This window comes from Neobacillus niacini, from assembly GCF_036961885.1.
Classification (GTDB): domain Bacteria; phylum Bacillota; class Bacilli; order Bacillales; family Cytobacillaceae; genus Neobacillus; species Neobacillus niacini_H.
On record NZ_JBALNQ010000067.1, the window covers coordinates 1 to 57,271 of the forward strand.

At 38.3% G+C, this 57,271-nt stretch carries 55 protein-coding genes; 46 read left to right on the top strand and 9 right to left on the bottom strand.

Annotation, left to right across the window (positions count from 1 at the left end):
- Positions 1-308: 308 nt before the first annotated feature.
- From V7124_RS23035 to V7124_RS23140, 22 genes are all read left to right on the top strand, one after another.
- Positions 309-1,556 carry a dihydrolipoamide acetyltransferase family protein gene (locus V7124_RS23035; protein WP_335493817.1) on the top strand — a complete coding sequence of 416 codons (1,248 nt, stop codon included), beginning with the start codon at positions 309-311 and terminating at the stop codon, positions 1,554-1,556.
- The gene (lpdA, locus tag V7124_RS23040) at positions 1,557-2,963 is read left to right on the top strand and encodes a dihydrolipoyl dehydrogenase (RefSeq protein WP_335493820.1); all 1,407 of its coding nucleotides are present in this window, start codon (positions 1,557-1,559) and stop codon (positions 2,961-2,963) included. It begins immediately after the preceding gene.
- Between the two features lie 23 nt (positions 2,964-2,986).
- Positions 2,987-4,072 carry a pyruvate dehydrogenase (acetyl-transferring) E1 component subunit alpha gene (gene pdhA / locus V7124_RS23045; protein ID WP_335493822.1) on the top strand — a complete coding sequence of 362 codons (1,086 nt, stop codon included), beginning with the start codon at positions 2,987-2,989 and terminating at the stop codon, positions 4,070-4,072.
- Positions 4,073-4,078: 6 nt separating this feature from the next.
- Positions 4,079-5,056 (top strand): alpha-ketoacid dehydrogenase subunit beta, encoded by a 978-nt coding sequence (locus tag V7124_RS23050; protein ID WP_335493824.1) that lies wholly within the window; start codon positions 4,079-4,081, stop codon positions 5,054-5,056.
- 89 nt (positions 5,057-5,145) lie between these two features.
- Complete coding sequence (gene dctP / locus V7124_RS23055; protein WP_335493826.1) at positions 5,146-6,225, top strand: TRAP transporter substrate-binding protein DctP; 1,080 nt, start codon at positions 5,146-5,148, stop codon at positions 6,223-6,225.
- Between the two features lie 166 nt (positions 6,226-6,391).
- On the top strand, positions 6,392-6,934 hold the full coding sequence (locus V7124_RS23060) for a TRAP transporter small permease (RefSeq protein ID WP_335493828.1): 543 nt from the start codon (positions 6,392-6,394) through the stop codon (positions 6,932-6,934).
- On the top strand, positions 6,935-8,236 hold the full coding sequence (locus V7124_RS23065) for a TRAP transporter large permease (RefSeq protein ID WP_335493830.1): 1,302 nt from the start codon (positions 6,935-6,937) through the stop codon (positions 8,234-8,236). It begins immediately after the preceding gene.
- A gap of 136 nt (positions 8,237-8,372) precedes the next feature.
- Positions 8,373-9,173 carry an NAD(P)-dependent oxidoreductase gene (locus V7124_RS23070; protein ID WP_335493832.1) on the top strand — a complete coding sequence of 267 codons (801 nt, stop codon included), beginning with the start codon at positions 8,373-8,375 and terminating at the stop codon, positions 9,171-9,173.
- 75 nt (positions 9,174-9,248) lie between these two features.
- Positions 9,249-10,334 (top strand): mandelate racemase/muconate lactonizing enzyme family protein, encoded by a 1,086-nt coding sequence (locus V7124_RS23075; protein ID WP_335493834.1) that lies wholly within the window; start codon positions 9,249-9,251, stop codon positions 10,332-10,334.
- Between the two features lie 80 nt (positions 10,335-10,414).
- A complete protein-coding gene (locus V7124_RS23080; RefSeq protein WP_335493837.1) occupies positions 10,415-11,500 on the top strand; it encodes a mandelate racemase/muconate lactonizing enzyme family protein in 1,086 nt (361 codons plus the stop codon).
- Positions 11,501-11,606: 106 nt separating this feature from the next.
- On the top strand, positions 11,607-12,692 hold the full coding sequence (locus V7124_RS23085; protein WP_335493839.1) for a mandelate racemase/muconate lactonizing enzyme family protein: 1,086 nt from the start codon (positions 11,607-11,609) through the stop codon (positions 12,690-12,692).
- A 97-nt stretch (positions 12,693-12,789) separates the two neighbouring features.
- Positions 12,790-13,467 carry a GntR family transcriptional regulator gene (locus tag V7124_RS23090; RefSeq protein ID WP_335493841.1) on the top strand — a complete coding sequence of 226 codons (678 nt, stop codon included), beginning with the start codon at positions 12,790-12,792 and terminating at the stop codon, positions 13,465-13,467.
- An 84-nt stretch (positions 13,468-13,551) separates the two neighbouring features.
- Positions 13,552-14,730 (top strand): acyl-CoA dehydrogenase family protein, encoded by a 1,179-nt coding sequence (locus V7124_RS23095; protein ID WP_335493843.1) that lies wholly within the window; start codon positions 13,552-13,554, stop codon positions 14,728-14,730.
- A 37-nt stretch (positions 14,731-14,767) separates the two neighbouring features.
- A complete protein-coding gene (locus tag V7124_RS23100) occupies positions 14,768-15,919 on the top strand; it encodes a thiolase family protein (RefSeq protein WP_335493845.1) in 1,152 nt (383 codons plus the stop codon).
- A gap of 21 nt (positions 15,920-15,940) precedes the next feature.
- Positions 15,941-16,708, top strand: coding sequence for a 3-hydroxyacyl-CoA dehydrogenase (locus V7124_RS23105; RefSeq protein ID WP_335493847.1), 768 nt, complete (start codon positions 15,941-15,943; stop codon positions 16,706-16,708).
- A gap of 36 nt (positions 16,709-16,744) precedes the next feature.
- Positions 16,745-17,530 carry an enoyl-CoA hydratase gene (locus V7124_RS23110; RefSeq protein WP_335493849.1) on the top strand — a complete coding sequence of 262 codons (786 nt, stop codon included), beginning with the start codon at positions 16,745-16,747 and terminating at the stop codon, positions 17,528-17,530.
- Positions 17,531-17,600: 70 nt separating this feature from the next.
- Entirely contained in the window at positions 17,601-18,806 is a 1,206-nt protein-coding gene (locus V7124_RS23115) for an acyl-CoA dehydrogenase family protein (RefSeq protein WP_335493927.1), read from the top strand.
- A gap of 16 nt (positions 18,807-18,822) precedes the next feature.
- Positions 18,823-19,815: an NADPH:quinone oxidoreductase family protein gene (locus V7124_RS23120; RefSeq protein ID WP_335493851.1), complete on the top strand. Its 993-nt coding sequence runs from the start codon at positions 18,823-18,825 to the stop codon at positions 19,813-19,815.
- A 35-nt stretch (positions 19,816-19,850) separates the two neighbouring features.
- The gene (locus V7124_RS23125; protein WP_335493854.1) at positions 19,851-20,900 is read left to right on the top strand and encodes a phosphotransferase family protein; all 1,050 of its coding nucleotides are present in this window, start codon (positions 19,851-19,853) and stop codon (positions 20,898-20,900) included.
- A gap of 14 nt (positions 20,901-20,914) precedes the next feature.
- A complete protein-coding gene (locus V7124_RS23130) occupies positions 20,915-21,340 on the top strand; it encodes an FAS1-like dehydratase domain-containing protein (protein ID WP_335493856.1) in 426 nt (141 codons plus the stop codon).
- Between the two features lie 32 nt (positions 21,341-21,372).
- Positions 21,373-21,747 (top strand): MaoC family dehydratase, encoded by a 375-nt coding sequence (locus tag V7124_RS23135; protein WP_335493858.1) that lies wholly within the window; start codon positions 21,373-21,375, stop codon positions 21,745-21,747.
- Positions 21,748-21,799: 52 nt separating this feature from the next.
- Positions 21,800-22,573 (top strand): SDR family oxidoreductase, encoded by a 774-nt coding sequence (locus V7124_RS23140; protein WP_335493860.1) that lies wholly within the window; start codon positions 21,800-21,802, stop codon positions 22,571-22,573.
- 357 nt (positions 22,574-22,930) lie between these two features.
- Here the strand turns inward: V7124_RS23140 and V7124_RS23145 are convergent, their stop codons facing one another.
- A complete protein-coding gene (locus V7124_RS23145) occupies positions 22,931-23,845 on the bottom strand; it encodes an EamA family transporter (RefSeq protein WP_335493862.1) in 915 nt (304 codons plus the stop codon).
- Positions 23,846-24,130: 285 nt separating this feature from the next.
- On the opposite strand from V7124_RS23145, the gene V7124_RS23150 reads away from it, so the two are divergent.
- Entirely contained in the window at positions 24,131-24,850 is a 720-nt protein-coding gene (locus V7124_RS23150) for a DUF6241 domain-containing protein (RefSeq protein ID WP_335493864.1), read from the top strand.
- A gap of 179 nt (positions 24,851-25,029) precedes the next feature.
- Positions 25,030-25,497, top strand: coding sequence for a DUF3291 domain-containing protein (locus V7124_RS23155; protein WP_335416809.1), 468 nt, complete (start codon positions 25,030-25,032; stop codon positions 25,495-25,497).
- A gap of 276 nt (positions 25,498-25,773) precedes the next feature.
- On the opposite strand, the gene V7124_RS23160 is transcribed toward V7124_RS23155, so the two are convergent.
- Entirely contained in the window at positions 25,774-26,991 is a 1,218-nt protein-coding gene (locus V7124_RS23160; RefSeq protein ID WP_335493866.1) for an ROK family protein, read from the bottom strand.
- 279 nt (positions 26,992-27,270) lie between these two features.
- On the opposite strand from V7124_RS23160, the gene V7124_RS23165 reads away from it, so the two are divergent.
- Positions 27,271-28,089: a purine-nucleoside phosphorylase gene (locus V7124_RS23165; protein ID WP_335416813.1), complete on the top strand. Its 819-nt coding sequence runs from the start codon at positions 27,271-27,273 to the stop codon at positions 28,087-28,089.
- A gap of 123 nt (positions 28,090-28,212) precedes the next feature.
- On the opposite strand, the gene V7124_RS23170 is transcribed toward V7124_RS23165, so the two are convergent.
- Complete coding sequence (locus tag V7124_RS23170) at positions 28,213-29,451, bottom strand: MFS transporter (protein WP_335493869.1); 1,239 nt, start codon at positions 29,449-29,451, stop codon at positions 28,213-28,215.
- Positions 29,452-29,948: 497 nt separating this feature from the next.
- On the opposite strand from V7124_RS23170, the gene V7124_RS23175 reads away from it, so the two are divergent.
- Complete coding sequence (locus V7124_RS23175) at positions 29,949-31,103, top strand: YecA family protein (protein ID WP_335493871.1); 1,155 nt, start codon at positions 29,949-29,951, stop codon at positions 31,101-31,103.
- 271 nt (positions 31,104-31,374) lie between these two features.
- Here V7124_RS23175 and V7124_RS23180 read toward each other — a convergent pair whose 3' ends face one another.
- On the bottom strand, positions 31,375-31,635 hold the full coding sequence (locus V7124_RS23180) for a hypothetical protein (protein WP_335493873.1): 261 nt from the start codon (positions 31,633-31,635) through the stop codon (positions 31,375-31,377).
- 341 nt (positions 31,636-31,976) lie between these two features.
- On the opposite strand from V7124_RS23180, the gene V7124_RS23185 reads away from it, so the two are divergent.
- From V7124_RS23185 to V7124_RS23200, 4 genes are all read left to right on the top strand, one after another.
- Positions 31,977-32,759 (top strand): glucose 1-dehydrogenase, encoded by a 783-nt coding sequence (locus tag V7124_RS23185; protein ID WP_335493875.1) that lies wholly within the window; start codon positions 31,977-31,979, stop codon positions 32,757-32,759.
- A gap of 297 nt (positions 32,760-33,056) precedes the next feature.
- Positions 33,057-33,404: a hydrolase gene (locus V7124_RS23190; RefSeq protein ID WP_335416822.1), complete on the top strand. Its 348-nt coding sequence runs from the start codon at positions 33,057-33,059 to the stop codon at positions 33,402-33,404.
- 108 nt (positions 33,405-33,512) lie between these two features.
- The gene (locus V7124_RS23195; RefSeq protein WP_335493877.1) at positions 33,513-34,382 is read left to right on the top strand and encodes an SDR family oxidoreductase; all 870 of its coding nucleotides are present in this window, start codon (positions 33,513-33,515) and stop codon (positions 34,380-34,382) included.
- A gap of 277 nt (positions 34,383-34,659) precedes the next feature.
- Positions 34,660-36,021 carry a dipeptidase gene (locus tag V7124_RS23200; RefSeq protein WP_335493880.1) on the top strand — a complete coding sequence of 454 codons (1,362 nt, stop codon included), beginning with the start codon at positions 34,660-34,662 and terminating at the stop codon, positions 36,019-36,021.
- A gap of 132 nt (positions 36,022-36,153) precedes the next feature.
- Here the strand turns inward: V7124_RS23200 and V7124_RS23205 are convergent, their stop codons facing one another.
- Positions 36,154-36,276: a hypothetical protein gene (locus tag V7124_RS23205; RefSeq protein ID WP_335493882.1), complete on the bottom strand. Its 123-nt coding sequence runs from the start codon at positions 36,274-36,276 to the stop codon at positions 36,154-36,156.
- A gap of 436 nt (positions 36,277-36,712) precedes the next feature.
- Positions 36,713-37,465: an IclR family transcriptional regulator gene (locus tag V7124_RS23210; protein ID WP_335493884.1), complete on the bottom strand. Its 753-nt coding sequence runs from the start codon at positions 37,463-37,465 to the stop codon at positions 36,713-36,715.
- 356 nt (positions 37,466-37,821) lie between these two features.
- Between V7124_RS23210 and V7124_RS23215 the strand changes: the two genes are divergently transcribed.
- The 7 genes from V7124_RS23215 to V7124_RS23245 all read left to right on the top strand — a co-directional run bounded on the left by V7124_RS23215 (position 37,822) and on the right by V7124_RS23245 (position 45,641).
- Positions 37,822-39,021, top strand: coding sequence for an FAD-dependent monooxygenase (locus tag V7124_RS23215; RefSeq protein WP_335493887.1), 1,200 nt, complete (start codon positions 37,822-37,824; stop codon positions 39,019-39,021).
- Positions 39,022-39,160: 139 nt separating this feature from the next.
- A complete protein-coding gene (locus tag V7124_RS23220; RefSeq protein ID WP_335416832.1) occupies positions 39,161-40,516 on the top strand; it encodes an MFS transporter in 1,356 nt (451 codons plus the stop codon).
- Between the two features lie 49 nt (positions 40,517-40,565).
- Positions 40,566-41,552 carry a catechol 2,3-dioxygenase gene (locus V7124_RS23225; protein ID WP_335493890.1) on the top strand — a complete coding sequence of 329 codons (987 nt, stop codon included), beginning with the start codon at positions 40,566-40,568 and terminating at the stop codon, positions 41,550-41,552.
- A 164-nt stretch (positions 41,553-41,716) separates the two neighbouring features.
- Entirely contained in the window at positions 41,717-42,508 is a 792-nt protein-coding gene (locus tag V7124_RS23230) for a 2-keto-4-pentenoate hydratase (RefSeq protein ID WP_335493893.1), read from the top strand.
- Between the two features lie 42 nt (positions 42,509-42,550).
- Complete coding sequence (locus V7124_RS23235; RefSeq protein ID WP_335493895.1) at positions 42,551-42,739, top strand: 4-oxalocrotonate tautomerase; 189 nt, start codon at positions 42,551-42,553, stop codon at positions 42,737-42,739.
- 133 nt (positions 42,740-42,872) lie between these two features.
- Complete coding sequence (locus V7124_RS23240) at positions 42,873-45,332, top strand: S8 family serine peptidase (protein ID WP_335493897.1); 2,460 nt, start codon at positions 42,873-42,875, stop codon at positions 45,330-45,332.
- A 51-nt stretch (positions 45,333-45,383) separates the two neighbouring features.
- Positions 45,384-45,641, top strand: coding sequence for a hypothetical protein (locus tag V7124_RS23245; RefSeq protein WP_335493899.1), 258 nt, complete (start codon positions 45,384-45,386; stop codon positions 45,639-45,641).
- An 86-nt stretch (positions 45,642-45,727) separates the two neighbouring features.
- Here the strand turns inward: V7124_RS23245 and V7124_RS23250 are convergent, their stop codons facing one another.
- A complete protein-coding gene (locus V7124_RS23250) occupies positions 45,728-47,461 on the bottom strand; it encodes a multicopper oxidase family protein (RefSeq protein ID WP_335493901.1) in 1,734 nt (577 codons plus the stop codon).
- Between the two features lie 776 nt (positions 47,462-48,237).
- Between V7124_RS23250 and V7124_RS23255 the strand changes: the two genes are divergently transcribed.
- The 3 genes from V7124_RS23255 (at position 48,238) to V7124_RS23265 (ending at position 49,855) form a co-directional block, all read left to right on the top strand.
- Positions 48,238-48,720: a nucleoside deaminase gene (locus V7124_RS23255; RefSeq protein ID WP_335493903.1), complete on the top strand. Its 483-nt coding sequence runs from the start codon at positions 48,238-48,240 to the stop codon at positions 48,718-48,720.
- Positions 48,721-48,827: 107 nt separating this feature from the next.
- Positions 48,828-49,028 carry a hypothetical protein gene (locus V7124_RS23260; RefSeq protein ID WP_335493905.1) on the top strand — a complete coding sequence of 67 codons (201 nt, stop codon included), beginning with the start codon at positions 48,828-48,830 and terminating at the stop codon, positions 49,026-49,028.
- A 206-nt stretch (positions 49,029-49,234) separates the two neighbouring features.
- Positions 49,235-49,855, top strand: coding sequence for an NAD(P)-dependent oxidoreductase (locus V7124_RS23265; RefSeq protein WP_335493930.1), 621 nt, complete (start codon positions 49,235-49,237; stop codon positions 49,853-49,855).
- A gap of 91 nt (positions 49,856-49,946) precedes the next feature.
- Here the strand turns inward: V7124_RS23265 and V7124_RS23270 are convergent, their stop codons facing one another.
- Positions 49,947-50,786, bottom strand: a complete 840-nt coding sequence (locus tag V7124_RS23270) for a hypothetical protein (protein ID WP_335493908.1) — start codon at positions 50,784-50,786, stop codon at positions 49,947-49,949.
- 228 nt (positions 50,787-51,014) lie between these two features.
- Between V7124_RS23270 and V7124_RS23275 the strand changes: the two genes are divergently transcribed.
- Together V7124_RS23275 and V7124_RS23280 are read left to right on the top strand one after the other, a co-directional pair.
- Complete coding sequence (locus V7124_RS23275) at positions 51,015-51,752, top strand: AAC(3) family N-acetyltransferase (protein WP_335493911.1); 738 nt, start codon at positions 51,015-51,017, stop codon at positions 51,750-51,752.
- Between the two features lie 130 nt (positions 51,753-51,882).
- Complete coding sequence (locus V7124_RS23280) at positions 51,883-52,203, top strand: ribonuclease E inhibitor RraB (RefSeq protein WP_335493913.1); 321 nt, start codon at positions 51,883-51,885, stop codon at positions 52,201-52,203.
- 121 nt (positions 52,204-52,324) lie between these two features.
- Here V7124_RS23280 and V7124_RS23285 read toward each other — a convergent pair whose 3' ends face one another.
- The gene (locus V7124_RS23285; RefSeq protein ID WP_335493915.1) at positions 52,325-52,888 is read right to left on the bottom strand and encodes a DUF421 domain-containing protein; all 564 of its coding nucleotides are present in this window, start codon (positions 52,886-52,888) and stop codon (positions 52,325-52,327) included.
- A 167-nt stretch (positions 52,889-53,055) separates the two neighbouring features.
- On the opposite strand from V7124_RS23285, the gene V7124_RS23290 reads away from it, so the two are divergent.
- From V7124_RS23290 to V7124_RS23305, 4 genes are all read left to right on the top strand, one after another.
- A complete protein-coding gene (locus V7124_RS23290; RefSeq protein ID WP_335493918.1) occupies positions 53,056-53,385 on the top strand; it encodes a peptidase dimerization domain-containing protein in 330 nt (109 codons plus the stop codon).
- A 644-nt stretch (positions 53,386-54,029) separates the two neighbouring features.
- Positions 54,030-54,581 (top strand): NADPH-dependent FMN reductase, encoded by a 552-nt coding sequence (locus tag V7124_RS23295; protein ID WP_335493920.1) that lies wholly within the window; start codon positions 54,030-54,032, stop codon positions 54,579-54,581.
- Positions 54,582-54,670: 89 nt separating this feature from the next.
- A complete protein-coding gene (locus V7124_RS23300) occupies positions 54,671-55,897 on the top strand; it encodes a CaiB/BaiF CoA transferase family protein (protein ID WP_335493922.1) in 1,227 nt (408 codons plus the stop codon).
- Positions 55,898-56,104: 207 nt separating this feature from the next.
- Positions 56,105-57,271: TetR/AcrR family transcriptional regulator (locus V7124_RS23305; protein ID WP_335493924.1), on the top strand; the 1,167-nt coding region annotated here is incomplete at its 3' end.

Consider the following 57,271-nt stretch of genomic DNA (forward strand, 5'->3'; position numbering starts at 1 on the left):
GCTATAAACGTTCAAATTGCAGTCCAATACAGTTTCAGTTAATTTATTGTAAGGGATATTCATAAAATTATGAATAAAAGGAAATACAAGAAAATATATTTATGCTAGAAAAAGATATGGTAATCATTAATGATTGGGAAGTTAACTTTTTGAAATTCTTTTGTTACCAAACCAAGCGCTAGATATTTTTTTTATAATCAAACTGATATATCAGATATTTCATTTTTGACATCAAATCAGGTGTAAATGAAAAAAATTTATAATTTAGCAAGATTACAACTAATAAATCGTTAAGGTGGTGATTTTGAATGAGTTTTCAGTTTCATTTTCCAGACCTTGGAGAAGGGTTGCATGAGGCGGAAATAATTCGCTGGCTTGTTCATCCTGGACAACATGTAAAAACGGATGAACCGGTTGTTGAGGTTCAAACTGATAAATCAGTAGTAGAAGTAACTTCACCTGTTACTGGAAAAGTATTATCACTTGCCGGGGAAGAAGGAACGATCATTCATGTAGGTGATATATTAGTAACATTTGAAGAGCAGGGAAGAAAAGATAATGAACAGATACCATCCATAGACGGCGGCCAAACTACTAAAATGGCAACCAATCAATCTAATTTTGAAAGCGTTTACTCTTCTGCTACACCAACAAAAATAAGACCGAAAGCTGCTCCTACTGTCCGTATGTTAGCACGTGATCTTGGTATCAACCTTGATGAGGTAATCGGTACTGGACCTGGAGGCAGGATAATAGAAGCAGATGTTAGAGGGTTCAGCCAACCAATTAAGCCCCCGCAAGAAACAAAAATATCCAATCATGCTAGAAAAGAAGAAATTGAAACAAAGAACCAAGAAGAGGAAATTCCATTCGTGGGACTTAGAAGGAAAATAAGTGAAAAAATGGTTCAGTCGGTTAATACCATTCCACATGCAACAGGAATGGGGGAAGTGGATGTAACAAAATTGGTGGATTTGAGAAAAAATCTGATTCCTTTTGCTGAGAAACATGGCTGTAGGCTTACATATCTACCATTTATCATAAAAGCCGTGACAAAGAGTTTAATTGAAAACCCGTATCTAAATAGCTCCCTTGACGAAAAACGGGGTAAAATCATTCTCAAAAAATATTATCATATCGGAATTGCTACTTCTACAAAAGATGGTCTGGTAGTTCCAGTTATCAAAAATGCCGACAAGAAGTCAATTTTGGAAATAGCTTTGGAATTAGAGGAATTGACGGATAAGGCTCGCCAGCGGAAGCTTGAATTAGCAGATTTGCAAGGCGGCACTTTCACAATTAGTAGCACGGGTAAAAATGGTGGAGCCGTATATGCTACACCGATCATAAACTTCCCGGAAGCAGCTATATTGGGTATCTATGAAATTAAAAGAAAACCAGTAGTAATAGAAGATGAAATAGTGATTCGGAGCATGTTGGGTTATGCTTTATCATTTGATCACAGAATCATGGATGGACAGGAAACTGGGCAATTTTTAACTACTCTGACTTACATTTTAGAGAATCCCGAATCAATGATGTTGGAGGTTAGGTAAATGGTTGTCGGTGATTTTTTGTACGAGACAGAAGTTCTGGTAATCGGCGGAGGACCGGGCGGGTATACAGCAGCTATTCGTGCAGCCCAACTAGGCAAGGAAGTAACCTTAGTAGAGAAAAAAGCACTGGGCGGAGTTTGTTTAAATGAGGGTTGTATTCCTTCCAAAGCGTTAATTACTGAAGCAGAGCAGTTTTATAAGTTATCGAGGCTAGCTGATAGAGGAATAGAAGTCAATAGTGTAAAGTTAAATTTTCAGAAATTTCAAAATTGGAAACGTGATCATGTAGTGTCAAAACTTTCCAATGGAGTTAAAACATTGTGCACGAAAAACAATATTAAAACCATTTTCGGCGAAGCGGTTTTTACAGATCATCAAGAGGTTCGGATTTTAACAGAACATGGCTCCCAGCGATATCATTTTCAAAATTGTATCATTGCAACGGGATCATCCACGAAAGAACTTCCTGAGCTTCCTTTTGGCGGTCGGATATTGTCATCTTCCGAAGCGTTGGAACTTCAGGAAGTTCCCAAACAAATGATTATAGTAGGCGGAGGTTATATCGGAATTGAATTAGGTACCGCATATGCCAAGCTGGGCTCCAAAATTACCATCCTTGAAGCATCAAAGAACATTTTAGCCGGCACGGATGAGCAACTAGTACAAGTCGTTAAAAGAAATCTGAAAAAGCTTGGGGTTGATATTCATACAAATGCCTTAGTAAAACAGAGTAAAGTGATGGAAGGCAGTGTTCAACTTAACGTTCAGTTTAATGGTGAAGAACATGTACTAGAGGCAGAATACTGCCTTGTGACTGCCGGCCGATTTCCGAATACGAAAGATATAGGTTTAGAACAAATCGGAGTTAAATTGAATGAAAGCGGGTTGATTGAAACAGATTGGCAATGCAGAACTAGTATTCCTTTTATTTATGCAATTGGCGATGTTGTAAAGGGACCCGCATTAGCACACAAAGCGTCCTATGAAGGGAAGATTGCAGCGGAGGCTATCTCAGGAATGAACACTGTTATCGATAATATTGCGATGCCCACAGTTATTTTTTCTGATCCGGAAATTGCTTCAGTTGGTTTAACTGAACAACAAGCGAAAGATCATGGCTATGAAATCAAAATCGGTAAATTTCCATTTTTAGTTAATGGCAGGGCCCTAAGTGCCGATGAAACAGAAGGCTTTGTAAAAGTTTTGGCCGATCAGGACGATCGGGTACTGGGGGTGCAGATGGTAGGATACCAAGTGTCCAACCTCATTGGTGAAGCCACGCTGGCAATTGAAATGGGAGCAAAGGTGGATGATATTTGTTTTACCATTCATCCACATCCAACTTTGACGGAGGGATTATTAGAAGCCTCGGAAGCGTTGCTAAAGAAGGCTATCCATATCATATGAAATTAGAGGAAGGGGTAAAAACTATGCCCAAAACATATGAGGTTAAGCCTGATATGGTTCAAATTCTTAATGAGGATGGAGAGGTAGATAAAGACCTTTTTTTAAAATTAAACATTGATAATGAACTCCTATTAACAATGTACGAATGGATACTTAAGGGAAGAGTTTTTGACAAGAAATTTATTAATCTACAGAGACAAGGACGAATCGGAACATATGGTTCTTTTGCCGGGCAGGAGGCTGCACAGGTCGGGAGCGCATTAGCAATTAAAAAACAAGATTGGATCATACCAAGTTATAGAGAAACGGTCGTTTCTTTAATTCATGGAGTCCCGCTTAATAACTTCCTAATGTATTTTAGAGGCCATTTTGGAGGAACAAGGCCACCGAAGAACGTCAATATGTTTCCCATTCAACACATCATTGCAGGTCAAATTCCTCAGGCAGTGGGATGCGCCTGGGCTTCAAAGTTGAAAGGTGAGGATAGCGTCTCAACTTGCTATTTTGGTGATGGAGCAACTTCTCAGGGAGATTTCCATGAAGGCTTGAATTTTGCGTCTGTTTATAAGCTTCCAGTCGTTTTCTTTTGTCAAAACAACCAATGGGCAATCAGTGTTCCAATTGAAAAACAAATGGGAAGTGAAACCATTGCCCAAAAAGCCACAGCTTATGGAATGAAGGGTGTACGTGTGGATGGAAATGATGTATTAGCTTGCTATCAAGTAGCAACAGAAGCAATGGAACGTGCAAGAAGTGGAAACGGTCCAACATTAATAGAGGCAGTAACCTATCGTTTGGGTTCCCATACGACTGCGGATGATTGGACCAGGTATCGAAGCAAGGATGAGGTTGAGTTGTGGGCGAATAAAAAAGATCCGCTTATTCGATTTGAAAGTTTCCTCAAACAACAGGGTTTGTTTTCAAGTGAAAGGAAAGCTGCAATTGTATCGATGGTAGAGGATGAAATAGAAACGGCTCTAGCAGAATTTGAAACTGTAAAACCTGCACCAGCTTATGAATCTTTTGATTTTGCCTATGACAAACCCGATGAGGATTTACTCATTCAAAAAGAAGAGCTCAAAAGGCGAATTAAATCAGAAGGGAGGTGACGTTTGATGGCTAAATTAACGATGGTGGAAGCTATCCGCCAAGCCATGTCACAAGAAATGGAACAGAATGAAAGGGTTATTCTTCTAGGGGAAGATATTGGAGTCAATGGCGGGGTATTTCGAGCTACAGAGGGACTTTATGAGAAATTTGGGGAGAATCGAGTTTTTGATACTCCTTTGGCTGAATCTGGAATAATAGGCTCTGCCGTTGGTTTGGCTATGAATGGAATGAGGCCAGTAGCAGAAATACAATTCTTTGGTTTTATCTATCAAACTATGGATCAAGTTTGTGGTCAGGCTGCTAGGATGAGATATCGATCAGGTGGGAGATTTACCGTCCCAATTGTCATTCGGGCCCCTTTTGGAGGAAATGTACGGGCACCTGAACTACATTCAGATAGTTTGGAAGCGCTTTTTTTGCATACTCCTGGATTAAAGGTTGTGATCCCATCAAACCCATTTGATGCAAAAGGACTTCTAATCTCGGCTATCCGTGATGATAATCCTGTTTTATTTTTAGAATCTCTGAAACTATATCGCTCTTATAGAGAGGAGGTTCCTGAAGAAGCATATAGTGTCCCGATTGGAAAAGCAGCTGTCTTAATAGAAGGAGAAAATGCAACGATCGTGACTTATGGTGGGTCAGTTCCTATGGTTAAAAAAATCGTAGAGGAATATAAAACAAAAGGCATTCACATAGAGCTGATCGATCTAAGAACGATTAGTCCATTGGATATAAAAACAATAAAAGAATCTGTCGAGAAAACAGGACGATTAATGATTGTCCATGAAGCAGTCAAAACAGGTGGAGTAGGAGCAGAAATTATCGCACGAATAAATGAAGAATGTTTTTATTCCTTAGCAGCCCCTATTGTAAGAGTAACCGGGTATGACACACCTTATCCTGTTCAAACAATGGAAGACGATTGGCTACCAAATGAAGCGCGTATTAATGAAGGTCTGGTAAAACTATTATCTTGTTAAAGATGAATCAAAGAATAGCAGAATAGTTGATTTATTAGCACAGGGATGTATGTGCATGGTTATAACAATATCAATATTGGAGGTTAATTATGAAGATTAGAGTTCAATTAATCGTTATTGCTATTTTGGTTGTTCTATTTGTTTCTGCTTGTGGTAACAATGAAAAATCTAGTACAGGTGATTCATCGTCTTCAAAAGATAAAATTGAACTTATGCTAGGTTCACCGCATCCAACTGTGCACCATGCCCATAAAAATGTTTATTTACCATGGGAGGCTGAAGTTGAAGAAAAAACAAATGGAAAAGTAGCAGTTGAAGTTTTTCCTGGTGCACAATTAGGAGGACCGGATACTGCTTTGGATGATGTAAGCAGTGGAGTTTATGATGTCGGTCTACTTACAATCAATCACGAACTCGACACTCCGCTCTTTCCATTTTCAATCGGAACTTTACCGTTTGCGTTTCCAGATACAGCAACAGCCTCAAATGCACTAAAGAAATTTCATGAAAAACATTACCCCAAGAACTTTAACAAGGTTACTCCTTTAGGACCATTTACCGGTACCGATCCATATATCTTATTTAGTGCAAAACCCATTGAAAAAGTAGAAGATCTCAAAGGAATGAAAGTATCCTTCCTTGGCGGTGATGCACTATCCAATTTAATCACTGCTTGGGGTGCAACTCCTGTTTCGATGGATGCTACTGAGGTATACCAATCATTAGAACGTGGAACGATTGATGCAACAATCTTTTCACTCGTAGGAGGAAAAGGCTTTAAATTCCATGAAGTCGCTCCATACCTAGTGAAAATCGGTCTTACCAATGTACCCATTCTTTTAGTTGCAAATACTTCAGTATATGATGGTTTGCCTGATGATGTAAAAGGAGTTCTTGAAAACGATTTATATGGGTTTATGCCGAATGCCTTTAAAGAAAGTTTTATAAATGAAGAAGAGTCTGCTTTAGCTACCATGGAGAAGGAAATAGAAGGGAAAGGCAAGGTAATCTTGCTTTCTCCTGAAGAAGAACAAAAATTTATGGCGCCTGCAGAGAAAATATGGGATGCATGGGTGGAAGAGGCAAATTCCAAAGGTTTTGATGGGGAACAATTAATGGCTGACTTTAAACAAATTTTGGAAGAAGAAGGAGTAAAACTTCCATTTTAACTAGATATTAAGTTTACAAGCTAAGAATCTATTTATTTATAACCCCATTGATTAAGTAAGTGGAATCATAATCGCTCAGGAGCTAATAAGGAAAGCTTGCAAATCAATGGGGTTACATAAAAACATAGATTGTAATCCGTAGGTCAATAAGGGGGCAGGTATAGATATGATAAAAGTTTTTAACAGTATTCGTTTTTTTACTACCCTTTCTAAGTATTTAGGTTACACCTCATTATCCATTATGGTGTTATTTTTAACACTTGCTTCTATTTATAGAACCTTTGGCAGCCCAATATTGGGGGATGTAGAAATTTCTTCCTTACTAATGGTCGTTTTGATTTTTTTTGCTCTACCCTTTACACAAGTATCAGATGCTCATATAAAAATTGGTCTTATCGTTGATCGTTTACCACAAAAATTCCAACTATTTTTGGATATACTTTCATCGATTTTAACATTTTTTGTTGCGATAATCATCGCTGTAGTTTTTTATCAAACCTCCATGATACTTTTGATCGAAAATCCTGAGTTCTCTGAACTGCTTAATATCCCGTTGTCTCCTTTAATGGTTATTATCTTTATTTCATTTGCCATATGGGCATTAGAAAGTGTTCTTAAATTAATGGAAGACATAAAAAAGATCATCAATTCAAAGGAAGTCATTCAGGAACAAGTAAGTCAGGAGCAAGTTGTCGGGGAGGTGGAATAATTGTCAATAGAATTTGTAGGTCTTCTAGTAATAATAATCATGTTTATTCTAATGTTCTTGAGGATACCAATCGCCATTTCTATGGCTGTCCCATCCATAATCGCCATTTACCTATTAAGAGGTGAGGACGCATTATTCGGGGCAATTGAAAGTATCATTTGGTCTCAAAGTAATAACTATAACTTAATAACGATCCCAATGTTTATTTTGATGGGACAGCTGATCTTTTATTCGGGAATCAGCGAAGATTTATTTACGATGTTTAGAAAAATAATTGGTAGAATAAGAGGCGGTATGGCTTTAGCAACGATTGGCGCCTCAGGTATTTTTGCTGCAGCCTCCGGTTCTAGTTTAGCAACAACAGGCACAATCGGAGTAATTGCTGCAAAGGAAATGTTAAGAAATGGTTATAATAAACCGTTATCTGGCGGGGCAATCGCTGCAGGGGGAACACTTGGGATTTTAATTCCTCCAAGTACGATGTTCATTATCTATGGAATGCTGACAGAACAGTCGATTGGGCATCTATTGATAGCAGGAATTCTTCCAGGAATTGTCCTAGTCATCTTATTTATGTTGACCATTGCCATAGTAACCACAATAAACAAAGATTTAGCACCAAAAGGTGAATCGTATAGTTGGAAGGAGAAAATTCTTAGTCTTCGGCATACCTTTTGGATCTTATTCCTCTTTATCATTGTCATTGGAGGAATGTATGCAGGGATATTTACGCCAACAGAGGCATCTGGTGCAGGAGCTTTCGGTGCATTTCTGATTGCATTATTGAAGAGAAAATTAACGCTGAAAAAAATGGGAGAGGCCCTTGCTGAAACCCTTAAAACGACGGGATTTATTTTCTCTATCGTTATTGGTGCATTTCTGCTCAATTACCTATTATCGATTACCCGTGTACCATTGCTGTTAGAGCAATTTCTTACAAATACAACCCTCCCACCGATGGCTATTTTTGCATGTATTATTCTAATGTATATCCTGTTAGGCATGGTCATGGAATCATTTGCTATGATTGTTGTCACAATTCCAATAGTGCTTCCGGTCATTCAATCATTAGGTTTTGATCTTATTTGGTTCGGGGTTGTGATTGTTTTGGTGGTTGAAATGGCTTTAATTACCCCACCGGTAGGCATAAATTGTTTTGTCTTAAATGGGGTTGTACCTGAACTAAAACTGGAACAAATATTTAAGGGTGCATTCCTTTTCATTATACCTATTCTAGTATTAATCGTCTTACTAGTCATGTTCCCAGAAATCGCACTATTTTTACCGGAAAAGATGGGATAGAATGATAGGTTTATTCAGAAAATTAACAATATTAGGTTCTGTTACATCGTGAATAAATAAATCTCAAATAACTAAAAACACTTATAAAAATTAAGAATTCTTTAGTGTTGTTTTAGATATGAAAGGAGGTGAAGAAGTGAAAAAGATTGGTTTCTTAGGATTAGGAGCTATGGGTTTGCCAATGACAAAGAATATTTTGAAAGCTGGATATGATACTTATGTTTTAAGTCGTAGTCGTCCACCCATCGAAGAAGCAATTTCATATGGTGCGATTGAAGTTTCTTCACCAAAAGAATTAATTGAAACCGTCGATATACTTTGCACGTGTTTACCGGTTCCTCATACGATTATCCAAGTTTATGAAGGTAGTAATGGGATTATTGAAGGAATAAGTGAAGGGAAAATTGTGATTGAACATTCTACTATCAATCCAGAACTTAGTAAACGCATAAGTGATCAAATAACTGCTAGAGGAGGTGAGTTCATAGAAGCCCCTATAAGTGGGGGTTCTATAGGTGCCACACAAGGGATGTTAACGATTATGTGTGGTGGCAAGAAAATGGTATTTAGGGATTGTTTTAACCTTCTAAAAGTAAATGGAGAAAACCTGTTGTATGTTGGTCCCATTGGAAGCGCTAGTACGTATAAGCTCATCAATAATATGTTATTTATTGCGAACTTTACGGCACTGTCAGAAGCCTATAGGTTGGGAAAAAATGCAGGAATAAATCTCCAATTGTTATTTGACATCATAAGGCGCAGCACAGGCTATTCGAAAGCTTTGGATTGGGTACTAGAAAAAGAGGATAACATGGAACGTGTATTCTCATTATTGGAAAATGAATTATTTCTTAAGGATAAGAGGCTTGTGACCGATATGGCAAATAATTTGAACGTGTCATTAATGATTCAAAACACCCATAGTAACGCGACGTAAGGAGTTAAAAACTCTTTGAAACAATGTTCCGTCAAATAAATTTATATAATTATATTAGGAGAGAGAGGGATCGTTATGAAAATAACAGATATTAAAGCTCATGTACTAGAACCGACATCGGTGCTTTGGCATGTAGGTTCACATACGGCTTGGGCTGATACTCCCCACATTTTTATTAGAGTTTTCACAGACGAAGGACATGAAGGTCATGTAGTTACCTGGCTTGCAGACATAGGAGAGTTTGAAAATAGGTTAGCTGATTTAAGGTCATTCCTAATTGGAAAAGATCCTCATTTTGTAGAAAGCATTAACCAGCAGTTGACTAGTAATTTAGAATGGCCAGATGCTGTTGCGAGTTATATTGATATGTGTTTATGGGATATAATTGGTAAAAAACATGGTGTACCTATTTATAAATTGCTCGGTGCAGCACGAGATAAAATGAAGGCCTATGCAAGTACGCATTCCTATAACTCTGATCAAGAGTATATTGATCTTGCTCTTGAGTGCAAGAGCCAAGGTTTCAAAGCTTTTAAACTGCATCCTTATGGAACCCCTGATGATGATATTAGACTTTGCAGAAAGGTTCGTGAAGCAGTAGGGCCTGAAATGGAACTAATGCTTGACCCAGTTAATGCATATGACAGACAGGGAGCACTTAAGGTTGGAAGGGTAATGGATGAACTTAACTTTACTTGGTATGAGGCACCGATTCTCGATACAGATATTCCTGGATTGGTTCAATTAAAGAGTAAAATAGATACGCCAATTGCGGCAGGGGAAGGAAACTATCTAGGATTGCGCGTTGCCGTTAAAGCTTTACAGGCAAATGCCCTTGATTCAATCCGTGCAGTTGGGGATTTTATTGGTGGAATCACTGCCATGAGAAAATTTGCCGCACTTAGTGAAGCATATAATGTTAAGTTTGAACCTCATAGTTTCGGTCCTCCTTTGGTTCAGGCAGCCCACTTCCATATTATGCTGTCTATGGTTCACTGTGATTATGTTGAAATTCCAGTTCCTCTCGGATTATTTGATAAGGGTATGAAAGATGTACTGGAACTTGATTCGGAAGGATATGTTCATGCACCAACAAAGCCAGGACTTGGCTATGAAGTTGATATGGAAGAAATTCAAAAGTTAACCATTAGAACGCTGTAATTGAATTTTAAGAATATAGTTTTCTATTAATTAAATGGAATAATATTAAAATAAGGTATACGAAAGCGGGGAAAAATATAATGAAAATTACCGATATCATCGCCCATGAACTTGAGCCGTCAGGACCATTTAAATTCCATGATGGTTGGCCAGCTACCATGTTTAGTCACGTGTTCGTAAGAGTTTTAACTGACGAAGGTCATGAAGGTCATTTTATTACATGGCTTATGAATATTGGGGAATTTGAAACACAGCTTCCTAGCCTTAAATCTCTGTTGGTTGGAAAAGAGCCTTATTTTGTGGAGCAAATTAATCAGCATCTTCAAGAGTTTAATATACACACTCCAAGTTCTGTGATTAGTGCAATTGATATTTGTTTATGGGATTTAATTGGTAAGAAGCATGGTGAACCTATTTATAGATTACTAGGTGCAGCTAGAGATAATGTCCGTGCTTATGCAAGTACCCATAATTATGAAACAGATCAAGAATATATTGATTTAGCATTAACTTGTAAAGAGCTAGGATTTAAGGCTTTTAAACTCCATCCTTATGGAATACCTGAGAAAGATATCAGACTTTGTCGGAGTGTACGTGAAGCAGTCGGTCCTGAAATGGAACTGATGCTCGACCCAGTTAATGCATATGATAGACAGGGTGCCCTTAAGGTTGGTAGGGTGTTGGATGAGCTTAACTTTACTTGGTTTGAGGCTCCGATTCTAGATACTGATATTCATGGACTCGTTCAATTAAGAAATAAATTGAAGACACCGATTGCAGGAGCGGAAAGTGATATTCAAGGTCTTCGTACTACAACTCGTTATCTAGAAGCGGGGGCACTTGATCAAATTCGTTCGATTGGAGATCGGGAAGGTGGCATTTCGGCAATGAGAAAAATCGCTGCAGTATGTGAAGCCTTTAATGTTAAATTTGAGCCACATAGCTTTGGGCCACCTTTGGTTCAAGCAGCGCATTTCCATGTTATGTTGTCCATACTTAACTGTGATTATGTTGAACTTCCTGTGCCTCTTGGTCTATTTGATAAAGGTATGAAGGATGTGCTAAAGCCTGATGCAAATGGTTATGTACATGCACCAACAAAGCCTGGATTGGGCTATGAAGTGGATATGGAGGAAATTGAGAGATTAACCATTAGAAAGTTTTAGTAAAAAACTAAATGATTTTAGAGATTGAAAATTCATACTTTTCCAAATGAAGAGAAAAGACCGCAATCTATAGTAAATCTATTAGAGAAAAAGAGGTAATCTTTTAATGAAAATTATAGATATAATCGCACACGTAATTGAACCAACCGGACCTATACATTTCTGGGATGCTGCCCCTCCACAATTGTGGGAGCATGTTTTTATCAGGGTCTTGACAGACGAAGGACATGAAGGTCATTGTATCACTTGGCTGATGGGTAGTGCAGAATTTGAAAACAAGCTCCTTGAATATAAAGCGAAATTAATCGGAAAGGATCCCCATTTTGTAGAGGCGATTACTCAGGATCTTATTAAAGCTAATCTTGAAATACCAAACCCTTCAATAAGTGCGTTAGATATTTGTTTATGGGATTTAATTGGTAAAAAGCATAAGGTGCCAATCTATAAATTGCTGGGAGCCGCAAGAAATAAAATGTGTGCATATGCCAGTACCCATACTTATCCGACTGATCAGGAATATGTAGATATAGCACTAGAATGTAAAGAGAGAGGATTTAAAGCCTTTAAGCTCCATGCATATGGTGATGCAGACAAGGATATCAAAGTATGTAGAATGGTCCGAGAAGCAGTTGGACCAGAACTGGAACTAATGCTCGACCCGGTTGCAGGTTATGAAAAGCAGGATGCACTAAAGGTTGGTAGGGCATTGGATGAATTAAACTTTACTTGGTTTGAAGCGCCAATTCTGGATTCAGATATTGAGGGACTGGTGCATCTAAAAAGCAAATTGGATACTCCGATTGCTGCAGGGGAGTGGAATTTTCAAGGTTTGCGTGCGTCAACAAAATATCTGCGAGCTAATGCCGTTGATGCAATACGTACAGTTGGAGACTGGACAGGTGGCATTTCAGGCATGAGAAAAATAGCCGCACTAAGCGAAGCATATAATGTAAAGTTTGAACCCCACAGCTTTGGTCCGACGTTAATCCAAGCTGCTCATTTCCATGTAATGTTGTCTATGCTCCACTGTGATTATGTGGAACTGCCTGTTCCTTTAGAAACATTTGAAAAGGGTATGAAAGATGTATTAGAGCTTGATGAGAATGGGTATGTACATGCTCCAACAAAGCCGGGGCTTGGCTATGAAGTGGATATGGACGAAATTGAGAGACTGACAATTAGAATGATGTAGGTTAACCTCCCTCTTTATCAGATTCAATATATTTGATAAAGAGGGATGAATATCCTATCCAAATTAAACAATTTGAAAATCCGAAATATTTAGAGGAGTGATTCCTATTAAATCACCCAAACCTGATCTTCGAAATATTAATGAACAAATTTACTGGTATTTGCGAACACAAATTATAACAAATCAAATGAAACCTGGGAGCAGAATCAATTATGATGATTTGACCAAGGAGTTGGGTATAAGTAAAACTCCTTTACGAGATGCATTTAATCGTCTTTATCAAGAAGGACTTGTAGAAGTTAGATCACGGTCTGGAACGTTCGTGAGGGAGCCGAGCGTTCAAGACGTAATAGAAGTTTTTGATATTAGACAAGCGCTTGAGAGAAAATCAATAGCTTTATCAATAAATAGAATTCCAAGGAATTTATTAGAAAAAATGATGGATTTAACTTGGGATATCGAAAGCAAGTTTATTGAGAGTGGAAATATTCAAGAATTTTTAGAAGCAGATTTTGACTTTCATCAAACCATTGTAAAGTATTCAAATAACTCACAAATTATCAAAATATTAGATACCTTAAATGCACAAATAAGCTGGTTCGGATTCCTTATTGTTGAAAAACTTAAGGAAAGTGCTGCTCAAGGCATGGAACATCATCGGAGCATTCTAGGAGCCATGCTGGATATGAATTCCGAATTGGCTATGAATTTAATGGAAAATCATATTGAGGAATCTAAACAGACAATTATTAAAGATTTTTCAGTTCGTTATTAGAGTTAAATAGAAATGGTATTTTAGTTTCATTTTAAGGATTAGGACATTAAATATCTAAATAGGTTAATAGGATGGTGAAAAGGAATGATCAATACTTCAAAAAAGGAACCATTGGTTGGACAGCGCCCATTTTTTACGGAAGAGCACCTATTATTCAGAGATTCATTACGAAAATTTTTAGAAAAAGAAGCCGTTCCTTTTTATGAAGAATGGGAAAAGAATCGTTTGATTCCAATAAGCTTTTGGGAGAAATTAGGTCAGAACGGTTATTTAGGGTCATGGATTGACGAGCAATACGGAGGATTAGGTGCTGATTTCGGTTTTTCTGTTATTTTGGCGGAGGAATTAGAAAGAGTTGGTTCGGGCTTAATGGGGATTCCATTACATACCGATATTGTTGCACCCTATATTGCTTCTTTTGGAACGGAAACACAAAAAAGTAGATATTTACCACAATTCCTTACTGGAGAAATGATTAGCGCGATAGCGATGACTGAACCTGGAGCAGGATCAGATTTGTCAGGAATACAGACTACGGCTGTAAAATCGGGAGATTACTATATTGTTAATGGAGCAAAAACTTTTATTACAAACGGAATTCAAGCAGACCTTATTCTGATTGCTTGTAAAACGGATCCCCACGCAGTTCCGGCACATAAAGGGGTAAGTTTATTGTTGGTGGAAGCGGATACAATTGGGTTTTCGAGGGGGAGAAAGCTCGAAAAAGTAGGACACCACAGTTCAGATACTGCAGAGCTCTTCTTTGATTCAGCCAAGGTCCCGCGAGAGAACTTAATTGGTGAAGAAGGAAATGGCTTTATTTATATGATGCAGAAGCTGCAGCAGGAAAGGATCATCTCTGCTCTAAATGCTCAAACTGCCGCAGAAGACATGCTGGAATTAACGATAAACTATGTAAAACAAAGGGAAGCATTTGGTAAGGCCATTAGTCAGTTTCAAAACACACAATTTACCATTGCGGAACTAGCAACGGAAATACAGTTAGGGAGAACATTTGTAGATGATTTGGTAGTCAAACATATGCAAGGGCTCGATGTGGTTACAGAGGTATCGATGGCTAAGTGGTGGGTCACCGATATGGCAAAACGTTGTGCAGGAAAATGTATGCAGCTTCATGGAGGATATGGGTACATGGAAGAATATAAAATAGCACGCCGCTATAGGGATATTGCTGTTACCTCCATATTTGCAGGAACAAATGAAATCATGAAAAAAATCATATCTAAAAATCTAGGAATTTAGTTTTAGATAAGTATTTTATTTTCGGGGGGATGCGGGAATGAGAGAAGTTGTAATTGTCGAAGCAGTTCGGACACCAGTGGGAAGAAGAAAAGGAGCATTAAGTTCCGTTCGACCCGATGATATGGCAGCAAGTGTTTTAAAAGAGTTAGTAAAACGTACCAGGATTAATCCAGCAATTGTTGAGGACGTAATATTAGGATGTGTTTCTCAAGTTGAAGAACAAGCACTTAACATAGCACGTACAGCCGTTTTACAGGCGGATTTTCCGATTAGTGTACCTGGGACAACACTCGATCGTCAATGTGGATCTGGCCAGCAAGCAGTTCATTTTGCCGCACAGGCCATTGCAAGTGGGGATATGGATGTTGTGATTGCCGGCGGGGTTGAAAGCATGTCACGTATACCGATGGGAGCAACTCGTCAAAAATCGGATTGGAGTGAAGAATTGACTTCTCGTTATGAAATTATTCACCAAGGCTTATCAGCAGAACGAATAAGTGAAAAATGGGGATATACTCGTACTCAATTAGATGAATTTTCATTTGAGAGCCATCTCAAAGCGATTAAAGCCCAAGAAGAAGGTCGATTTGAACGTGAAATCATGCCGTTTGAGGTTACCCATGAGGATGGTACAAGAACAATTGTAACGCAAGACGAAGGACCAAGAAAAGATACTTCCCTTGAAAGACTAGCCTTCCTTAAGCCTGCATTTACAGAAGATGGCGTGATTCATGCAGGAAATGCTAGCCAAATGAGTGATGGTGCAGCAGCTTTACTTTTAATGTCCAAAGAGAAAGCACTCGAATTGGGAATTACTCCTCGTTTCCGAGTGATTGCTCGTTCAGTCGTCGGCTCAGACCCAACTTTAATGTTAACAGGTCCGATCGAAGCAACTAGACATGTACTTAAAAAAGCGGGTCTTACAATAGATGATATTGATCTTTATGAGATAAATGAAGCTTTTGCACCGGTTCCTATGTGTTGGCTTGAAGAGATTAAAGCAGATCCAACGAAACTAAATGTAAATGGAGGAGCCATTGCATTAGGCCATCCATTAGGGGCAAGTGGAGCTCGTGTTATGATTACCCTTTTGCACGAGTTAGAAAGAACAGGTGGTCGGTACGGACTTCAAGCGATCTGTGAAGGTGCCGGCATGGCCAATGCAACCATTATCGAAAGAATCTATTAACCTACCAAGGAGGAAAATTAAATGATAATGAGAGATTGCGTAGCAGTTGTAACGGGGGGAGCATCTGGATTAGGTGAAGCTACAGTACGAAACATAGTGGCTAATGGCGGTAAAGCAGCAATTTTAGATTTGTCAGTGGAAAATGGAAATAGACTTGTGGAGGAATTAGACACAAATGTAATGTTTGTGCAGACGAATGTAGCGGATGAGAAAAGTGTGCTGAATGCACTAAATGAAGTCAAGGCAAAATTTAATGGTTTTAATGCTGTTGTTAACTGTGCAGGGATTGGAGATCCCAAAAAAACCGTGAGTAGAGGTAAAGCCCATGATTTAGAAAGTTTTGTTAAAGTTATTAATGTTAATTTAATTGGAACATTCAATGTTATTCGATTAGCAGCAGAAAAAATGGTAGAAAATGTTCCAAATGTTAAAGGAGAGCGAGGTGTCATCATCAATACTGCCTCTGTTGCAGCATTTGATGGGCAAGTCGGTCAAGCATCGTACAGTGCATCAAAAGGTGGAATTGTTGGGATGACCTTGCCTATTGCCCGAGATTTAGCCACACATGGCATCAGAGTTGTAACCATTGCCCCAGGTCTTTTTGAAACCCCATTGTTTCATACCTTGCCAGAAGATGTAATTGAAGCTTTAGGTAACCAAGTACCATTCCCTTCTAGATTAGGATACCCGTCTGAATATGCCCAACTAGTTCAAGCTATCTTTGAAAATACAATGTTAAATGGTGAAACCATTCGTTTAGATGGAGCAATTCGAATGGCTCCAAGATAATAAAACAATCGATCCAAACAAAAGGAGGAAGGAAAAATGAGTAATTTAGTTAAATTGGAAAGCGTTAATGGAGTTGCTACCGTAACGATTGATAATCCCCCTATGAATGTCTTAAGCAATCAAGTGGTAAGAGAGTTAGAAGAGGTTTTTACTAGTCTTTCAGAAGACTCGGAAGTAACTGTTATTATCTTAACAGGTGCAGGTCAAAGGGCGTTTATGGCAGGCGCAGATATCAAAGAATTTCCCCAATGGTTACATTTGAATAAAGAGGAATTAAAGAACGTTATTTTACAATCTCATAGAGTCTACAATCTAATTGATGAAATCGCCAAACCTACCATTGCAATGCTTAACGGGATCACCTTTGGCGGGGGATGTGAACTGGCACTAGCATGCGATATTCGAATTGCTGAGGAACATGTGCAAATTGGATTACCTGAAGTCAAATTAGGACTTTTTCCTGGCGGCGGCGGCACACAGCGTTTACCAAGGCTTGTAGGCGAGGCAAAGGCAAAAGAATTGATGTTTTTGGGAGATCCGCTTTCGGCACAAGAAGGAAAGGAAATAGGCTTAATCAATAAAGTAGTCCCAACAGGTGAGGGAGTAAACGCTGCACAAATGATGGCTAAGAGAATATCCGGGTATTCCTTACAAACTTTAAGTCGAATCAAAAAGTCTGTAAATGATGGCATGGAGTTAGAGTTTAAAGATGCACTCGACCTTGAATTGAATCACTTTTTAGATGTGTTTCAAACCGAAGATGTTAGAGAGGGAGTGCAAGCTTTTCTTGAGAAACGCAGTCCTAAATTTATCCACCAATAAGGAACGATATTTCTATAAAAATGATCTCAAGGAAAATTTGAAGATCCTTTAATTGAAAGAAGGGAAAAAGGTGTTTAAAGAACTGTCGAGTCTAGCGCAGCACCTAAGAACACAATTAATTGAGTTTATGGAGAATTATATATATCCGAACGAAAAGATATTTGAAGAAGAGTTGAATCGTCAGGAAAATCGCTGGATCGTTCCGCCTTTAATTGAAGAATTGAAGGAAAAGGCAAAAGATCAAGGGTTATGGAATTTATTCATACCAGATACAGAATACGGAAAAGGACTATCAAATTTTGAATATGCACATCTTTGTGAAATCATGGGCCGATCCCTTCTGGCACCAGAAATTTTTAACTGCAATGCTCCTGATACAGGGAATATGGAGGTCCTCATTAAATACGGGTCGGAAGAACAGAAAAAGCAGTGGCTTGAGCCGCTTTTAGAAGGAAAAATTCGTTCGGTTTTCTCAATGACAGAACCAGCTGTTGCCTCGTCGGACGCAACGAATATTCAAAGCAGCATTCGTAGGGATGGCGATGAATATGTGATTAACGCAAAGAAATGGTGGTCTACAGGGGCCTTAGACCCACGCTGCAAAATAGCCATCGTCATGGGGAAAACCGATCCAAATGCTGAACGCCATAAGCAGCAATCCATGATTCTTGTTCCATTTGATGCACCAGGAGTTGAAGTGATAAGGAATTTGCCTGTGTTTGGTTATGATCATGCCCCCAATGGACACGCGGAAGTCCACTATAATAATGTACGCGTTCCGGTTTCGAATATTTTACTTGGGGAAGGAAGAGGTTTCGAAATAGCTCAAGGTCGCTTAGGTCCAGGAAGAATTCATCATTGTATGCGAGCGATCGGAGCTGCCGAACGGGCACTGGAATTAATGATTAACCGAGCCAATAGCCGCGAAGCGTTCCGTTCAAAACTGATTGATAAGGATACAATCAGAGAGCAAATTGCTGAAAGTCGGATAGATATCGCGCAGGCTAGACTGCTTACCTTGCATGCGGCAAATAAGATTGATCAAGAAGGGGCGAAGGCTGCAAGAAAAGAAATTGCGATGATTAAAGTTGCGGTGCCACGGGTGTCTATTCGTGTCATTGATCGTGCTATCGAGGTGTTTGGCGGTGCTGGTGTTTCCGATGATTTCCCACTTGCTGCTCACTACGCCAATGCTAGGACGCTTAGAATTGTAGATGGACCTGACAAAGTCCATTTAAGAGATATTGCCAAAATGGAAATTAGAGAACAAACATAGGGGGCGGATGCATCAAATGAAATCATGGTTTGTGACAAGGATTGGAGAACCGAATGAGGCACTTGAAATGAAAGAAATCGGGAGGCAAGTTCCTGCAAAAGGGGAAATAGTGATTAACGTGAAAGCATTTGCCCTTAATTTCTTTGATATTTTACAATGCCAAGGAAAATATCAGGAGAAACCAGCCTTGCCGTTTACGCCGGGTGCAGAAGTAGCAGGAGTTATTGAAGCAGCCGGTGAAAGTGGTTCCTTTTCCATCGGCCAGCGAGTCCTTGCGCTCCCTCTTCTTCCCAACGGAGGCTTTTCCGAAACGGTGGTAGTAAAAGAAAAGGACGTATTTCCTATACCTGATGAGATGGCGTACGAAGAAGCAGCAGCCATGTTCATCACCTACCATACCGCTTATTATGCGTTAAATACAAAGGCAATGCTAAAACCTTTCGAGACCATCCTCGTTCATGCTGGGTCTGGAGGGGTGGGGTCAGCAGCAATACAAATTGGGAAAGCACTTGGGGCAAAGGTGATTGCCACTGCTGGATCTGCAGAAAAAATCAAAATCTGCAAGGAGCTTGGTGCCGATATAGTCATCAATTACAGGGAAGAAGACTTTGTTCAAGTAGTAAAGAAAGAAACAGCTGGGCATGGGGCGGATGTAATCTTTGATCCAGTTGGAGGAGACGTTTTCCATAAGTCCCGTAAATGTATAGCATTTGATGGCAGGCTCTTGTTAATAGGGTTTGCAGGTGGAACGATTCCTGATGCACCGATGAACCACGCCTTAATTAAGAATTACTCACTTGTCGGTGTACATTTTGGCTATTTCCGCAAACTATTTCCCGAAAAGGTTAAAGCAAATCATGTCATGTTAATGGAATTATTCAAAACAGAAAAAATTAAGCCGCTAATTTATCAAAACTATTCATTCGAAGAAGTCCCAAATGCATTAAATCAATTAGGTAGCCGGAACACCTGGGGGAAATTAGTTGTTCGGACCATAACCCATAGGTAAAACCCATTAAATTAGATCGGAGGTGGTATCAGAAAATGAATGCAATCAACCGATATATTGATCACGAACATATTAATTGGAATCGATTCGAAAAGTTTGTACGAGAACAGATTCCTACTATTCCTGATAAAGAAATGAAAATTAAAAAATTTTCCGAAGGCTATTCCAATCACACATACTTACTATCCTTTGGTGATTGGGAAACTGTGTTAAGGAGACCTCCCTTTGGTGAAATTCCAGCAAAAGCTCATGATATTAAACGTGAATATACGATTTTATCTAAATTACATGATGTTTATCCCCTTGCGCCTAAACCGTATCTTTACAGTGACGATCCCGCGATCATGGGTAGACATTTTTACCTAATGGAAAAAAAGCAAGGGGTTGTGATTAACGAGGTTCTTCCTGACTGGTATGGGCCATCTGAGGTAGTTGGCCCAGCCCTATCAAAAAGTATGATTACAAGTTTGATAGAACTTCAACAGGTCGATTATAAAAATGCGGGATTAATAGATATTGGAAAGCCGGATGGTTTTTTAGATAGGCAGGTTCGTAACTGGATTAAACGGTACAGTATGGCAAAAACGGATGAAATGAGCGGAGTAGAGGAATTAGAAGCCTGGTTATTAAGAGAAATGCCGACAACCCTTGATACAACAATTGTTCATAATGATTTTAAACTAAATAACATCGTTCTAGACTCGTTTGACCCAACTATAGTAAATGGGGTCCTTGACTGGGAATTGGCAACCATTGGGGACCCGATGAGCGATATCGGGTCTGTTTTAACCTACTGGGGGGAAATAAGCGATCCTGACATCGGTATTTCGGTGGTAACGAACCAACCTGGCTTTTTTTCGAGAAGAGAAATGGCTGAAATGTATGCAAATTTGAGTGGTAGGGATATCTCACACATCCACTACTATGTAGCATTTGGTTTTTACAAGCTTGCGGTGATTCTGCAGCAGCTCTATGATCGGTGGAAAAAAGGAGGATTAAACGACGAAAGATTTAAGAATTTGAACATTCCGATTGGTAATCTGTTTGAAATGGCCAATCTATCAAGAACGAACAAAATCTTGTAAAAAAGAGGGATGAGATGAAAGAGGAGTTCACTCATTACTACCAATCATTTGAAATCGAGAGGGGTAAAATTAAATCGTTTGCAAAGGTATTAGGTCTAAAAAATCCAATTTATTATGATAAAGAAGAAGCACAGAGAATGGGATACCGCGATGTTGTAGCACCTCCAACGTTTCCAACTGTCATCGATTTCTGCAATGACAATGATTTTTATCAACTTTTTAGTCGTTTGCATCTTAACCCAGAAAAGGTATTGCACGGTGAACAGTCATATGAATATCTTGAGCCTATCTGTGCAGGTGACACAATTACAGGTACAGTAACGTTAGAAAGAATGGATGAAAAAAGAAATATGAAATTTTATCATTTAAAAACGATTTACCGCAATCAATTCAAGCAGATAAGCGTTATTAGCAATTCCACACTCATTCAAATTCCTTAAAGTGATGCAGACCCTTAAAGGGAGGAAAAACATTGACAAATAAGCAATTAAACATCAACCAAGTTCAAGCTATTGACTTTGTAAAATACTCAGGGGTTTCAGGTGACTTCAACCCCGTGCACACAGTTCCAGAAGTTGCTCAAAAAAATGGTCATTCACAACCAATAGCACATGGCATGTATATCATGGGACTTGCAACAAAAGCACTTGAGGAATGGTACTCTAAGCATCATTTATTGAAATTTGAGGTGCGATTTCTGTCTCCAACTTACGCAGGTGATATGTTGACAATCACTGAAAAAAGTAACACAGAAATAAAGGTGGGTTACTTTCAAGGAATCATAGAAGTCACTGATTCTCAAAAGCAAGTAAAACTGAAAGGAAATTATGAGTTAAAAAGAGATTAAATTAATTAACCGGAAATGATGATGGAAAAAACAACTAAATGAGGTAATAAAAATGCATACAAAACAATTGTTTGATTTAAGTGGTAAAACTGCAATTATAACGGGTGGCGGCCGAGGAATCGGCAAGCAAATAGCACTTGGATTAGCAGAATTCGGTGCAAATGTTGTTGTATGTTCAAGGAAAATAGAAGATTGTTTAATAACATGTGAAGAACTAAATGAAATAGGTGTAGGTTCTTTGGCAATAAAATGCGATATAACAGTGTTAGAAGATATTAATAATGTAGTGAATGAGACACTTACTAAATTCGGTACGATTGACATTTTAGTTAACAATAGTGGGGTTACATGGGGTTCACCTCTTGAAGATTATCCAATAGATAAGTGGCGGAAGGTCATGGAAGTAAATGTGACTGGAACATTTATGATGTCACAAGCTGTGGGCAAAGTGATGATCAATAGACAATCAGGAAAAATCATTAACATTGCATCACTTGCAGGGCTAGGCGGTGTAAGCGAAAATATTATGGATGCTGTAGGATATAACTCAAGTAAAGGTGCAGTCATTACATTTACTAAAGATTTAGCAGCAAAATGGGGAAAGTATAATATCAATGTTAATGCGATAGCACCCGGCTTCTTTCCAACTAAAATGTCAAAAAAACTCCTTGAAGTAAAAGAAGAAACCATCTTGGCACGAACACCGTTAAAAAGATTTGGTTCGGACGATGATCTCAAAGGAGTAGTGGTATTTTTAGCATCAGATGCAAGTGCATATATTACAGGTGAAATAGTAGTGGTTGATGGTGGGTTTAACGTCTCGTAAAGGAAGTGAACGGGATTACGTTCGCCGAAGAAGAGATTAGTATTATAAGCAAAACATGAATCTTTCTTTAGATTGCGGGAAAAATTGTGTTAAGGCAGCGGTCATACGTTGTCTTTTTTGTTGGCAATTTTGAAATATGGTGGAGAAAACGTTCATGGACTTATTCCGAATTAAAAAGAGAGCGGCGAACCGCTCAATTAATCACTTTGGTGATTGAAAATATCCCTCTTTTTCGCCCTCCAATGAAAATGGAGAGCTGGTTTTTTTCAAGTTTTACTTTTCTATTAAAGTTCTTTATTTATCTTTAACTAGTTTTCCACCATTCTATAATATTGTGCGATCAGAACGATCTCCATGTTATATGGAAGATTCCCTTTCCAAAAAGGAAGACTTTAGTTTCGTTTTTTTAGATATCTTCAGATTTCCCGCGATAATTCCGCATAGTATGAAAACAACCCCAAGCCATTGGGACATACTTACCTGTTCTGCTAAGACTATCGATGATAAGATAACCGCAATCGGAAGTTCAGCGGATGTTAAAATAGTCCCAAGACCTGGTCCGATATGGGGCATGCCGATGGTAAATAGGATTGGTGGTAACACTACACCTAATAAACCAAGGTACAAACCGTATGGTGCAATTTCTATTAATACTGATAAGTGGAGTAACTCCGTTGGCGGACTGAGAAGGAAAACGGTAATCATGCCCCCTGTGGTAAATAGAGCACTTTTTTGCACAACCGGTGTATCTTTCTCCACACTACCGCTAAGAAAGATAAAAGTGGTATAGGTTATGGCAGAAAGCATTCCCCAAAGTGTTCCTTGCCACGTAATTTCCCCGCTTCCTTCAGCAATCATTCCTGAAGCAAATATTGAACCAATCACTAGAATGCCTATGGAAACAACCTTCCCCATTGTCGGTTTCTTTTTATAAAAGAACCATTCAAATAAGCTGCCAATCCAGACAAATTGAAATAAAAAGATGATCGCAAGCGAAGCGTTAAGAGATTGCAGTGATTGGTAATAAAATAGACTCGTTAATCCAAGTGGAATACCCGATAAAAGTAATTTGCCTATTTTCGGCAGTGTCAGTTTTTTCTTTTTCGAAAAGAGAGCTATTATCCAAATTATTAAAGTCCCTATTAAGAGTTGACTTCCTGTCACCGATGCACTGGTAAAACCAGCAGAATAAGCTAACTTTACAAAAGTGGATAATGCACCGTAACAGCATCCTCCGAGTAGAACAAGTAGTGCGTAATGCCAAGTTTTCATAATTTTTTACCCCTTTCATTTTAAAAAACATAAAAAGCCACACAGCTGTAGTAGGCTGTGTGGCGAAAATAGAGATGTCTCTAGAAAAGTCCACAAACAAAGATTTTTGGGTTCAATATAACCTTTTTATTCTAATGGGTATCATCATGAATGTCAAATAACCAATACGATCCAGCTGGAAAGTTGCAATAAGTATAGATTTATTTCAAAATAAAGGATGATTTGGATTATTAACGGAGCTAAGTTCGAGAGAGTAAGAGTCTATTAAAATAACGGAGGTTCATCATGGGGAGACATAAGTATAAGTTTGTCATCATTGTTCTTTCAGGTATCGTGTTAGCTAGTGGAGGAATGCTTGGGTATAAGTTTTACCAAGAAAATAGAAATGAAGCTGGGATGAAGACTAAACAGTCAGTAGAAAAAGATGCTTCCCAAAAGGGGGTTAGACTTGCTGAAACGAAGGTTATAAGTGCAGAAATGAATCCTTCACCAGAGAATATAGAAGAGGCTGAAAAAGCAGTCGATTCCTTGCCTGAAAGCGAAGAAAAACGAAAGCTATTGGATAGGATGGCTTTGGTGAAAGAAGAGTTTGACCAAAATAGAAAGGCCCAAGAAGAAGCCCGTTTGGCAGAATTAAAAGGCGACATCATTCAAGCCAAAATCGATTTAGGTTTAGAAAAATCGCCGTCAGAAGGAGACGTATTAGAAATCCTTCATAATATGACGCACCAAAAAGTCCGTTCAGAAGAAAAATGGGGATATGTTCAGATGACGGAGGTGAACCTTTTAGCAGTGAAAGAAGTCCTTCAAGAGAATCCTGCATTTAATCAAAATATCGATATGCTTGCGATCGTCACGGATTGGTTAAATCATGATTTTGGTAATATTGTAGCCGAACATAACTCAATATGGAAAAAGAAAGAAGGATCAGTGGGAAAAGCATATGGAATTTTGAGCCCAAGTGAAGAGGCTGCACTAGTAAAGGAACAGTTTGGAGTTCAGTAATCGTTTCATTCTATTCTTTGTAAAATGCTTTAGTGAGAATAAATTGCATAATTATATTATGTTAACTGAAAAAGGGATAACAGCCTTTCAACACAAATAGATGTACGCGGTAAATATAAGTTATACTATCCCTCCCTACTTGAATATATCTAATAAAGACAATAATTGGAGGGATACTTATGGCTTTCGTTTCAATTTATACGGTCGGGAGGTTAAATTACCCCTATGACCACCCTGCCTCTCGTGAGTTTTTTGAAGTAGGATACGAAGTAATGCGCCAGGCAGCTAAAACAGGACAACTAGTAGAGGAGTTTTCACCTTATGGAGTCCCGATCCCTGAGGAAGCCTCTAAAGGGGAAGGTTATCCTGTTCTTACGCTAACGGTATGGAAAAGTCTTGAATCCTTATCTCGTTTTACTTTTTCGGGTCAGCACAGGCAAGCGATGAGAGACAGGAGCAAATGGATGAAGCCTTATCCAGAGAAACACCTTCCTTATGTCGTTTGGTGGACTGAGAAGGTAAAGGATGTCTCTTGGCAGGAGGCTTTTAAAAGATATAACTTCTATTTGCAGCATGGACCCACTTCTTTTGCGTTTGATTTAAAGCACGCATTTGATGAGAAAGGGGAGAAGTGTGTAATTAAGTAGTTTGTATTGATTAACCACTTCTTTATTGGTTACAATTCCGTAAAAGAAGGCAATTGGTTTTACTAAGGATTTCGTCGATTTCAGTTTACGGATCAATTGCTTAAAGGACAAAATCGCGATACATAGAATGTCGTCTGTATTTTGATCAACGTCAAATCGAAAAGCAGCGATTTGGACCATATGCCAGTATTCCTCAATCGTTTTCGCATCAGAAAAGAACAAATTAACCTTGTTTATGCTAAATCGATTCCGAATGAATGGCAATCAACAACCTTTTCAAGACAGTTTCTCTTCAGTGAAATAATCCAGTACCATACAGCCGGCTCCTTGGGCTACGATGTTGTAGGCCGCAGTTGATTTTATAATGTGAACACGACTTTTAGGATAGTGCATGAGTCGATTTTTTGCTGTTTCAGAAACCACTTCGTAAAAAAGAGGTTTTGGCACCAAGGTTCCTCCGCAGATAACAATATCCGGACGTAAAAGGAAAATGAGATTACTAAGGCCGATGCCAAAATAATAAGCTGCATCCTTCACTACCTTAAGACAAAGGGGGTCTTCTTTTTCAAGGGCATTTAAAATATGATGAAAATCGATTTCTTCTATATCCTTAACGCTATCTAGAAGGGTAGATCCATTACCACGCTTCATCCTACGGACTACTTCGTCCCGAATGGCAGGCAGGCTGCTATATGCTTGTAAACACCCATATGATCCGCATGAACAACGTCGTCCGTGTAGATCAACCACCATATGTCCAAAGGCATCATCCATCTCCATTTTATTAGTAACCAATTTACCTTGTAAAATGGTGCCACAACGAATGCCCATATCACTTGAGACAAAAACTAAATTATCTGTTTCCTTCCAATAGTTTTTCCGGTATTCAGCTAATGCTGCCAAATTTGTTCCATTATCTAAGCATACATAGGTATTATTTTTTTGTTGTAAATAGTCGACAATATTTAGGTTATCCCATCCCCCTGCAGAGAACAAATGAGGATGAAAGATAACTCCCATTTCTGGATCAATTGAATCAAGCACGCCTATTCCAATTCCCAGCAATTTCTCCCTTGGAATTTTATGTTTACCGAGTAGTTTATCGACACATCGAGTTACATAATTTAATGTGTACCTTCCCGTGCATTGTGAGTCCATCCTTAATTTTTCAATGTCTATGATATCTAATTTTAGATCAAGGAGCAGTACGGTGGTGAATAAGCTGGTGATTTCTACGCCAATTAAATAATAATGGTCAGGCTTGATGGCATACATCAATGGTTTACGCCCACCACTTGACTCTCCAATTCCACTATCGTAAATAAGCCCTTCCTGAACAAGCTCGTCCAGTAACCGTGTACAAGTCACATGTTTGTATCCAGTTAGTTCGGTAAGTGTACTAATCCTTACTGGCCCTAACTTACGAATTAGGCTATATAAAAGTTTTAGGCTTTTTGTTTTTGGCGACGTTAAGCCTGCAAATTGCTTTAACATATACTTCCTCCAAAAATAATAGGTTTTCTATATTTTAACGAAATAATTGGTAAAGGAGAAGTGTTCTTTTTTTCTTTTTGTAAAAAAGAAAACCAAATAAATAGAAACATACAAAAGTTTTACCTAAATTTTAAAAACTTTTTTTCAGAATGATTTTTAGCTATTTACAATAGACATAAAATCTATTAAGATTTTTTTAGGAGTTGTTAGTGGGAAATCCGCAAAACGTTCGATTAAACAGTTAATGAAGTAGCTCATTAAATAATGGAGGTAATATACATGCACAATCTGCAAAGTATTTTAGAAGCTAGAGATTTTATCATAAGTAAGACGAGCTATCGACCAACGATTGGTATGATTTTAGGATCAGGATTAGGAACCCTTGCAGATGAAATTGCAAACCCTGTCACAATTCCTTATAGCGAGATCCCTCACTTTGCAAAAACTGAAGCAATCGGACATGCAAACGAATTAGTCATTGGGGAACTAATGGGAAAAACCGTAGTGGCAATGAAGGGACGTTTTCATTATTATGAAGGCTTTACTTTAGATGAAGTCACTTTTCCAGTACGTGTCATGAAGGCGCTGGGTGTGAACGACCTATTTATCACGAATGCATGCGGTGCGATCAATACAAGCTTCAAGCCAGGTGATTTAATGTTAATCACTGATCATATTAATTTAGTAGGTACCAATCCATTGATTGGGCCAAATAATAATGAGTTAGGAACCCGGTTCCCTGATGTTTCTCAAGTATATAATCGTGATTTACGAAATATTGCCGTTAACGTAGCTAAAGAACAAAGCATCACCTTACAACAGGGTGTTTATGCTTGGTGGAGCGGACCAGCCTACGAAACTCCAGCTGAGATTCGTATGATTCGAACATTAGGGGCGGATGCTGTTGGTATGTCAACAGTTCCAGAGGCGATTGTAGCGATTCACGGAGGTATGAAAGTACTTGGTATTTCCTGTTTAACCAATATGGCATGCGGGATACTTGATCAACCATTAAGTCATGATGAGGTCATTGAAGTGGCTGCTTTGGCAAGAGAGAAATTTATAAAACTATTAAAAGAAACGATTGCAAGGATGTAATACAAATCGAAACCGCCGGAAACGGCAACATTTTGCAAGTGAAAATGAAACGGGAGTAACTTCTGCTAGTCAAGTAAGGGCTGTCCTAAAAGTCAAAGTTGACAATGGTACAGCCCCAGTTTGTTACGGTTTATCCCGTTCGTATGCAAGTTTGAATTTCGTTTTGGATGATTTTTCTTTATCAGCTTCTAATGTTACCGTTTTCTTACTCCCAATTAGATACAAGAACAAAATAACAATCATTACAGCTGCAGAATAACTAAAAGTCATGCCGTACCCAACGCTTTTTGCTAAGAATCCAAGTCCAACAGATCCAATGGCCAAACCAGAATCGATAAAAATAAGAAGCATAGAATTGGCTGTTGCTTTTTTCTCGGGTGGAACAAGAGTTAATGCCCAAGCTTGGATAATTGGATGGATGATGGCATAAGCGAATCCGAATAATACCCCTGAAACCAAAACCATCCACATACGAGTAGAAAAGCCTAAAAGAATTAAACCTGCAGCCCCCGTAATAGAAGCAGGAATAATAAGGATTCTGTGACCGAATCGATCGAAGATTTTACCAGAGAAAGTACGAACTAATACCATTGAAATTCCTTGTGCGATAAAAAACTGCGAAATCCTTCCGCCAACATTGATCTCTTTACCAAACGCCCCCATAAAATTGACGGTTCCTGCAATGGCTATATAATTTAACGCTACCAAAATACATGGAAGAAGGACACGCTTATCAAACATGTACTTATAGAAAGGTTCGTTATTTGTCGACTCTGGACTTTCCTTTTCTTTTTTAACCGTATTTTTCGTAAAAAAACTGCACACTAATGAAAAAGTCATAAGCCCGAGAGTTATCATCATCATGGATCGGAATGAATAATGTGCAAGATATGAAATTGCGATTAGAGGCCCCATTGTCGTCCCAACGCTTGTAGACATTGCGAAAAAAACAATGCCCTCACCTAACCGAGATTTAGGAACAATATTACTTGATATCGTAAAGACTAAAATCGTAAGCATACTGAATCCAATACCTTGTAGTGCTCGAATGACTATTAAAAATCCGATGGAGTCATTTACAAAAGTAAGACCGATCGTACCCAAAAAATAAAGGAGGGAAATAATGAGAAGCAATTTCATATTAACTTTTTGGATAATGACACTTGCAAAGAAGCGCGTAATTAATGATGCTGTCATTAAGGTCGTGGTCATGATACCTGCAATCGCAGGATTATTACTTTTGGTTGAAACGAAAATTGGGAAACCTGCTGTAATCATATAAAAAGAAGCAAACATAACTAAAGACAATAATATAATAATGACATATTGGTTTGTCCATAGCTTAGCTTTCCTGTTACCCATGGTACATACGACCGCCTTTCAGAACTATTTATAAAAAATCGTGATGATTTATCCGTGAAAATTGCTTGTTTAATCCATGATAAATTTATTCTTCCCTTATTTTAAAAAATGTTTAGAGTTTATTTTAAAAAAAGCATTTATACCTTCGTAGATGGTACACATTAATAAAATCTGTATTAATTTGTATCAATTAAGAGTTCGTATTTGAAGTAGTGTAGTATTCGGACAACTTTGGTATTTCTGCTGGGGTACTTGTCCGAATCAAGGTGGTATTCGGACAGCTTTGGCATTTCTGCTGGGGTTCTTGTCCGAATCAAGGTGGTATTCGGACAGCTTTGATATTTCCGCTGGGGTTCTTGTCCGGAATCAAAGTAGTATTCCTTTGAGAGGTACATGTAATTTTCCATTAGCCGGTAGGATTCTACATGTTTTTTACTTTGTCTGAACATTAAAGTACAATAGTGGTACCGATAAATGGAAGAACGAGAGGATACCTAATGACTTTTTTAGAAAAAATTAAACCACATTTGATTAGTGATGATATTTTAATCCAGGAGGTAGTCCTGTATGCATTGCATGATTATCCGCTTGTCCCTGAAGAATGGACCAATGAATTACTGAAAGAAGCCTTTAAAAATAAAGACAAACAATCGTCAATTTTCATCTATATAGAAAATCAAACCTTTAATGAAGAGGCTGTTAAGATATTAATTGAAAATATCCCTTTAATGGACCCGTCCAAACGCCATTTAGCGGTGGGACTGGTCCGCCATATCGAACCGGAGCTTGCTCTTACATATAAGGAACAGCTCCAAGAATATATTTCTAAGAGTACATGGTCCTTATATGAGCTATTGTTACATGGGACGGAAGAGGAAGTTTTCTCGGAATATGGTCAAATATTAAATGATCTTGAACGTGCAGGTATAGAGCATCATAATTACCTCATAAAAGCAAAAAAATTGGCTGCCTGTTTGGTGAAAAAGGGCTGGGTTACGGAAGATGAAATAGACCTAGTACTAAAAGAGGAATTACAGAAAAAATGGATTTCATTTAACGGAATCATGGCGGTCTATATGATTGGCTTGTTAAAAGCAGAAAGATATATTCCTTTATTGGTTAGCTTATTGGACCACGATGACGACAGTTTGTTAGAAGAATTGTCCGTAACGTTAACAAGTTTTCAATCGGACGTGGTGGTAAAGGAAGTAGCACCCTATCTAAGGAAAGATAATTCCGTTATTTATGCAGCTTCCATCGTTGAAAACATTAAATCTGACTTTGCGGTCCAGGTTTTAAGAGAAGCATACCGTGCTGCCAAACAACTCGAGGATAAAGATATTCTAATTGAAGCACTATGTCACCAGCTTTCGGAAGAAGCTCTCCCTGAAATTAACGAACATATGAAGCTAGATTCCTCATCTGGCCTTGTTGATATTGAACAGGCTGTCTATAGCTACTATTCAATTCTAGGGATAGATCATCAGGAACTAGCTCTATGGAGACAGGTTGTACTTGAAAGAGAATTGGACTTTAGACAAGAGGGGCATGATCTGTCAATTGCTCCGAGCCGAAACGAAAATAAAGTCGGCCGAAATGATCCATGTCCTTGTGGAAGCGGGAAAAAATATAAAAAATGCTGTGGAAAGTAATTTTTATTTAATCAATTTATCTTGATTTGTTATCCGTGAATAAAGACGTTTAGGGCTTCCTCAGGAAGCTTTTTTTTATTCATTGGCTTGTTAGTATCAAAATCTTTGGATTTAGTCCTATTTAGAGCAGTTCATCGCAATATCTCCGCTTAAAACTGCTCCATAAGCTCCTCTATTTCCCGTTAGCCAAAAATTCCCCGCCTATGAATTCTCAGACCTACACGAACATAAACAATGGAGGATTAACAGAGCCTTTTTCTTTTAGAATTTATTAACGAGTGGAATCTGTCTTGTCTTCTTCCTCAGCTGTCTCTACCATCTGGTTTCCAATGATACCGCCTGAAACACCGCCGATAACAGTTCCAATTAGTCCAAATGGAGCACCTATCATTGCACCCGCAACGGCATCAGTAATTGTTCCTGTTGCTTCAGCAAAGTCACGGGTATCTTCATTCTCAATACTACCAGCTTGGTTGTTGCCAGTTTCTACAACATTTCCACCCACGTTATTGCGTTCGTTACCGTGATTCATCTATACACTTCCTTCGTTACTAAATAGGGAATATGCTAAATGTGAACGCACATTATCCTAAAGATATAGTACCCAGCTGAAGTTGTTTTACTCGCTATATGTTTGGTAGCAAGCATTATCCTCCAGTACCATTAGAAACATCACACATCCTAATTTTAGAAACTAAAATACAAGCTGAATGAAAAATAGAAAGAATAAACTAATTGGGTAGAATATAAATTGGGTTCCTTCTCCAACTATTTGGGTATAAACAAAATATATGCCTAATGTAAAAATAGCAGTGATTATTACTGTTACAGCATGAGTGGAACAAATAATGAATTATCAAAGGGGAGTTTAGTATGAAACGTTTTGAAGGAAAAGTAGTGATTATTACAGGTGGAGGTTCTGGATTAGGACAAGAAACAGCTGTTCGTCTTGCTAAAGAGGGCGCAAAATTATCCTTGGTAGACCTAAATGAAACAGGATTAGAAGAAACAAAAGCAAAAATTTCAGATGTTGCACCAAACACAGAGGTAATTTTGATTACAGCAAACGTGGCAGATGATCAAGCGGTTCAAAATTATGTAAACAAAACAGTGGAGAGTTTTGGTAAAATTGATGGTTTCTTCAATAATGCCGGGATCGAAGGGAAACAAAGTATAACAGAAGACTTCGGTATGGATGAATTCGATAAAGTTTTGAATGTTAACTTAAAAGGTGTATTCTATGGCTTAAAATATGTGTTAAAAGTAATGAGAGAACAAGGTTATGGTTCGGTTGTCAACACTGCCTCTGTTGGCGGTACCCGTGGTGTTGGTAATCAATCAGGATATGCTGCCAGTAAACATGGTGTCGTTGGTTTAACTCGTAATTCAGCGGTAGAATATGGCCAATATGGTATTACCGTCAATGCCATTGCTCCAGGTGCCATAATGACACCAATGGTAGAAGCATCATTAAAACAAATGGATCCAGTAAATTGGGAAGAAGCAGGAAAAGAATTTGTCAGTGTAAATCCTACGAAACGTTTTGGCAGACCTGATGAAGTCGCAAGCGTGGTTGCTTTCTTATTATCGGGTGAAGCTACATTTGTGAATGCAGCTGTCATTAATATTGACGGCGGTCAATCTTATAAATATTAATTTTATTATAAATAATGGTGCTGTTACGACAAGCAAACCCCTTCAATTACTATTGAAGGGGTACCAATCGTCCATTTAAGTTAATTTACCGGCCTCCGCAAATAATCTACCAAACTCTACCGGACAAAAGTGTACAAAGTTACTGATCGCCTATAACACGAAAATCTCATTTTTATTTGACCAACCCAAAAAGGCTTTATTATCGTGGATTAGAACAAATTTTCTGTAGAGGAAGGATGAAAATGTTTAATACATTGAAAGTTGTGGTAAACATCCAACAAGATAGGAGATGATCGAATGGATGAACAAAAACAAAGTTACTATATTAATATTCAATCTAATGAAATTTTTAGAGGACCTTTCGATGGAGAGTGGAATTTTAAAATTGAAGCGACAGAATCTCAAGTGAATGTCCTTGAACGCCTTTTTGATCGAAATGATGAAACAGATTGGGAAAGCTATTTTCGATCACAAATTCCATATCTTGAATATCATCATCAGCCTCAAAATAGGGAATATGACCGGCGAATACGATTGATTTATACGATGCTTTTTTACTTAGGTGATGAAAAAACCCGTGCACATATTAGAGAAATGGAAATTCTAAATGAAGATATGGAAAATATTCAGCACAAAAGATTTTAATCTTACTGGAACTTGTAGAAGTGATATCAAATATCGGTAGAAGTTTTATTTGTTTGGCAAAGGGATATTACATTGGATAATCATAGATTTATAGGAGGAATGATTAGAATGAATAATGAAAAATACCCAAGTGAAGTACCCGCACAGGAACAAATGCAACAGCCTGGAATCCAAAAGGAAATGATGCCACCACCGGAAACGATGAATCCCGAATATAAAGGAAGTGCAAAGCTAAAAGGAAAGAACGTTATTATTACTGGCGGAGATAGTGGAATAGGGCGAGCTGTATCCATTGCTTTTGCTAAAGAAGGAGCAAATGTTGCGATCGTTTACCTAAGCGAAAGCAATGATGCGGAAGAAACGAAACAACTTGTTGAGGAGCAAGGGGGAAGATGCCTATTACTTTCTGGGGATATTGGTGATGAATCCTTTTGTCAGGAAGCTGTCCAACAAGCAGTCGATGAATTTGGCGGAATGGATATAGTGGTGAATAATGCAGCGGAGCAGCATCCACAAGAGAGCATACTGGACATTTCGTCTGAACAGCTGGAAAAGACATTTCGAACAAATATTTTCTCCATGTTTCACCTTACAAAAGCAGCCTTACCGCATCTTAAGGAAGGAAGTGCCATTATTAATACAACATCGGTTACAGCCTATAAAGGCCATCCGACGCTTGTCGACTATTCTTCCACAAAAGGTGCCATCACAGTTTTTACCCGTTCTCTTGCATTGCAGTTGGCAGAAAAAGGAATCAGGGTAAATGGAGTAGCTCCAGGACCAATATGGACACCGCTCATTCCTTCGACCTTTACAGAAGAGGAAGTAAGCAAATTTGGCCAAAACACACCGATGAAGCGGCCAGGTCAGCCGGAAGAACTCGCACCTGCTTATGTTTATCTTGCGTCAAATATCGATTCATCCTTTGTAACAGGGCAAATTTTACATGTAAATGGCGGAACAATTTTAAATGGCTAAATGGTGATTTACTTACAAAAAGAAGTAAACGCGGTCAGACCCATGCCTGGGTGAACTGGCTGCTTTTTTTTGAAAAAACGCTTTACTTGAAGACTTAACCATTCTGCTAAAAAATTTTAGTCAAGGAAACAGTCTAATTTCCTTGATACGATCTTGTTGTGCCAGGCACTCTTCCTATCTTTGAATAAACTCTTTCCCTTTTTTAGAGCTTGTTTTCTATTTTCTTCTCGATTTTTGTGTAAAATAGAATTGACAATAAAAAAGAATGGGTGAGAACATGAGTCAATTATCCGATTATGTATCCAAGCATCATCAGCAAAATGTTGAAGAATTAAAAGAATTACTTCGTATTCCTAGCATAAGTTCCTTATCTGAGCATAAAGAGGACATCCAAAAAGCAGCTTCCTGGATTGCCCATATGTTAGAAGGCATTGGAATGGAACACGTTGAAATCGTACAAACAAAAGGTCACCCAATCATTTATGCAGACTGGCTTCATCAGGAAAATGCGCCGACTGTATTAGTATACGGTCATTATGATGTACAGCCTGTTGATCCACTTCATTTATGGGAAACGCCTCCGTTTGAACCAACGATTCGTGATGAAAAGATCTTTGCCAGAGGGGCAACCGACGACAAAGGGCAAACATTTTTACATATTAAAGCGGTGGAAGCATTACTGAAATTAGAAGGTAAATTACCGGTTAACCTAAAATTTTGCATCGAAGGAGAAGAAGAAATCGGAAGTCCTCATCTTCCACAGTTTTTATCACAAAATAAAGAAAAACTAGCCTGTGATGTCGTGGTAATCTCCGATTCTGATATGTGGGATAGAGGAGTTCCAGCGATTACATATTCGTTAAGAGGTCTATGTGCGCTTGAGGTTTCGCTTAAAACGGCGAATACGGATTTGCATTCAGGCATGTTTGGCGGCGGAGTTCAGAACGCGAACCATTTGTTAGTCCAGCTGCTTTCTACTCTTCATGATGCAAACGGAAAGGTAAATGTTGATCAGTTCTATGATGATGTTCTAGAATTGACAGAATTTGAGAAGGAACAAATTAAAGCACTGGGCTTTGATGAAGAAAAGCTGAAAAAACAGTTAGGGTTAACGGAATTAACGGGAGGGGAAAATAATTACCCTTATCCTGAGAAAATCAGTTCGCGGCCAACATTAGAATTAAACGGCATCTGGGGTGGATTTCAGGGGGAAGGTACAAAAACCGTCATTCCGAACGAGGCACATGCCAAAATCACCTGCCGTCTAGTCAATAATCAAAATCCTGAAAAAATCCAGGGCTTAATCAAAAAGCATTTAGAAGAACAAGCTCCAAAAGGATGCTCGGTGAAAGTGACCCTTCAAGATACAGGTAATCCATTCTTAACACCAATTGATGATCCGATGATTCAAAAAGCGGCAGAAGCCTATGAACGAGTTTATGGAAAAGCACCTGTTTATAAAAGAGAAGGGGGCTCGATTCCGATTGTATCGGATTTCAACCATACCCTAAATACTCCTGTTGTCTTAATGGGATTCGGCTTGCCAGATGAAAATCTCCATGCTCCGAATGAACATTTTAACTTAGAAAACTTTGATAAAGGGATCTTAACGATCTGTTCTTTTTTAGAACTAGTCTGAAAAGATAGGAAAGAGGAATCCATAGTGTCCCTCTTTTTTGCCGGAAAGGCACTTTCCATACAACATAAAACACTACTGTTTTTCCAAAAAAAGCCACTGTATCAGGTTACTGAATACAGTGGCTTTTTACAATTATTGAGATGCTTTCTTTAATTTCATCCCAAACGTTAAGATTTCATAGTCATTTTTTAAAATAAATCCATAATTTTTTTTATGATCGATGGTAATATCTCCGTCTAGATGGCTAATTACCATCGGGTCTATTAACGTTGTAATTCCTTCAACCTTTACTACCTCATCATCATTTTGTATTTGCTCAACCTGAGCAAGTTCGTACTCATACGTGGCACCTCAACCAGTAGTTCTGATTTCATTAATCCGAATGGTTGGCTCTTCACCAAGTGTATTTATTAGATGTTGATTTGCGTCTTTGGTAATAGTAACTTTCATGATTTCACCTCGTTTTCATTTTACACTTCCAAACCAAACTCATTCAAGGAAAGTGTTTAATGGAACGGATTTTGCAAATTTTTCTACCTATATTTTGGTGAACCCTTAGGTCTGTCACTAGACTCAGCCAGCTACAAAGCTCTCAAAATTTTATAGATAGCGAATTGAATGAACAAAAAACACGCACAAATGTGAATGACAAACATTTATGCGTGTTTTTTTTGGAGAATTCATCCATTATTTATCCAAAATACCCCAACTGTTCTGATAATTGCCGTGCAGTTTTTAATAGTTCACTTACTGTTGTTGAATCCTTTGAGATATCCAATGCTTCTGTGACCCCAACAATGTATATGGATGCAATTAGTTCATTTTTATAATCAAATACAGGTGCCGCAACAGCTGAAATTCCTGAAAGGTATTCGGAAGTATAAGCGTATTTCTCCCTTTTCACAAATGCTATGATCGATTCCAATTTAGATTGTTCAATTAGATTCTTTTCAAGCTCTTTTTGAATAATTTTTCCTGTCTTTTCCTCTGGTAAAAATGCTGTAAATATACGACCAGTTGCCGTTCTAGTTAATTCGACTAAAGTACCTGCTCTTATATTCAAATTAATTGGTTTTTTACTCTCTTCCCATTCAACGATTAATGGCCCCTCATCTTCAACCCAGATAGCCAAAGCGACTGTTTCGTTTAATAGCTCATTTAGTTTTTTGATATAAGGAAAGGCTTTTGCTGTTATATCTGTTTTTTGCATGGCAAATACTCCCATGGTTATCATTTCTTTTCCCAATGAATAACGTAAATCAGAGTCTTTTTCAAGAGCCCCTACCTTACATAAGCTAATAAGGTACCGGTACAGCTGGCCTTTTGGCATATTACATAGTTTTGATACTTCAGTTATAGTTAATGGTTTATCTGCTCGTGAAACTTCTTTAAGAATGGAAAAACCAATTTCGATAGATTGAATCCCCTTTTTTTCTTGTTCCATGTTGTAAACCTCGTTTCCCAACCTAGTATTATTTATTATTCTACCAGAGAATTCACATTTTTTTCTCATTAGTTTTATGTTTCGAAAATAATTAGAAAACTCAAAATATATTGACAAGTATTATTGATTTATACTATAATCACATTGTAAACGGTTGTTGAACAGAGTTAACCATTGTTTAACAATAAAAAGAAAGAAATTTAAATTAAGTTTCAAATTAACGGAAGGTTCCGTAACCATTTGGGGGTGAAAGAAAAGACAGTTTTCACCATTATGAATTTATCAAGTAAAGAGAGCACTTTTGTTATACCAAAAACTATGAATACCAAACAAACATAGAAAGGAAGTATACATTTATGGCTGGAAACAATAAACGTCATCAAGTAGTGATTGTAGGAGCTGGACTAGGTGGTTTGACTGCTGCTGCATTTTTGCAGCGTTTTGGGATTGATGTACATGTATACGAGAAGGCTCCAGAGTTGAAAGAAATTGGAGCGGGTATTAACCTAGATTCTAATGCGATAAGGGTACTTTTACGATTAGGAATTACGGAAGAAGAACTTATGGAGGTAGCTGTTCCGCTTAAAGAAGTATGGGAGTTTCGAAATGGGAATGATGGTCGAGTCCTGTACAGTGAACCATTTAAGAAAGAGTTTGGAGCTCCACATGTGGTAATCCATCGTGGTGAACTGCACAGCCTAATAAAAAGCAAAGTATCCAAAGATGCTATCACTGTTAATCATGGATGTGTCAACGTGGAACAGGATGATGATGGTGTTCAAATCACATTTGATAACGGTGTCATTATAGAAGCTGACGTATTAATTGGTGCTGATGGCGGGCGTTCGGTTGTAAGAAATGCGGTCGTTGATACTCCACCGAAAATGCGCTTTTGGGCGGCAATGTATAGAAGTCTTGTCCCGATTGATCAAGTTCCGGCTTCTGAGCGTGTTCCAAATCGAACTGCATGGTTAGGATCAAGGCATTTCTTTATGCGTTATCCAGTTTCTGGCGGGAAACTACTGAATATCGTAGGTGCCGTTCCTCGCAGCCATTGGGAGCACAATGGTCCAATTGATGCAAATGTAGAAGAGTTTCTTGCGGAATTTACGGGTTGGGATGAAAATATTCAAGCCATGATTGGAGCAGCGCAGGAGACAAAACTTTGGCCATTATACGACATGGATCCACTTGAGCGCTGGAGCAAGAATAGGATCACCTTACTTGGGGATGCAGCTCATCTATTATTACCATTCCTAGGGCAAGGAGCAGCGCAGGCAATTGAAGATGCAGAAGTGCTAGCAGGTAATTTGAAAAACTTAACAAAGGGAACAGACTTATCAGAAATTTTTGCCCGATACGAGGGATTGCGTAAACCTCGCGCATCAACGGTTCAGTTTATGGCAAGAACGATTTGGAACTTTATTGATCCACCATACATTAGCTCAGAAATTTCAAGTATACCAGGAGACGATATTTTTAATCAGTATAAGAGTCTATTTAATATGCATGAATGGCTTAATGGATATGAACTTCAAAAAGATGTAGTTATATAGTTTTAGATTTAATTTTCACCTAAACAAAAGAGACGTTGGTGTCTTATAATTCAAATGAAATGTACCTTCATATTTCGTGGTGGAAGAGGGATTAGTACCACTGTAAAGTGAACAGTACCTAGATAAGGGGTGAATGGAAATGGAAGCTATTATTGAAAATACAAAAAAACCATCGATTAATGGCGGTACAAAACTTGTTGTTTTATTATCCTGGTTATTTATGATTTTTGAGGGTTACGATCTTTTGGTATATGGGACCATCGTTCCTTCCTTACTGGAATATAAACAATGGGATATCACACCTACCCAAGCGGGCCGCTATGGCAGTTATGTTGTTATAGGAATGTTAGTTGGAGCGATCGTGGCAGGAATGCTTGCAGATCGATTTGGACGTAAAAAGGTTTTAATAAGTGGGGCAGCTTTATGTGCTATTTTCATGATGGGTTCCGCTTTAGCCCCTACGCCAGAATTATTCGGATTGAGCCGTTTTATCACTGGTATCGGGCTAGGAACTGTTATGCCTGTCGTTACTGTGCTAACACTGGAATATGCACCAGCGAAAAGGCGATCTTTTACAACAATTATCATGTACAGCGGATACCAATTGGGCGGAGTGCTTGCAGCACTTTTAGGCATGTCATTAATTCCTAGTATGGGATGGCGTGCGATGTTTTGGATTGGTGCTATTCCATTGTTATTAGTGGTCCCTCTAGCTATTCGCTTTCTTCCTGAATCTCTCGCTTTTCTGATGGCAAAGGGTAGAAAAAAAGAGGCGGAAAATATTGCGAAACGTTTTCAAATACCTTTAGAAGAATTAGAGAAGGAACACAAAGAAAAAAATTCAAAACAAGAGAAAGAATATAATTCTATTACTTCATTGTTATCTAAATCAAACCGTAAATCCACTATCCTTTTCTGGCTTGCATCATTTTGCGGACTCTTTTTGGTTTTCGGTTTGGGAACATGGTTGCCAACAATCATGATGCAAAGTGGATATTCAATAGGATCTGCTCTATCATTTTTACTTGTCCTAAATTTAGGGACGGTCGTTGGTAGTTTTCTGACAGCTGCTGCTGCGGATCGGTGGGGTCATAAATTTTCATGTACAGTCTCTTTTTTAGTTGCTTTTACAGCATTCCTATTATTGAGTTTTAATTTTCCTTCTATGTTATTAACCTATCTTCTTATTGCTGCAGCTGGGGCGGGCTCAATTGGAACACAATATCTTATTAATGCTTACGTAGGAGTTTACTATCCTGCTAACATTCGTACCACGGCGCTCGGTTGGTCGCTTGGTATTGGGCGATTTGGTGGCATTGTCGGTCCGATTGCAGTGGGTCTGTTAGTTTCATTGTCTCTAGGGACATTTTGGCATTTCGGATTGTTTGCGCTTACAGGGATAATTGGAGCAATTGTGATATTTTCCATTTCCAGTCCGACAAAGGGGCAATCCATCGATAGTTCATCGAGTCAAAAAGTGCAGACTATACATTAACATATTCGGATAAATTCATGTACCAAAAAATTAGAATGGGGGATAACAAATGGAAAACGAATTAAAAAAATTTGATGTTGCTGAGTTAACTCATTTGGAGATTTACACACCAAATCCTGATGGGACTTTATGGTTTTTTAAAGAAATCTTAGGAATGACGGAAACTGCAAGAGTGGGGCAATCTGTTTATCTTCGGGCTTTTGAAGATTCCTACCAACATTCTCTTAAAGTAACAGAGCGAAATGAGCCTGGCTTGGGCCATATGAGTTTTAGAGCAAGTTCAAAAGACGCATTGAACAGACGTGTAAGAGATCTTGAAAAATCCGGTGCAGGTAAAGGATGGATCGATGGTGACTTTGGTCATGGTCCGGCATATCAATTTTTAACACCAGATAATCATTTGATGGAAATCCTTTGGGAGATAGAAGAATATCGGGCACCGGAAAGTGAAAGAACAGTATTAAAAAATCGACCACAAAAACGTCCGACAAAAGGGTATCCTGTACGCCGTTTAGACCATGCCATGTTAATGTCAAAAGATGTAAGCGGTAATAAAAATTTATTTATGAATGAACTTGGCTTCAAATTAAGTGAACACATAGTAAAAGATGATGGAACTGATCTTGGTATATGGTTAAGGGTTACGAATACAGTTAATGAATTGGTGTTTACGGAAGATGACGGAACATCTGAAAAGGGACTAGGTAGACTACATCATTTTGCATTCTTGTATGGAAACACACAAAATTTATATGAGGTTGCTGAAATTTTAACGGAAAACGGTTTAGAAATTGAAGCTGGACCGTTTAAACATGGAATAAGCCAAACAACCAGTCTATATGTTTATGAACCAGGTGGAAACCGTGTGGAACTTTATGGTGATCCTGGATACCTTATCTTTAATCCAGATTGGAAACCAGTCACGTGGACGAAGGATGAAGTAGAGAAGGCTATCATGTTCTTTGGATCTCCATTACCAGAATCATTCTTTAAGAAGGGAACTCCAGAAATTAAATCTACTTTATTATCAAAATAAGAAATAATGAAAAATAGTAAACAGTTATGAAAGTGGATCCACACCTTTTATAAGAGGCGTGGATCCTTCAATTGTATAGCAAAGATCGGCCAATGAATATTGCCTTTATAAAAGAATGGTTTATTGAATGATGCAATTTTTTACTGGTTAAGGAGGAAAAAGTGATGGCTGTTGAAATCATTAAGAAAATTGCTGATTACTTAGTTGCAGCAGAAGTAGAAAAACGTGAAGTTGTAAAGGTAACAAAGGTATTTAAACCAGATCTAACCGTGGAGGAAGCTTATCAAGTACAGGAGTTACTCGTTCAAAAAAAATTAGATGATGGGCACAAAATTATTGGACCTAAAATGGGTTTAACAAGCAAGGCAAAATGGGATCAAATGGGCGTATCTGAACCAATTTACGGTTTTGTATTCGATTATATGCAGGTCAATAATGATGGTGTACTACCTTTCACAGAATTAATTCATCCAAAAGTTGAAGCGGAAATTGCTTTTCTAATTGGGGAAGATATCGAGGGACCAGGAATTACAGGTGCCCAGGTGTTGGCGAAAACACAGTATGTATTGCCTGCTCTTGAAATCATTGATAGCCGTTATGAAAACTTTAACTTTACACTACCGGACGTGATTGCTGATAACGCCTCTACATCTAGAGTAATTTTTGGGAATGAACGAAAGAAACCAAGTGAGTTTGATTTGGAATTAGTAGGGGCAACTTTATCCATTAATGGTCAAATGAAAGAACATGGGACAGGGGCAGCTGTTTTAGGCCATCCTGCCAATGCCATTGCTGAGTTAGCGAATATGCTTGCAAGAAAAGGAGATAGAATTAAAAAAGGGGAAATTATTTTATCTGGTGCCATAACAAGTGCTGTCATGCTAAAAGTCGGAGATTCTGTTTCGGGAAAATTTGATGGTTTGGGTGAGGTAACGTTCTCTGTTGGAGAAGAATAAATGTAACTCTATTGGTTGATCAATTTTAGAAAGGGGATTACTATGCCGATTATTCAAGTTAATCTTATCGAAGGCAGACCACCTGAAAAAATAAAGGCGCTAATTGAAAATATCACAGACACTGTTAGTGGGACCTTAGATGCACCAAGGGAAAGTGTAAGAGTATTGGTAACAGAACTACCAAAAACTCATTGGGGAATTGCAGGAATATCGGCTTCAGAAAGAAAATAGTGAATGGTTACTACTTCTGTACTAGTTTAAATAGGTACAAAGGCAACAGAAGATACCCCTTTTGCAGAATAGTTATCTTCCAATTTTTAATAGATGATGAAGAGGAAAATAACGATTATTAGGGGGTCCCATTTTGAAAACGAAAGCACTTTTACTATCGTGCATACTTGCTATCTCACCCATTTTTTCCATGGCATCTGTATCCAATGCGACCACTCAAGGTGCTGCTCATATTGATCCAGATGTAACAGAACTCCTGCAAACATCTGTTGCCTCTATCCAAGCGGTTGTTACCTTTAAGGGTGACGGAGCACCATCTGCATCCCAGTTAGGAATCCTAGAAAAACTCGGGATTAAACAGGGGATGTCCTTTCAAAGTTTACCCATCACCGGTATTGTTGCTACGCCCGACCAAATCAGAGCCTTGGCTTCGAACTCAGAGGTAGTATCCATCTATGATAATGAAAAAGTAACCTACGAAAATGATACAGGAACTGAGTTAACGGGAGTGGACCAGCTGCGGAAAGACGATACCTTCCGTAAGTTAAATGGCGGACTGCCGGTTTCAGGTAAAGGGATTGGCGTTGTTGTGAACGACAGTGGCATCGATGGCACACACCCTGATTTAGAATTTGGGAATCATGTAGTCCAAAATGTCACCGCTTCTACGAATCTGCATGCACTTAGTGATTTGCTGCCCATCACCTACGTAGAAAATGTTCCAAATACAGACAGCACTGGGGGTCATGGCACTCATGTTGCCGGAATTGTTGGCGGAACGGGTGAAATGTCCAGTGGGAAATATGAAGGGGTAGCACCTGGGGCCAATCTTATTGGATATGGTTCTGGAGCGGCTGTAGCCATTCTTGATACCATCGGTGGATTTGATTATGCGCTCACACACCAAACGGAATATAACATTCGCGTGATTACGAATTCTTGGGGGACAACTAGCGATTCAGGGACAGCATTTGACCCGTTTGATCCGATTAATATTGCCACGAAGAAGCTGTATGACCGCGGTATCGTGACAGTGTTCTCTGCAGGAAATTCAGGACCGGGGGAATCCTCGATTTCGGGTAATTATAAAAAAGCCCCATGGGTTATCACGGTTGCTGCAGGTACAAAACAAGCAAAATTTGCCGATTTCTCTTCCCGTGGAGTGAGCGGCAAAGGTGGAACCGTTGTGGTCGATGGGGAAACCTTTAAGTGGGAGGATCGTCCAACGGTGACAGCACCTGGAGAAGGGATTATTTCTACAAGAGTTGTAGCACCTGTTTCGAGTCTTGGGGCAACTGACGATGTCGAAAACATTGAGCCAGCGCATCTTCCTTATTACACAACGATGAGCGGAACCTCCATGGCTGCCCCGCATGCAGCTGGGATTGTGGCACTGTTACTAGAAGCGAATCCTGGATTATCACCAACGGAAGTGAAAGAAATTTTACAAAAAACGGCTTCAAATATGTCTGGCTATGATGCATGGGAAGTTGGCGCTGGGTATATAAATGCGTATGCTGCTGTGGATGCGGCGTTTAATGACCGGGCATATGGCACGACCGTGAACGCAACTCGTTCATTTAATGCCAATGTCAATCTAAATGTGAAAAGAACACCGATAACACTAAATTATAGCAATCTAAATTTGAATGGGAATGTCCAAACCTTTGATGTTGAATCGGGTGTAACGGAGTTAACGGCCCGGATTAACGCAACAGGATTACTGGGTCAGACGGGGAACACGATTAACCTGGTATTGGTTGACCCAGACGGAAACGAATATAGTTCTGGAATCTATTTGCTCTTCCCGCTTTACACCGATCGTACGGTTCAGGTTACTGCACCAAAAGCAGGAAAATGGACCATGAAGCTTGAAGGATTAAATGGAATTGCGCTTGACGAAGAAATTCAAGGTGAATTAACTACAAAGAAAGCCGGCAGTTTTACTGGTTTATCGGATATCGCAGGACATCCTGCCGAATCAGCTATCAAGATTGGAGTTAATGAGAGATTACTAGATGGTTATGCGGACGGAAGCTTCCGTCCAAATGACAGCCTAACACGTATGGATTTAGCGAAATATGTGGTGATGGGCGCCGGTGTGCGACAGTATTTGCCGGTGACAGGCACCACTTCTTTCCAAGATGTGAAAGGGGAGGACTTGGATTTCGCTGAAGCGGTGGCAGCGAAAGGGGCTGCACTAAGGGATCCAGCATACAAAGGTAAAGGAGTCATGACTGCGACTACGGCTGGTAAATTCTCTCCAAAACAAGCTGTAACACGGGCTGATTTGGCATATACCCTTGTCCAAAATCTCGGTCTGCAGGCAGATGCAGAGACGAAAATGAAGGAGACCTTAACCGTTCAATACGGTGATTCTAGGATTGCCATTGCGGATAGTGCTTCGGTACCGGCAAACCTTCGCGGCTATGTTCAGCTTGCCTTGGATTTAAATATCTTGAATGCTTACTTCGAAGTAACACAAGGTCCATATGATCTGCTGCCAACGGTAACAGCTAAATTTAAACCAGGTAATAATGTAACACGAGGGGATTTTGCAGTAGCCATAACCCGCTACTTTGCGCAATATTAAAAGGATTCCGTTATATTTGTAGAAAGACGGCAACCAAAGGTTGTCGTTTTTTTGCAAATCGGATTAGGTACCAAAGCCGTTTTCTTCCCAAAGAAAAGTGTGTGTACGAAAAGGAGAAGACCAGGAAGTTATGAACCCACTGCATTTAAGCATAAATATAACTATCATGGTCATGTGCTTGAGTCGTCCTTTGATGTATTTTTAACCCCAATCGATGATCCGATGATTCAAAAAGCAGCTGAAAAACCTGCTGCCATTTTCGGTGCAGCACAACAACGATATTGTCCTGATACTGTACATGTAATGTAGTTTAGTTCAAGAAAAAAAGACTAGCCTTTTTTGAATTTTAGCTAATCTTTATATTCCCCTTATTTTTAAAAGTGGTGATGATGATCTCAATCAGAACTTGACTCATCATGGTGATGATGATGGCCATGATCTGAACTTGATTCATCTTGGTCATGGTCCTCTTTACATCCACAATGTTCTTGGTCTTCATGACAACATTGTGTAAACGAGTCATCCGGACACACGCCTGGAATAGGAATGCATGGGTCAAAATCATGGTTTTGGAGCACTTCGTACGGTCGCATCATATCGTGGTCTTCATGTTCAAGGATATGGCAATGCCATGGATAGATTCCGGTAAAAGGTCCAAAGCGTGCGATTATTCGAGTGACTTCACCAGGGTTAGCACGTACGGTATCCTTCCAGCCTTTTTCATTGTCTTTAGGAGGAACCCTTGTACCGATAATAAGTGGATTGTTGGGATTGTTAGGATCCAAGGGATTACCAGTGAAAGTTGCACGGTCAAGAATTTGGAATTGAACAAGATGCAAGTGAATTGGATGGGTATCAATTGTTTGATTATAAAGTTCCCAAATTTCAACTGTCCCGTTAGCTGGAGTTTCAGTGATCGGCAAATCTCTAAATTCCATATGATTCAATAAGAGCAGAAGACGTCCAAAACGATCCGTATCTTCATTCAAGGTGTTTTTACGTGTGGTGACAGCAAGCCCAGGGTCTAAACGTTCAAAGCAGCTTAGGTTGTTTGGAATAACACTATGATCTGAATGAGATAGATGGGTTTTTACGCGAAACTCCATTATTTGTGCCAAATCAGGTGTAGGAGGAGTGCCATCTGGGAAAGGAGCATTTGCACTATTGGTAAGAATAATTCGTTCTCCTTTATGTTTTGAAAAATCAACAATGACATCAGCTCGTTCCGCGGGTGCAAGAATAATCTCATTAGTTAGAACAGGATGTTCGAATAAACCACCTTCAGATCCAATCTGAACAAATTCTTGATCAGAACTTAAACGGATTGTATAGAACCTTGCATTAGATCCATTATAAATTCGAAAACGGTATTTTCGGGGCTCGACTTCAAGATATGGCCAGACTTTGCCATTCACCAATATGGTATCTCCGAAAAATTCGGGTACTATAGAAGGATTTGGGAAAAATGGAACTTCAGGTGTGGGAGGGGGTACTGGATCAGGCTGAGACGGATAGAATAACTCACCGTTCGGGAAAAATGAACGGTCTTGAATGACCAAAGGAATTTCAAACTTACCACTCGGAAGGTTTAAGCTCTCCTCATGGGAATCACGTATAAAATACAACCCCGCAAGGCCGGCATATACATTTAGTCGTGTAATCCCAAGAGCGTGGTCATGGTACCAAAGAGGGGCTGGGCGTTGACAGTTAGGGTAGTAGTAAACTTCATGTAGAAATTTCGGACCTATATTTTCGAAATCTCGGGTAAACCACGCGTCTGGAAACCCATCATTTTCAGGACGAACACGTCCTCCATGTAAATGAACAACGGTTCGAACAGAAGGCTGGTTTGGTTCTGCTCCTTCAATGGTTCGATCAACAGGTAAAAGATGCTCAAAAGGCAGTTTATTCATCCATTTAACTAAGATAGGCTGGTTCCGTCTGGCTTCAAAGGTTGGACCAGGATATGTCCCGTTATATCCCCAAACCGTTGTAGGTGGCAAGTCTCTGTGTAACTTTTGTTTAACTTGCAGCATACTGACCTCAAAGTACGGAATACCATTACGAAAGCCTACAGGTTTTATTACCGAAGGCAGAGGCAAAGCATCGACAAACTTGGCTAAAGACAAAATTTAATTCCCCCTTATAATATTAAATTATAAAATGAATAATTGAAAACAATTTTCACCAATGTGTACTAGCATTGTATGTGGTAGATATGGGAAAGGTTAGGACAAAAGTATATAAAAATAGAATAACCATGTAATTAGTCAGGCTAATCATCCCAATTTTTTATCTTTGAACGCAAGATGTACATCGTTAAAGTGTTGGATAAGTAGCTTAGATTAGCTAATAGGCATTTCTTGTGCAACTTGGGTAGGAAGAAAGGATAACAGGATGAGAAGTGACTTTGAGAATTGGGTCTTTGACGAAAACAGAAATACGACGTATTGGCTGTATGAAAAAGGAGAAAAGTATTGTACGAGTTATGATACAGATGCAATTATAGAGTGATTATTGATTCACAAAAAGATGAATTGTCGAACTCTGTGTGGCACCTTCTCCATTTGAAGTTATAGTAGAGGGATTTGGCATTTTTGAAGCTCCGTCAAAAGTGGTTTATATGAAAAATGTTGAAAACGGATGAACTAATTGAGTATAATGCTGGAGAGAAATGATAGATAGGAAAACATATGTAATACATTACGTTAATTTTAAAAATTGTACATATAAATCAGTAAAACCATTCATTTATTTTGATGATTATCTTCTAGGTAAATAGATTGGTAAGACAGAGAACGAGGGGTGAGACCGTTTTTGCAGTGAAAGGACATCAAGATTTAATAGCCGTACTTATAGACTCTTATATAACTTACTTTTTTCGGAAGAAGAGGAGGATTCAAATATGATAAGTGATACAGATTTGAAACATTTGCTACGTTGTGTTGAATTAGCAAAAATTGCTTTGGAGAAAGGTGACGAGCCGTTTGGTTCAGTACTGGTTTCTGCTGATGGAGAGGTGCTTTTTGAAGATCATAACCTCGTGGCAGGCGGTGACCATACTCAACACCCGGAATTCGCTATTGCGCGATGGGCAGCCACTAACATGGTACCTGAAGAAAGAAGCAAGGCGACAGTATATACCTCTGGAGAACATTGCCCTATGTGCGCTGCGGCTCACGGTTGGGTTGGTTTAGGTCGGATCGTTTATGCATGTTCATCTGAACAACTGGTACAATGGTTAGTTGAATTGGGTGTTGCTCCATCGCGTGTTCGGAATCTGCCCATTCAAGATGTCATCAGTGATACCAGAGTAGATGGTCCTGTTCCTGATCTAGCGGAGGAAGTTCGTAAACTTCATCATCAGTTTTACACAAGAAGACATTAACCATTACGATTTAGACTTTTAAAGCTGTCATAAGGTTATATCCTAATATAGAGTACAGCCTTGTCAAAGCGATTGCATCTCAGAAACAACAAAACGATGTCAAAGCCATGTATGATTGGGAAATTGCGAAGGTTATTGTTGAATTGGAGAAAATCAACCAATTAAAAATGGATGATCATACCTCCTTACAGCAGGCATTGGTAGATATCTATGAGGCACCTTGGGAAGATCAAATGACACAAAGAAGTGCAACAACAGGAATTAAAAAGCTCGGTGAGTTTACGGGGGCTTTCAGAACGGGGAAGTGAAGATACTAGAAGCAAGACCATCGATGGGAAAAACCGACGTGATGCTTCATTTTGCAAAAATGTCGGGTTGGGCAGGTTTTCCGCCACTCGTTTTCCTTAGAAATGCCTCAAAAGCTGATCACCTCCCGAAATGTACTGGGTGTTATGTAAGAAAAGACGATATAATAACTTATATGTTTATATTCATAAAATGGGGGTTCATTCAAATAAATATTTTAATTTTAGGAGCTACTGGACGAGTTGGAGGTCAAATCGTTACGCATGCCCTTCATGACAGCCATCATGTTACTGTTCTAGTTCGCACTCCAGAGAAGATTCAAATTGTTAATGAAAATTTAACGATTATACAAGGTAATGTTTTAAATAAAGATGATATCATACGTGCAATGCATGGGATTGATTTCATTATAAGTGCACTCAATACGGATGGGACAACCACTTTATCAGAAAGTATGTCGTATATTATTGAAGCAATGGAAAATAAAGGTATACAAAGAATTATCACTGTAGGAACCGCTGGGATTCTACAAAGTAGAGTTACCCCAAATGTATTGCGTTATCAGTCCATTGAATCGAAGCGCAAGTCAGTGAGTGCAGCGGAGGAACATTTTAAAGTCTACGATATGCTTAGACAATCAAATCTCGAATGGACGATTGTCTGTCCTACCTATTTGCCAGATGGAGAAAGGATAGGTAAATATCGTATAGAACACAAATTTTTACCGGATGGTGGTAATAAAATTTCAGTGTCAGATACTGCAGAATTTACATTTAGCCAAATAAAAAGTAGCGATAATCTAAAAGTTCGTGTAGGTATCGCCTACTAATAATAGTTGCTGATACTGCTTACGTATTGGACAAACCGTTTAGTAATAAATATTCATAAAATAGGCAGCCTAAAAAGCTTACTCCCGGAGATTATAAAACACTGTGCAGCCAATCATAGTACATGACTTCGCCTGTTCCGACCACATTGCGTAACGGCTTACATTCAACCTCCGGTAATAGATTGAGAAAAAGGTCTTTTAATTTGTTGGTTACAGTTCCATAAAAGAAGGCAATTGGTTTTACCACGGATTTAGCAGATTTTAGTTTTCGGATCAGCTGCTTAAAGGACTGAATAGCGATACTGAGAATGTCATCTGTAGTTTGATCATATTCAAATCGAAAAGCAGCGATTTGGACCATATGCCAGTATTCTTCAATCGTTTTCGCATCAGAAAAGAAGTATTTTATGGATTGAACAAAAGCTTGAGGAACTTTATCGCTAACAAAAGTGTGATCGAGTTCAATCGGCGTTTCATTACGTTTAGTATTCTTTTGATTATTAGTTTTTAAAAGATTAGTAGTTTCTTTAGGCTGGTCCAATTTTTTTGCCTTGGGTGGTTCATTTTGTGGGAAACGATTAAAACTATACAAGTTACTAGACTGTGAACCATTTTTCCGTTCGGTTTCATAGATGGTAAGGATCCCTAAATCCTTCGCTTTAATGATCATCCGTTTAAAAGTAGAGCGGGAGATTCCATTACCTTGATACTCATCATTAATCGCCTTAAGCACAGTTCCAATTTTTGCATTACAAACCCCAGGGACCTTTGCAGAAAAACGAACCAGCCGTTTTAAGCCTACCAGCTCTCCCTTCGAGAACTCTTGCTTCTTAACTGCTAACCACATCTCAATATGCGTATTAAACTCCTTTACACTCTTAAACTGTGAATATCCTTCAAAGCCTTCAATTCTGCCAGATTTCAAATTCATAAAAATGCACCACCCTTTATACCCTCTATATAGGGATTTAGGGGGCGAACGGACAGGGTGGTTTGTAAGAAGTTGTTACAGTTTTGTGACACCTGAAACCCGTTCTTTCTCTTTTCAATCAAACGATAGAAACCTTTTTCTATATTCTGCATTTCTCAAGGGAACATAGACAAATAATTCTACTATGGTATCCTTTTGGTGTATTTAAAGAATGAAAGGTTGAATGTGATGTACAAGAAACAAGATTTAGTAAATCATCTTAGTGAATTAGGAATCGACGAAAATGGAACCTTACTTGTTCATTCATCCATGAAAAGTATCGGGCGAGTAGAGGGTGGGGCGGAAACTGTCCTTGATGCACTTTCAGAATATATGAAAAATGGTCTTTTGGTTTTTCCTACCCATACATGGTCGTATATTAATGCGGAGAATCCTCGATTTTATGTCAATGAATCACATTCTTGTGTCGGTTTATTAACGGAACTGTTTCGAAAACGCCCGGGTGTTGTTCGCTCCTGGCACCCAACGCATTCGGTAGCTGCCCTGGGAAAAGGAGCCCATGAATTTATTGTGGGAAATGAACAATTCGACACACCGTGTGCACGCGAATCAAGTTGGGGGAAATTGCTCGATCAGAAGGCAGCCATCTTGTTAATCGGAGTCGATTTGCGAAGATGTACATATATTCATGGAGTAGAGGAATGGCTTGATATACCAGGTCGATTGACACATGATCACGAAATGCTTTACACGATCTTACCGGATAAAACGGAACTTTCCATACCGCAAAGAAGACATATCGGTCATACCTCTGAAAAATACATTCGGGTTGAAGATTTATTTCTTAATCATCAAGTGATGTACAAAGGGCAATTCGGCGATGCAACAGTTAGAGTATGTGACACAGTAAAGATGACAGACTTGCTAAATCACTTATTAAAAGAAAAACCAGATTTATTTACATGATTTATTGGGGACGACGTCAAAGAATTGGCCTCGCATATCTTTTTGAACAATAAAAATTTTTGGTTAGTCGAAAAGAAATAAGTGAATTATAATGAAAACAATGAATGTACTAGAATTGGAGGAAAAACGAATGAAATTCCCAAATGATGCTGATGGAGATGCTTTGCATAGTCTATATAAAGATGGATTAGATTTAAAAAAACAACACTCAGTGGACTTTTTTGTTGCCGTGCCTGATAAAGCAACAGGTGAAGTATTATCGCAAGTACTAAAAGATGAAGGATTCAATTGTTTCTTAGATCAAGACGACGAAACTGAAGAGTGGGCATGTTGTTGTTCTAAAAGAATGTTATTAAATTATAATGAATTAATTAAAATACAGAATAAATTAAATAATTTAAGTAAACCACATGGTGGTTATTCTGACGGTTGGGGTGTTTTTGTAGAATAAAAGGATTTAGGGAATCAAAAAGATGTCTCCGACTTCCAGTTCTGGGACATTGACATTAGTGTCAGTCCTACAGTGAACTAAAGCTTTAATGCACCGGGGGACTGACCCCGGTTTTTTGACATTATTTGATATGTGGAACTTTATTGAATATATTGTCTTGTTTAATTTCTTCGTTATTTCGCAAATTACCTTTAGAATCTCCGTTATTCCTTTCTAAAAACTCCTTACGTGTTACAGGTTGAGCATGTTCCATTAACTCATAACCCAATCCACCATCAGATTCAATAGTAGCAGTTTTCACATCAGATATATAAGCAATGCCTTTCTGACGTAGTCTCGCTTCTAATTGCTGTTTTGACATTCTTAATTTGTTTAAATTTTCTAACTTTATTTCACCATTTAGTATAACGACGGTTGCATCACCTGTTAAATATCGTTCTATGGTACGAGACTTGAATTGAAGATATTGAACAAAAATAAGATATATAACAAAAAAAGTTAATATAATGATGATCTGCCAGAACTTATTTTCCTTAATGGCGTGCCCCATAGTAGTTCCTACAGCTAAGATAACGATTACCTCAAGACTAGTCATTTTAGCCATTGATTTTTTTCCAGCAAACCTAAGTAAAAGGGTGCCGGTAAATAGTAAAATTATGGGTTCCCATAAAAATGTAATATTCATTTACTCACCTCTAATGCTTTTATGTTATTTTGTTTCAAAGATACTTTTTTTAACAAAATACCATGATTCATCTATAGAGAATTGTCTCTTACTTTAGAAAATATATTCAGAGTTGCTATCACGCATTACTTTTAAGGCAAATGCCTTCCCATAACCGAAATTCTGATATGTGGGATCGAGGAGTTCCTGCGATTACGTATTCTTTAAGAGGTCTTTGTGCTCTCGAGGTTTCCCTTAAAACGGCGAATACCGATTGGCATTCCGGTATGTTCGGCGGGGGAGTTCAGAACGCTAACCATTTATTAGTGCTACTGCTTTCTACTCTTCATGATGCAAACGAAAAGGTAAATGTGGATCAGTTCTATGATGATGTTTTAGAATTGACAGAATTTGAGAAGGAACAAATTAAAGCAATGGGCTTTGATGAAGAAAAGCTAAAAAAATCCTTAGGGTTAACAGAATGTTACGGGAGTGGAAACAAATTATCCATACCCTAAATATACGTGTTGTCTTAATTGGAATCGGGTTGCCAGATGAACATCTCCATTTTTCTTAAAATTATCATTTGTGATGTGTTCTTTGGAACTTACAGAAACGAAAGGGCACAAGAGTTTTAAATACAAATATTTCCTTAATTTAATCTCCCTAAAGCAGAAAAAACATCCTTAAAGAGGGTTAAATAATGTCTATGATTAAATAGAAGATAAAAATTCCTGGAAAACAGCACTGAAATCAGTTAAAGCTTTATAGTTTTATACCTGGTCAATACGTAACTATAAAGGTGGAAATTACTGGTGAAAATATAATCATTTATGGAATATAGTTTATCGATAGTTTTTGAATTAAGTGGACCTATAAATCCAAAAAACAAAAATGCACGAAAGACAACAAACTCGATCGATTCATCAATTAATTTTATTTTTTTTTTGCAAAATAATCTAATATGAGGTTTACTATACAATTTGAAAAACATTGAATATTGCATCGGATTGGGCAATTAAGTAACATTGTAATAAGTTGAATAGTGTAAAAAAATAGTATAGAAGTAATCCTAAATCTATAAAAATAAAATAGGAAGTATCTTTTCTCTACATCATAAGGTAGATTTAGGAACGAATTCTAATAAGAGAGGATGGTTTTAGTGAGAAAAGTTGGTATTATTGTTGGCAGTCTTCGTAAAGAATCGAGAACTAAGCAAATTGCTAAAAATGTAGCAACCTTATTCCCTAAAGGATATGAAATAGAATTTGTCGAAATTGGCAATCTAACATTATATAATCAGGATTATGATACAATTGGCTCTCCGCCAGAATATTCTACATATCGCAGCACAATGAAAGGAATGGACGCCGTATTATTTGTTACGCCTGAACACAACCGCACGATACCTGCTGCATTAAAAAATGCATTGGATATAGGTTCCCGTCCATATGGACAAAGTATTTGGGATGGGAAACCGGCAGCAATTATTAGTCAATCCCAAGGTAATATAAGCGGATTTGGGGCGAACCATCATTTACGTCAATCGCTAACTGTCTTAAACATGCCTATCCTCCAACAACCGGAAGCTTATTTATCAAATGTAGCGTCTTTATTGGATGAAAACGGAAAAATAAACAATGAAGGAACTGTTCAATTCTTACAAACCTTTATAAATGCGTTTGTCGATTTGATTAATAGATATAAAGCTTAAGATACTATAGATCTTTTAGATTACCACCTAAAAAATATTATCACCATTCCTAAAAATTTCCATAACTTTTTTAGAGGAGGAAAAACTGATTGGGAAAGCCGTTAACAGGTATTAGAATTTTGGATCTTACCCGTTTAGTCCCGGGGCCATTCTGCACAATGCTTCTTAGTGATATGGGCGCAGAAGTAATAAAAATAGAGGACCCGGACAATATTGATCAAATGCGAATCCAGCAGGTAAATGAAGACGGGGAAAGTTTCCAGTTTGATGCACTTAACCGAGGAAAGAGGAGCATATCTATTCGATTAAAAGATCCCAGAGGGCAGGCGGTTTTTAAAAAGTTGGTTAAAGGGTCCGATATAGTTCTGGAGGGATTTCGTCCAGGTTACATGAAACGTCGAAATCTTTGTTATGAAACATTGAAAGCGATTAATTCAAAATTGATATACTGTTCTTTATCAGGATTTGGCCAAACAGGTTCAAATAGATTTCGTGGAGGGCATGATTTAACCTATCAGGCACTGGCAGGAACACTTCTCGACGGAGGAAATAAACCAGTTTTACCATCAGTATTGTGGGGTGATTTGGCTGGGGGTAGTTTGACAGCGGCCATGTCTATCCTTGCTGCTCTAGTCCGAGTACGTGATAAGGAAGAGGGCGGGTTTATTGATGCCCCTATATTTGATGGTTTGCTTCTATTGAACTCTATGGGAACAGCCATTGCATCATCGCAAGGCCGCGATGCTCAAAGAGGTGAGCGAATCGTAAACGGTGATTTAGCTTGTTACAACGTATATCAGACCAATGATAAGAAGTATATGGCTCTAGGCAGTATAGAACCGATTTTTTGGCAGGCTTTTTGTAAATTAGTTGACCGCCCTGATCTTTTGCCGCTTCATATGGACTTAGAACGACAAGATTACCTAAAAAAAGAACTTCAGACGATTTTTTTGAGCAAAACTCGAGATGAATGGGTACACTTTAGCATGGAAACAGACTGTTGCTTGGAGCCAATTTATAGCCCTAATGAATCCATCCAAAATCCACATGTGCTTTCTAGAAACTACCTATATCCTTTAAAATCGGGTAAAAAGGTGTGGAATTCTCCGGGACTGCCTCCCGGTTTAATCGGGGAATACAAAGATTCAGAGTCAAACCTAACATCATCTACTAATGTTCAAAGTGCACCGAAATTTGGTGAGCATACTCTTGAAATTTTAAAGGAATCCGGTTATACAGAACAAGAAATCAGTGAGTTAATCAAGGATGGGACGGTAAGTTTCGATATTATAACTGATCGGATGCAGCCAAAGTAATAATCTGTGGGAAAATAAAGAATATTGCTAGATCTGGTTTAATAAACTTTAATCAATTTTCTATCTATCAATCTTTGGAATAAAGGACCGATGTTTTTTTATTGTAGAAACATCGGATATTTGTGTTGTACTCTTACGTTGACAATAAAACTAGTAATTGTTACCATTAATATTAAAAGTTCCTAATGATTGGTGAGATGAGGAATAATGATAAAAAATTCAACTATAAAATCAATACCTAATTCTAAAGTTGCTTTCCGTGAAGCATTGCTTAGACTAATGAACCAAAAGGACTTTCATACTATTACAATATCGGAAATTGCGGATTTGGCAGGTTACCAACGTGCAACATTTTATCTTCATTACAACTCTAAGGAGAATCTGATTGATGAATTGATTTCTGAAAAACTTCAAGTCTTGTACCAATTTCTTAGCATACATGAACGAGAATTAAAATTGGCAGAATATTACAAAATTTTTACTCACATATATGAAAATGCAGCCTTTTTTAAAATTATGTTTAGTGAAAAGAGAATACCCGGATTTCTATCTCAAATTACCAACACTTTAGCAAATTACATAAATAAAAAAGAATTACCCTCTTCCGATGACAATACTGCAGAGATTGACAAAGAATTCTATGTTATTTATCATGCAACCATAACAATAGGTCATTTCTTATATTGGATACAAACAGACTTTAAATACAGCCCGGAATATATGAGCAAAATAACAAAATATTTTGTGGAAGAAAATCCCTTCAAGACGTTCTTTCAACTTGAATTAAATCAGTTTCCGATAATGACATTTCATGAAACAAAAGAAGATAAAAAGATGGATCGCAGGATTTTGCGAACAAAAAAATTGATAAAAGATGCTTTTTTGGAACTATTAATCATTAAAGATTTCGATTTGATTTCAATGACAGATATTGCAAACTGTGCCGATGTGAATCGTTCTACCTTATATGCATATTTTCCTAATAAGAGTTCATTAACAGAGGAAATAATTGATGAAATGATGGAGGGACTTGCAAAGGTTATTTTTGGTAAATTTAAAAAAGAAGAAAAGAAATTAATCGGCCAAGATGATTTTGTCCTTTCTCGTATGTTTAAGTATATTTATGATAACGCTGCCAGTTTCCAATTAATTACTGGAGAAAATAGGGTTCCTGGGGTGAATCAAAGATTTATCTCAGAAATTAAAAAAATTGTCAATATTATCTTGAATACTAATAAAGTTATCGACCCAATGCTAAAGTCAAATAATGATATTACTGTTAATATTATGAGTTCTGCTCTTGTTGGTGTCATTGGCCATTGGATGAAATCAGGACTAGTTCAAGGGCCATCCCCCATGGCAAAGCAATTTACT

Excerpts from the sequence above, each read along its gene's own strand:
- V7124_RS23080 (WP_335493837.1), top strand. The coding sequence starts at position 10,415 with ATGAAAATTACCGATATCATCGCCCATGAACTTGAGCCGTCAGGACCA.
- V7124_RS23155 (WP_335416809.1), top strand. The coding sequence starts at position 25,030 with ATGGCTTTCGTTTCAATTTATACGGTCGGGAGGTTAAATTACCCCTAT.
- dctP (WP_335493826.1), top strand. The coding sequence starts at position 5,146 with ATGAAGATTAGAGTTCAATTAATCGTTATTGCTATTTTGGTTGTTCTA.
- V7124_RS23060 (WP_335493828.1), top strand. The coding sequence starts at position 6,392 with ATGATAAAAGTTTTTAACAGTATTCGTTTTTTTACTACCCTTTCTAAG.
- V7124_RS23255 (WP_335493903.1), top strand. The coding sequence starts at position 48,238 with ATGATAAGTGATACAGATTTGAAACATTTGCTACGTTGTGTTGAATTA.
- V7124_RS23280 (WP_335493913.1), top strand. The coding sequence starts at position 51,883 with ATGAAATTCCCAAATGATGCTGATGGAGATGCTTTGCATAGTCTATAT.
- V7124_RS23120 (WP_335493851.1), top strand. The coding sequence starts at position 18,823 with ATGAAATCATGGTTTGTGACAAGGATTGGAGAACCGAATGAGGCACTT.
- V7124_RS23125 (WP_335493854.1), top strand. The coding sequence starts at position 19,851 with ATGAATGCAATCAACCGATATATTGATCACGAACATATTAATTGGAAT.
- V7124_RS23050 (WP_335493824.1), top strand. The coding sequence starts at position 4,079 with ATGGCTAAATTAACGATGGTGGAAGCTATCCGCCAAGCCATGTCACAA.
- V7124_RS23180 (WP_335493873.1), bottom strand. The coding sequence starts at position 31,635 with ATGAATCACGGTAACGAACGCAATAACGTGGGTGGAAATGTTGTAGAA.
- V7124_RS23230 (WP_335493893.1), top strand. The coding sequence starts at position 41,717 with ATGGCTGTTGAAATCATTAAGAAAATTGCTGATTACTTAGTTGCAGCA.
- V7124_RS23130 (WP_335493856.1), top strand. The coding sequence starts at position 20,915 with ATGAAAGAGGAGTTCACTCATTACTACCAATCATTTGAAATCGAGAGG.
- V7124_RS23185 (WP_335493875.1), top strand. The coding sequence starts at position 31,977 with ATGAAACGTTTTGAAGGAAAAGTAGTGATTATTACAGGTGGAGGTTCT.
- V7124_RS23140 (WP_335493860.1), top strand. The coding sequence starts at position 21,800 with ATGCATACAAAACAATTGTTTGATTTAAGTGGTAAAACTGCAATTATA.
- V7124_RS23145 (WP_335493862.1), bottom strand. The coding sequence starts at position 23,845 with ATGAAAACTTGGCATTACGCACTACTTGTTCTACTCGGAGGATGCTGT.
- pdhA (WP_335493822.1), top strand. The coding sequence starts at position 2,987 with ATGCCCAAAACATATGAGGTTAAGCCTGATATGGTTCAAATTCTTAAT.
- V7124_RS23200 (WP_335493880.1), top strand. The coding sequence starts at position 34,660 with ATGAGTCAATTATCCGATTATGTATCCAAGCATCATCAGCAAAATGTT.
- V7124_RS23235 (WP_335493895.1), top strand. The coding sequence starts at position 42,551 with ATGCCGATTATTCAAGTTAATCTTATCGAAGGCAGACCACCTGAAAAA.
- V7124_RS23270 (WP_335493908.1), bottom strand. The coding sequence starts at position 50,786 with ATGAATTTGAAATCTGGCAGAATTGAAGGCTTTGAAGGATATTCACAG.
- V7124_RS23190 (WP_335416822.1), top strand. The coding sequence starts at position 33,057 with ATGGATGAACAAAAACAAAGTTACTATATTAATATTCAATCTAATGAA.
- V7124_RS23035 (WP_335493817.1), top strand. The coding sequence starts at position 309 with ATGAGTTTTCAGTTTCATTTTCCAGACCTTGGAGAAGGGTTGCATGAG.
- V7124_RS23205 (WP_335493882.1), bottom strand. The coding sequence starts at position 36,276 with ATGGTAATTAGCCATCTAGACGGAGATATTACCATCGATCATAAAAAA.
- V7124_RS23215 (WP_335493887.1), top strand. The coding sequence starts at position 37,822 with ATGGCTGGAAACAATAAACGTCATCAAGTAGTGATTGTAGGAGCTGGA.
- V7124_RS23075 (WP_335493834.1), top strand. The coding sequence starts at position 9,249 with ATGAAAATAACAGATATTAAAGCTCATGTACTAGAACCGACATCGGTG.
- V7124_RS23165 (WP_335416813.1), top strand. The coding sequence starts at position 27,271 with ATGCACAATCTGCAAAGTATTTTAGAAGCTAGAGATTTTATCATAAGT.
- V7124_RS23220 (WP_335416832.1), top strand. The coding sequence starts at position 39,161 with ATGGAAGCTATTATTGAAAATACAAAAAAACCATCGATTAATGGCGGT.
- V7124_RS23260 (WP_335493905.1), top strand. The coding sequence starts at position 48,828 with ATGTATGATTGGGAAATTGCGAAGGTTATTGTTGAATTGGAGAAAATC.
- V7124_RS23175 (WP_335493871.1), top strand. The coding sequence starts at position 29,949 with ATGACTTTTTTAGAAAAAATTAAACCACATTTGATTAGTGATGATATT.
- V7124_RS23100 (WP_335493845.1), top strand. The coding sequence starts at position 14,768 with ATGAGAGAAGTTGTAATTGTCGAAGCAGTTCGGACACCAGTGGGAAGA.
- V7124_RS23095 (WP_335493843.1), top strand. The coding sequence starts at position 13,552 with ATGATCAATACTTCAAAAAAGGAACCATTGGTTGGACAGCGCCCATTT.
- V7124_RS23290 (WP_335493918.1), top strand. The coding sequence starts at position 53,056 with ATGTGGGATCGAGGAGTTCCTGCGATTACGTATTCTTTAAGAGGTCTT.
- V7124_RS23210 (WP_335493884.1), bottom strand. The coding sequence starts at position 37,465 with ATGGAACAAGAAAAAAAGGGGATTCAATCTATCGAAATTGGTTTTTCC.
- V7124_RS23225 (WP_335493890.1), top strand. The coding sequence starts at position 40,566 with ATGGAAAACGAATTAAAAAAATTTGATGTTGCTGAGTTAACTCATTTG.
- V7124_RS23170 (WP_335493869.1), bottom strand. The coding sequence starts at position 29,451 with ATGGGTAACAGGAAAGCTAAGCTATGGACAAACCAATATGTCATTATT.
- V7124_RS23150 (WP_335493864.1), top strand. The coding sequence starts at position 24,131 with ATGGGGAGACATAAGTATAAGTTTGTCATCATTGTTCTTTCAGGTATC.
- lpdA (WP_335493820.1), top strand. The coding sequence starts at position 1,557 with ATGGTTGTCGGTGATTTTTTGTACGAGACAGAAGTTCTGGTAATCGGC.
- V7124_RS23275 (WP_335493911.1), top strand. The coding sequence starts at position 51,015 with ATGTACAAGAAACAAGATTTAGTAAATCATCTTAGTGAATTAGGAATC.
- V7124_RS23110 (WP_335493849.1), top strand. The coding sequence starts at position 16,745 with ATGAGTAATTTAGTTAAATTGGAAAGCGTTAATGGAGTTGCTACCGTA.
- V7124_RS23195 (WP_335493877.1), top strand. The coding sequence starts at position 33,513 with ATGAATAATGAAAAATACCCAAGTGAAGTACCCGCACAGGAACAAATG.
- V7124_RS23085 (WP_335493839.1), top strand. The coding sequence starts at position 11,607 with ATGAAAATTATAGATATAATCGCACACGTAATTGAACCAACCGGACCT.
- V7124_RS23285 (WP_335493915.1), bottom strand. The coding sequence starts at position 52,888 with ATGAATATTACATTTTTATGGGAACCCATAATTTTACTATTTACCGGC.
- V7124_RS23105 (WP_335493847.1), top strand. The coding sequence starts at position 15,941 with ATGATAATGAGAGATTGCGTAGCAGTTGTAACGGGGGGAGCATCTGGA.
- V7124_RS23160 (WP_335493866.1), bottom strand. The coding sequence starts at position 26,991 with ATGTTAAAGCAATTTGCAGGCTTAACGTCGCCAAAAACAAAAAGCCTA.